We start from the raw sequence: 40,528 nt of genomic DNA on the forward strand, positions 1-40,528 counted from the left end.
ATGACTAAACAACGATTTACAAAACTATATAAATTCTTATTCGAAGATTCCACATTTAACAAACTATCAATAAAAGCTAAATTGCTTTATGCATTAATAACCGAACGTCAAAACTTATCTAAGTTAAGTGCCAAACAACATGGTATTCAATCACAATTTATTGATGCTAACGGACGTTTATTCTCAATTTATACTAATAAAGAACTTATGAATAAAATTAATATATCTGAACCTACTGTCATTAACCTAAAAAAGCAACTCATTGCATTTGGTTTATTAGAAGAAATACGTCTTGGAAAAAATAAACCGAATCGCTTATATCCTAAAAAACCTTATGATGAATATTTCTATGTTCATGATGTTGATGAATTTTATCGGTTACCACATTCATTATTTTCTAATCCTAAATATAAGAATCTTAAAGCTGAGACAATTGTCGCTTACGCTGTTTACCTAAGCCGTTATGAATATAGTGTATACAAAAATCATTTTTCGGATAAAAGTGGTGAAATATATTGCCATTTTTCTAATGAGAAAATGGCTGAATTCTTAGGTGTTAGCACACGAAAAGTAGAGCGTATTAAAAAAGAACTTGTAGTTTCTGGTTTGATGATTAACAAACGTGCAACATTTGGAAAAGCAAATAATTTATATATTAAACTCCCTAAACCTTTTCATATAAAGGAACTAAAAAATTGTCGGGTTCGGAACTTAAAAATTGTCGGTACTGGAACTAAAAAATTGTCGGATTCGGAACTTAAAAATTGTCGCACTAATAATACTGATATTAGTAATACTGATGTTAGTGACACTAATATTAGTGATACGAATGATTTGAATGATACATATGAAATAAATAAAAATACTAATTATCATTCGAATCATACAAATCATGAATACACTGAATTTAATAATGATGCTTTAAAATTTCAAGTACTTGAGGAACTACCACAACAAATTAAAGAATACTTAAATAAATTTGAAATTAGAGAAATTCGTATTATTAAAAGTGTCTTACTCAAAGGTAAAAAATCGTTTAATAGTAATCATGATACATTCTATCGTTTAGAAGATTTTGAGTTTGAAATTGTGAGCGTCTTAAAACGATTTAAAGCAATGTTAATACAAAAAAATGAAAGTGTAGATGCAATGCAAGGTTATCTTATGCAATCAATTAAAGCTGAATTAGAAGAAGCACATGCATTGAACATGCGTCGTCAAAATATAAAACAACATAATATTTTTAATCAATAATTGAATAATGTGACAATAATCAAGTCATGACTTATAGAATGATGGAGGTTTTAATATGTTAACACCATTCATTGCTGGGGCAGTTCCTATATTAGTCCTAATAGCTATCGCAAAAATAGGTCAGATTATAAAACAAAGTAAGAAACATTAGTAAAAGTTTAAATTTGGATTACGCTTTTTATCCAACCCGTGCCAAGTGCTTAAATTTTATGAATTGTTTTATAATGAAAAACTAAAGTGAAGGTTCTGTTGCAAAGTTAAAATTATATGCACATCTATACAAAACTATAAAAGCAAATATTGTTTTAACAGTAAAGAGTTTTGTTAGTATTAATTATTTTTCGTTTTTCAGTATAAATATTACATGTTTTTTAACTTTGCAACAGAACCATTAGTTTGGTATTCTTACTATAAAACAGGAAAAAATACCTCATTCCAGAACACGGTGTTTGGTTAGAACCTAGTATAGTCGCACCATATTCATACGTTAACAAAGACGATGTTAAACACAACGGATTTAAATTTGTAGATAATAAATGGTAATTGTTTAAAGACTAAATCTATTGAGGTTTAGTCTTTAAATCTTTAGAACAGCCATTTTTATTTTCTTCTTCTCCTTTTACTTTCTTTTCTTTATAGTCATAATAGTAATATTTAAAAGAACCATTTTCCTTATCTCTGTACTCTATTAAATAGTTTCTATCACCTGGCAAATTACCAAAACTTTTTTTAATTTAACTTCTTCTTTCGGTTTTTTTTCAACATTAACCAAATATGAATAAACTTTACTCTCTGTATATTCAAACTTTATAAAAAAACAATAAACCTAATATCAATGGAACTATTAAAATAAATATAATTATTAACTTTCTAATATTCATCTAATCCCTCCCAAATATACACATAATAAATATAGTTATAATCAATGTAGAGAATACATTTTTAAGATAATAAATCTCTGCTAAAAATATATAATCAGAAAATTTTAATACTAAAAAGACAATTATAAAAATTAAAACACTTAAAATTAATTCTTTTATCATAATTAAACCTCTTTTTTATTAATTAATCATATAACCAAACAACACGCCCAAAGCAACTATAATCATTATAAATTTTTATAACAAAAATCTTAAAACTTAATTGCATTATTCCAATTCCTCTATTTGTCGACAATGCTGCGCTCCTTAATAATCCTAAAGCTGTCCATCGGTCGATTTAATAGCTGACGCTATCCTCCCGCTGGCGCTTTTAGTCTAATTAAGGGCTCTCATCGACAAATAGATTTTCTCGGCATAAATGCGTATTCTACTTGATGAAAGTAATTTAAACTTATTATTTCACTTGAACTTTTTATTTCTTTTAGATTTTTTATAATATAATTTATTTAAAAACGTGCTATCTGCTGTATACGAAGCTGCATCTCCTCCGAAACAACTAATAATAAAGGAAATAATGGTAACTATAACTTTTCTTAAAATTTTCATTTTTAAACCCCTTTTATTTTAATTACTAAAAATCATTGTATTACTCTATTTCTTGTTTTTATTCTTCTTCAATACAAAAGTGAGTGGCGTCATAAATATTGAAAAAATCAATGCAGAAATTAAATTGGTATATAAATCAAGTTCAGTTGGAAACATTAATTGCATTACTAAATCAAATAATGATTTCAAAACAACAAACGAAATCAAATAATATAAGAAATATAAAACAACTTTCAAAATTAAGCCTCCTTTTCCAAAAAACTTTAGCACATTCCTTTTTAATCATGGAACCGTACTCTAATCCATTCATACACACCAATAAATAACCCTATAGCGAATACATAAGGTAAACCATATGCAATATACCAAACAAATGTCATAAAGCCCTCAGACGCTTTAATTTTGCTTGCTATGGCTTTTTGTAATATATCTACATGCAAGAAACTCATAAAATCACTGCCTATGGTCATAATTAAAGCAAACAGCATAAAGACTAATAGCATTGATCCAATCCCTGTAAATAATTGTTTTTGTCTCTTCTGATAATGCTCATGTGATGCTCTCACTTCACGTAACATTTCTTTGTTTTCATCTTGAACTTGACGAATCTCTTGTCGTAGTTCTGCTTGAATCTCTTCTGTATTGACTTTTTTTAAATTATCTTGAAGTAATCTTACGAAATCATTATGTGTTTTTATGCTATTATCTCGAAAGTCCTTCGTCGTCTCTTTCAATTTTAATGTTATGGCTTCTTGTTCTTTCTCTCTCGTTTTCTGACTCTCTTGTATCTCTTCCAAATAATTTACGATTAGCTTGTTTTGTCTTTTGAGCTCGTTCAATTCTTTGTTGTTTAAGTTGCTCTGTGTGTCGCTCAATGGCGTCCCAGTCGACCTTGATTCTGTCTGCATAGTCGGGTTCTCTTTGTTGTTCTTGATGTCTTTCATGCTCATCATCAACCGCCCCTTTTTCATAATCTGAACCTAGCGTTCGTCCACGCACCCATTTATTTGCATTTTCAGGCTTGTATGAGATTGTTTCGCCACGAAGCTTAACTTTTACTCCTTTTGCTTCTAAATGCTCTGAAAACGTCTCTAAATTGCTTGTATGTGTTTTGGCATTTTCAATCAATTCACGTAATTCATCTTTCCAAGAGTACTCTTCTCTATCAAAGACAATCCCTTTTTCTGCCTGAGTGTAGCGAATTTGTGCCTGCCTGTTTGGAATGGATAGATGATGAGAAACACATATATCATCATTTGTTTTTTTAACGAATTCACGTTGTCTTTTATTACTCTGATATTTCCGACCTGTTTCAAGGTCAATTGAATTAATGACAATATGATTGTGTACATGGTCTGTATCTGCATGTGTGTAAACGGCAACTTGATGATTCGGTGCTATCTTTTCTGCAAGTTCTAAGCCGAGTTGATTACATTGTTCTGGCGTGACTTCACCAGGTTTAAAAGACTGAATAATCGTATGCGCTTGAATCCCATTTTCTTTAACATACAAGGCTCTTGTTTGTTTAAAAGCCGATTTTGCATAATCTACATCACAATTCAATCCACTTTTTTCTACTGCTCGTTTCTCTGCGTAATTGATTGCTCGACTTGCCGATTTGGTATTACCTAATTTAGTTGTTGCCATCGGTATCACTTCGTTTTTCTTTTATCTCTTTAACTAGGTAACCAATATTAATAATTCCTATAATTAACATAACTACTGCAGTTTCATATGAACTGATATAAAAATTCCAAATTGAAAAGCCAAAAGAAAGTAACAGTACAATTAGACTTGCTGTTATTTCTAAATTTTTCTCCATATGTCATTCAACCTTTCTCTCACTGCATTTATATTATGTTCTAAACCTTCATAATTTGGTGCTTCATGTTGGTGTTGGTTGCAATATTTCGCAATCTGATTGGCATTTGCGCCCAACATACTCAAATCTTTCGCTACCGATTGTCGCGTTGATTGATCCAATTTGGGTGCGACCAATCGAGCGCCTTGTGCCTTTTTCTTAACGAAAGCAGGCACAGTCATATTCAAAGTTTCGGCAGATGACCTTAACTTTTCATATTCGGATTCGCTCACTCTGAAACTAATTTGTTTTGGCTCTTTGCGGTTGGGTTTTCGGCTTTCCCCAACATGCAAATCGTTAGCCAAATTATTATCATGCTCACTCATTCAATCCCACCACGTTTCTTCGAAATATATTACTTTCTATATTTGTAAATTATAGGATAATCAACAAAATTTAAAGTAATAATGTGGTTTGGCAATCGTTGTATATTCTAGCCACTTCGTTCTGAATATATCGGCTTGATGGGATTATACCCCATACCCTTTATGTTTTTGTTAACGCAAAAAATGAGTGGCAAAATACTAGCCACTCATAGTTCAAACCCCAATTCAAAATCAAAAGCCTAGCAACCAAAAATGTGGTTGCCGATATCTATAAATTTTAAAACTAAATTAAAAATAAAATAATAAATATCAAACCTAAAATTCCAAGTACCCAACCACTTACTTTCTTTTTCAAAATTCCCGGAATAGAAGATATTGTAAATGCTAAAAGTGCAAATAACGTAGGTAGATCACTATTATTTGGAATTATAATCATAAGTAAAATAGCAATAATCAATAAAATACCAACTAAAATATTAATTAAATTAGTTAAAAGACTATACTCTTCTTTTTTCAAAAAATCATCTCCATTTTCCAATTTAGTATTATTCATATTTATAAAATTTAATTCACTTCCAAAATCTAAATTCACGCTGCCAAAAGTTAATCTGTTTTTGCAATTGTTTTTCATTGGCTTTTAAAGTTGATTTCATCAAATACGTTAAATCAATCGGAGAAATTTCTTTTATCATATTTTTATATTTAACCTTTGTCGGTCTTGTTAATTGACCCCATTTACTTTCAGCATTAATCAATAAATATATCATAGCTTGTTCTTTAATATTTTCTAATGTAGACCAAGAAGGTTTTAAAATATGTAAATCATTAAAACAATCATTCCAGTAATCAACCATATCTCTTTTTAATTCAATTTCTACACGCCATAAATGTTCAAACATAACTTCAACATCGGCGTTATCTTTACGTTCTTGTTTTTTATTATAAATTCTAATAAATCTATCACTGTCACGAACACCAAAATATTTGGTTTCTGGTTTACCATTACGACCATAAAAAATAGTTTTCTTAACTGCTTTATCAGTCATTGTATAGTAATCACTCAAATCATCTTCAAAATCAAAAGCTAAATCTAATCTTGTAAAACCGTCATCTTCCATGTAGTCGATAATGTTTTGTTTTAACCAAAGCATTTCTTCATGTGTAAGTTTATTGGGATTAAATTCAACACGCATATTACGTCTATCCCAACTATCTGCTTTTACCTTGTCGTATTCGATATAAACTTTTTCTTGAAGTGCCTTAGCTTTAAATTTTGTTTAGAGTATATCTCAAAGTCGTATTTGTGGCTCAGTACTCATAAATTCTGATAATTCTTCTGCGTTGCTTGTATTAAAATTTTCAACAATCGTCATAGCGTCAAAAGTCAATTTAGGCTCAGCGATGTAAAATTCGTTTACGTCTAACCGGCTATTAGAGTAGATGGTTGGTGGGAAATATTCCCAAGCACTTTATGATTTTTTCTGACGAAAAAATAGTGGCTAATTATTAGCCACTATAAAAACATTATGTATACACATAAAATAATTCAAAAGATGTGACAATTCCAAGTTCAATTATAATTAATAATCTCTATTAATTTGCACCAGGAGCACAAGATATAAAGTAACCACCAGCAAAGACGAGTCTAGCCTGTTTAGCTTTCTTTCTCATATTTGCACTATATTTTTTATTTTTAATAATTTTATTAGTGGCTCTTATAAATGGAGCGTCACATGCACAAGCGCCCCAGCCATGTTTTGCATAGCAACTATCATGTTTTTTACAGGCACTATCTAAAGCATCGATAGGTTTACCACCGATATCTCCTTTACCACAATAATGACCGTACCACATTTTTTTCTTTTTCTTTTTATAAGTTGAGAATCCGTCAGGCTTTAATTCTGATTTGGCTTTACTATATTCAATTATATTATCTTGTTGATTTTTATTTAAATTATCGTCATTCATTTTATTTTTATCTGCGATAAAATTACCTTCACTATCTTGTTTTAAGTAAGAATCATTAAATTGAGCTTCTTTTTTATCTTTTGCAAGTTGTTGCTTTTCTTCTGGTGTGAATTCTTGATTTTCACTTCCATTTGAGTTTTCTTGAGCGTGAACAGGTATACTAAAAACAATGCCTAATAAAAAAACACTAATTAGTACAAATGAAAAACATTTCTTCATAAAAATCCTCCTTAAAATAATGATAATAATAATATAGGGAATATAATCGCTATATTTAAAAAGTTTATAAAAACACTCACTAAAAATATTTCTTTCTTTTTAAAAAAATATATAATGAGCGAGATTATCAATATACCAATACTAGATAAGAGAAAGTATTCACAAATATTTAACCCTATTTGTTGTAAATTATGTAAGTTTAAAAGGATTAGTAATAATAAAATGATATAGTTTAGTGTATTAAGTCCATATATTAGTATTTTCATTATTTCTCACCTATTTTTTTAACTCATTATTGAGTTTCTTAAATAAATCATTCTTATCTAAAGGATCTTCTACCATTTTGCCATTTATTGTTACTGTTGGAGCCATTTCAATTTTTTCTTTTTTTGCTATTTTTTTATCTTTAATTGCATCTTTATAAGCTTTGCTATTTTTTTGCTTATAATTTTCTTTGATTTTTTCTTTCTCTTTTTTCTTTATTGAAAGTTGGTCAATAATATTGTCGACTTTTTTATAAGTAATCCATTTTCTTTCATTGTTTGGTTGTTCTTTGTAAATTTTATGGTGAAATTCTAAGTAATGTTTAGGTGCAATATTTTTAACAGCATGACTAGCTCTAGATCCTATTATTGAGTCCTTACCTAAAAATGATAAATTAACAAAGGAATAACTAACTTTTCCTTTGTCTATGTATTCTTTTTCTAATTTAGGCATTAATTTAGTATCAAAATCCTTACAATAAGGACATTTATAATCTCCATACTCAACAACAGTTACTTTTTTATTATGATGATTATTGCTACACGAAATTAATAAAGGTAATAATAATATGATTAATAAATATTTTTTCATAAATTTCGAACCTTCTTTTATGTGAACTATATTTTTATTCTATTGTTTTTTTACAGAAATATCAATTTTATAAAATGATTTATTTATTAAAGTTATGCTGATTTTGTTTTTTGTATGTGTTAGTTTAAATCTTTAATTATATTATTCCTGATTAGAGCACACACAAAATATACAAAGTGAGCTACCCATAATAACGAATTATGTCAACTCAACACAAAGGGACAAACGCCGAAATGACGGCGTTTGTCCCGTTTATGTGAATTCATGGATTATTCATATTTTATACATGCCCTTAACTACGCGTTTTCATTAGCTTTCAAACGTTGTGGTTTTTTATATTTATGTAAGTTACACTTGTGTAACCTACACATAGCGTATACTTATTTAATAGTAAACAAGTAAACAAATATACAAGTAAACTATTAAACTTGTTTACTTGTGAGATGTATTTAGTTGTTGCATACATGATGCGCGCATATTGTATGCATGTATATTGTATGCCTGCATACAAGTTTCGAGACATTTTGTTATAATTGGGAAGCACTTCCGTGCACAAAGGAGGTGTTGTATATGCTAGTCGCGATTTCATTTGTTGCAAGTTTTATCGTATCAGTTATAGCTGGTATAGTTGCGAACTATATTTCAGATAAACTGAATAGATAAAATTAAAACCCCCACAAAGCTTTGGCAGGCTGTGGGGGTTTTTGTATATGCTAGTTCGCAATTCATTTGTTACTTTAAGTATATCTTTCATACTATCTTTTGTAAATGAATTTAAAAAGATTAAATATTGTGACCAATGACCGTTTAATGTACCAGAATAAGTGGCTACATATTTATTACCATTTTTTTAATAGACTTTCTTTTAAGAGTTCCACTATAAGTGATATGCATAGTTTTATTTTTTTAACTCTTTTAGAATAGTGAATAGATTTAGGTAAATTGGATTTCTTTTTAGCTGATCTATGAGTTGTAAAAGTTTTCTTGGGAAGAGTTTTAGCATCTACAGTATGATGACTCAAAGTATTATTACTTTGATGCTCTATGTTAGCATAAATTCCTCCCAAATCTAACAAAAGTGCAGATGCAACTGTAATCTTAGTTAAATTTTTGACAATATGCATAAAGGAGCTCTGTTCTTAAAATACTACGTTTTCATAATAGCATAAATTCTAAAAAATATTTAAAAAATTTTAAAATTATTGTGATTTTTATTTAAAAATATCAGGTCTGAAATTGTATTTCATATTATTAAAAGGCCAAAATCTTAAAATAACTTTACCTACTATTTGTTTTTCAGATACTAATCCTACCTCGGAACTTCGACTATCAATACTATTGGTTCTATTGTCACCAAGAACTAAGTATTTATCTTTGGGTATAGTCATTTTATGTTTAGATCCTTTAATATCAGACACATTAAAGTTTTCTGTTAAATTATCACCAGAATCATTCATTTTTTTATTATAAGTAAGATAAGGTTCTTTGATATAATGTTTATTTATATATAACTTATCATTTTTATATTCAATTTGATCTCCAGGTTTACCAACCAATCGTTTTATAAAATTATTTTTTTTATTTTTATGAAATACAATTACGTCTCCAGAATCTAAATGATTTAATGACTTTGATATTTTACTTACAATTACTTTATCTTTATTATTAAATGTTGGATACATTGATAATCCCGACACGGTATAACTTTTAATTAAAAATGTATTTACTAAAAATAATAATAATACAGCTATTATTATAGCTATTAGCCATTCTTTTAATTCTTTTTTCATTACAAAATCTCCTTTTTTATTCGCTATTACATTTTATCTCAAGTTGACGTCGAAGCTCTTTAAGATCTTTTTCTAATTGTGGATCTTTCTCTTGTGTTATGTAACTTTTATTTTGTAGCTTTGACTTTCATGTAACCAGTATGTTTATACTGCTTCAATATTCTAAACATATTTTTGGGATATGTCGATTTAAAATGTGTCATTTTTCCTAATTCCAATTTTGTAAAGTTTATTTATAAAAACTATAAATAAGCCGATTATAATAAAAATAATGTACAGTTTAAATCCAGTTCCATTAAACTTTTTTAAAGATGTGAATTGAAAGACAAAAAATACTATAAGAGCAAGTATTAAAGCATAAAGTATTGTAAAAAACCATTGAAATATTTCATTATACAAAATTCGGTTCTGTTGCAAAGTTGAATTTATAGTATAATTTTAATAAAAAGGAGTCTTTTGTAAGAACTATTTCAGATATAAACAATTTAACAAGGATGTTATCACTGTAGCCGTTGGCTACTATCTAAGATATGCATTGAGTTATCGTGATATATCTGAAATATTAAGGGAACGTGGTGTAAACGTTCATCATTCAACGGTCTACCGTTGGGTTCAAGAATATGCCCGATTTTATATCAAATTGGGAAGAAAAAGCATAAAAAATCTTATTACAAATGGCGTATTGATGAGACGTACATCAAAATAAAAGGAAAATGGAACTATTTATATCGTGCCATTGATGCAGAGGGACATACATTAGATATTTGGTTGCGTAAGCAACGATATAATCATTCAGCATATGTATTTATCAAATGTCTCATTAAACAATTTGGTAAACCTCAAAAGGTAATTACAGATCAGGCACCTTCAACGAAGGTCGCAATGGCTAAAGTCATTGAAGCTTTTAAACTTAAACCTGACGATCATTGTACATCGAAATATCTAAATAATCTCATTGAGCAAGATCACCGTCATATTAAAGTAAGAAAGACAAGATATCAAAGTATCAATACGGCAAAGAATACTTTAAAAGGTATTGAATGTATTTACGCTCTATATAAAAAGAACCGCAGGTCTCTTCAGATCTACGGATTTTCATCATGCCACGAAATTAGGCATATGTCAGCCAGTTAAGGGAACAACGACATGATAAAATGGTAATTAGCTATATTTTTCTAACTTTGCAACAAAACCAAAAATAAGGATTATTAAAAAAGTGGCTAATAATTAGCCACTTTTTTAATTTGAGCCCGGAGCTTTTGGATGTTTCGTTTCTGCTGGTGAAGTTTCACAAGAATATTTTGTATGATGTTTACAAGAAGCTGCAGTTACAATTTGAGCTGCAGTTGTCCAAGGATTTGGCAAGCCTGGCTTTACTTGTGGAGTTTTACCCATAACGAATACCTCCTTTATATATGTTTGATTAGAGAATAACATATTCAACAGTATATGTCATATAATTCTGAATATCTTACTTTAATTGTTGTAGCTCAATCATATTTTTATATTTTGAATGTCTAGCTAATAACTCTTCATGAGTACCCATTCCTGTAATTTCACCATTATCGATAAAAATTATTTTATCAGCTTTTAGTACAGTGGAAAGACGATGCGCTACTATTATTGTTGTTCTATCGTTGCTAACATTTTTTATAGATTCTTGTATTTTGTGTTCACTTTCGCTATCTAAATTTGAAGTAGCTTCATCTAACAACAAAATCCCAGGTGTTTTAATAAAGTTTCTAGCTATATCTAACCTTTGTTTTTCACCGCCAGATAAATTAATTCCTTTTTCTCCAATAAGCGTATTATAATCATTAGGTAATTTCATTATAAAATCATGCGTTGACGCTAGCTTAGAATAATAAATGATATCTTCTATACATGGTGTCTCTTGTAGCGAATAAGTAATATTGCTTTTCACTGTTCTATTCAATACACCAGAGTTTTGCATAACATATCCTAAATTTTTTCTCCAATTAACTAAAGAATAGTCATAAATAGAATTAGTTCCATACTTAATTGAACCACTTTGAATTTCATATAGTCTTGAAATCAAATTAAGAATAGTTGTTTTACCAGAACCGGAAGGACCTACTATAGCAGTTATTTTATTTTTAGGTATAGTAAAGGATAAATTAGTAAAAACATGATTGTTTTCATCATAACTGAAAGATACGTTATTAAATGATAAATCTACTGAATTTAAAATATTAAGATTATTATTTTGTAAATTTTCTTTTTCTTCACTTAATATTTCAGAAAGTCTTTGACTTGCACCTATAGTTTTTTTATATCCTGTAAAGAGACTAGATATTTTTTCAATAGGGTCAGTTAATTGAGTCATATAAAAAATAAGAGCAATAAGCGTGCCAGGAGATATGGCTCCAGATGCCACTCTATATCCTCCAAAACCTAATACACCCCCCATTGAAACAAGCATAATTAACGTAGAAAGAGGTACTACAATTGAATTGATAACACCTTCTTTCACCCCCAAATAATATATATTTCGTAAATATGAATTAGTTTGACGAAACTCTTTATTAATTGAATTTGAAAGTTTAACTAATTTGATTTTAGATAAAACATGAGCTATTACACCACTAACCTTAGCAGTTTCAAGTTGTGTTTTATAAGAAAGTTTTTGCATTACGTTGCTTATTGGTATTATTAAAATGACATACATAGGTATTGAAATAAGAGCAATTAAAGCTGTTTCCCAATCTAGCATAAATAAAAAAAAGATTGATCCAAATAGTACAATTATTGATGGAAAAAAAGATGGTATAATTTCTGTAATGAAACTGTTTATTGATTTAGTGTCATCTATAATTCTACTTAATAGTTCACCATTACTATTTTTATCAAAAAAAGACGTTTTTAATCTTAAAATATGATTCCAAACTTTGTTAGTTAGAGAATAAATTATATTTTCGCCTAATCTAGTTAATAGATATATACTTAATCCGTTCAAGATGGAACTTAACAAAAAAATGAAAACAAATACTATAATATAGTATTTGTTTTTTATGACTTCTGAAAAATTATCAACTATATTTTGAGTGAATAAAGGAACTATAAGTTGAAATATACTGCCTATTATTGATAATAAAACAGAGAAAAAGAGTAACCACTTAGGAATTTCAATCTCATTAACTAAATGTAAAACTGGGTTTTTTTGTTTCATAGTATCCTCCAAAATACTTTTAATAAATTTCTAAGTTCTTAGTGTTTTTTAATATACCTTTTTCAGTAATGATATTTTTCTCATTTACAACATACATAAATGGAGTTTGTGAAATGAATAATTCTTCCCAATTAATATCTTTTATAATTTTAAAATTGAATGGACCTTTCGTATTAAAGTAGTTATCTACAGCAACTTCATCGTCTATAAAAATTACATAGACATTATTTAAGTGATCATTTAAGCTCAGCAACTCATCTATAATTTTAGCACAGTGGGGGCACTGAGTACTTAAACAAAAAATGTAATTTTTACTTTCTGTTAAATTAAAATTTTTGTATGGGAAAGATAAGGATATAGGGATTCCTTGCAAATCCAATATTTTTCTATTTATATCATTATAGAAAAATATGATGCTTATAATTAAAACAAACAGTAACAAAGCTATTATGTATACCATGAATTTCATCGTCCCTTTCTATTGATTATTGTTTTTATATAGAAATAAAAACATAAAAAAACAGAGTTTATAATTATATAATATACATTTATGGTGATATCAAATTTAAAAGAGCAAGATATAATTAATACACTAAGCATATTCATTGACACTTTGGTCCAGTTTATATTACTTGTTAATCTTTTACCAAAACAATCACATTCTTGGCCCTTTTTTCCTATAAATATTAAAACCGTTACAAATAAACTAAAAAAAGTATACATTAATAAGAGTATTGTCATACTCCACATAGAAATTTTCAGTGAAAGAAATATAGTTAGTGGAACAAAAACTTCTATAAATATTAGTAAAAATGAACAAAATTTAATTAGTTTTAAATTCACCTTATGATTTAATAATTCATATGTGTTTAGAGAAAAATGTGAAAAAGAATAAATTTTTAAAATTCCTGATACCAATGTTTGAATCAAAATGTAAGTTATAGCAATACTAAATAGAATATCCATATATTCCACTCCTAAAAGTATATAATATAAAGGATAAAACATTTGGCATAATTTTTGAAGTTATAATAAGAAAAAGGTATTATAGTAAAATATGTTAAAATAAGGTATAACCATATTTAGGAGGTGCTTTAATGTTTGAAAAGATGTTTAAAATTAGTAGTCTGCTATTTTTAATAAACATGATTTTTGTAGCAATAAAAGATATAGTATTAGGTGGTGAAACTACAAGAGCCGGTAATAATTTATTAGTTATTATAACTATTATTTTCACTATTTCAATGCTTATAACGAGCTTTTATTATATTAAAAATAGAAAAAGTGATTCTTCAAAGAATTATAAAGGCTTATACTATACTGTTCTTATTTTTATGCCAATAGTATGGATATTAGTTGGTTATTACGTGTTTTCACCATTGCCAGAGTTGCTTTCTCACACAAACACGTAAAAGTATATGTTGAGTTAAATTGTTATAAAAGAAACTAATAGCTCTCAAAAAACTTCTTTTTGAACAAATTCCCCCCATCGCAATTGTTATTTGAATTTTAAATACATTTATTTAAAATGGTTCTATTGAAAAGTTAGAAAAATATAGCTAATTACCATTTTATCATGTCGTTGTTCCCTTAACTGGCTAACATATTCCTAATTTCGTGGCATGACGAAAATCCGTAGATCTGAAGAGACCTGCGGTTCTTTTTATATAGAGCGTAAATACATTCAATACCTTTTAAAGTATTCTTTGCCGTATTGATACTTTGATATCTTGTCTTTCTTACTTTAATATGACGGTGATCTTGCTCAATGAGATTATTTAGATATTTCGATGTACAATGACCGTCAGGTTTAAGTTTAAAAACTTTAATGACTTTAGCCATTGCGACCTTCGTTGAAGGTGCCTGATCTGTAATTACCTTTTGAGGTTTACCAAATTGTTTAATGAGACATTTGATAAATACATATGCTGAATGATTATATCGTTGCTTACGCAACCAAATATCTAATGTATGTCCCTCTGCATCAATGGCACGATATAAATAGTTCCATTTTCCTTTTATTTTGATGTACGTCTCATCAATACGCCATTTGTAATAAGATTTTTTATGCTTTTTCTTCCCAATTTGATATAAAATCGGGCATATTCTTGAACCCAACGTTAGACCGTTGAATGATGAACGTTTACACCACGTTCCCTTAATATTTCAGATATATCACGATAACTCAATGCATATCTTAGATAGTAGCCAACGGCTACAGTGATAACATTCTTGTTAAATTGTTTATATCTGAAATAGTTCATACAAAAGACTCCTTTTTATTAAACTTATACTATAAATTCAACTTTGCAACAGAACCGTATCAAGACAAGAAGAAACTCGTTTTCAACTCATTTCAAAAAAACAAAAAAGAAAGGTGTAAATATGAAAAAGTTAGAAGATAAATCACAGATTACACTAATAATACAGTCACTAATTACTATCATCTTATTTTTTATCTGTGAAATGCTATTTTTTACGTACCTAACTAAACCTATATTTTACATAATAAGCATAATTTGTTTGTTCCTAACTCTTGGATTATGTACTTTTTTTAAGTTTAATTTATTTTCTTTCAAAAGTTTAAAGAAAAAAGAATTAGCTATAATCATAATTAGTTTTCTAATTCTGGAAATATCAACATCTTTAATAACTAGCTTTGCTTCTATACCTGCTAACGAAGATGGATTAAACGAGGCAGTTAATCATTCAAAATTATTCATAACAATAATTACATTAGGAATTTTTATACCGATAATAGAAGAATGTATTTTCAGAGGAATTTTAATTAAAGTTATGTTTCAAAAAAAACAATGGTTAGGTGTAATAGTATCTATAATTTTATTTACGCTTTCTCATGGTCCAACAAATGCAACAGATTACATAATTTATGGTATCCCAGCAATCATTTATTCAATAAATTACTATAAAACTCAAAGACTAGAGATACCAATCATAATCCACATATTAAATAATTTATTAGCAACTTTATATTAATATCGCTTTATTCCAACCAAAAATTTTCTCGGCATAAATGTATGGTCTACTTTTTGTCTTTCGAAGGTTTCCAAAACAAAACCACAGCTATAAAAAATAAGAAGTAAATAATAAACCAAAAATCTAAATGACTTTGATTTATTTGTTGATGTATAAAAAAAAGCATCAAAATAGATAATAATAGTTGGACAACAATACGAGATGACATCTAAAAACACTCCTTTTTTTTAATGATTCTCTTCTTTATTTTTATCTTTTATTTTAGCAAATAAATTTGTTGTCTCTTCTTCAAAAACTGTTGCTAAAGAAACTAAGATATTTAACAAGCATACAAAAATTCCAAAAAATATAGAGTTCCTTTTCAACAAACTTTATCACAAGTCCTATTAAAATTTTAAATACCTTATTTGTTATTTAAAGATATTTTTAGAACATTTAGGCGTATTTTATGTATATTTAATTCAAAATCATTTAAAGGATCTGAGAACACAAATATGAGCTAAGTAAAAAAACAAGTCTAAACTTTTTTGATGAACCAGAGACAAATTTTTGAGACGCTTATCAGTTACATGTAAATTAAAATTTGGCATAAAATCATTTAAAAACCAACTTTGTTTTTTAGTTTTTTCGGAGACATTTTTCTTTTAAAACACCAAAATTTTGATTTGAACCCAAATCATGAGTTAAGAGCATAAGGGAAATTTGCCACCTTTTACAAAGGTAGGTCTGGCGAAGCCAGACATTTCAAAGGTTTCAGAGTTTTTCTTTTGGTGCCTAAATTTTGTGTTTGTACCCAAAAAGTACCCCTATAAATTGTGTTTGTACCCAAAATGTTCCCCTACATATTGTATCTGTACCCATTTTGTACCCATACTTTTTTTACGACTTTTCAATAACAAATGCTAGATTTTTTAGCTAAAGTTCCCTATTTTTTAAGAGATAATTTTGTTTTCGAAATGCCCAATTGCTGTAATTGAATGTGTTTTTTTATCATTTTTTGAATTAAATTACCATATTCAGTGTTATCTAAATTTAAAAGTTTATGTTTTTATTTAAGTAATTACACCGAAACTTAGTATACATTTTCGATATAAAATTCATTCTAAGTCATTAATAAGTTCTGCATTTTTTCAGGAGTTCTTGTTAAATAATCGAACGAAATAATGGAATATTTTGATTAATTCTTTCATAATTTCTTTTGTTGAAAATCCTGCTGCTTTCATTTCAACTGCTTTATACTTTGTTTCTACTGAATAAGAAACTCTTTTCATAGAAAAAACACCTCCGTATGATTCATTTTAATATGAATTCAACGAAAGTGTTTTTATATAATTCCCACTAATTGGGGTCAGTCTACTACATTGTATTCTGGACTTTTATATAGAAGCATGTCATACATAAACAAATTTGCTGTAAACATTTCGAATATTGAAGCTAAGATTCGAAAATGTATGTTCGTAAAACCAGTTTGAATTAAAAAATATGAGAATGAAATTATTAAAAATAATAAGATTTCATAAATTAAAAGAATCATGATTTTTCTGGTTCTGTTGCAAAGTTAGAAAAATATAGCTAATTACCATTTTATCATGTCGTTGTTCCCTTAACTGGCTAACATATGCCTAATTTCGTGGCATGGCGAAAATCCGTAGATCTGAAGAGACCTGCGGTTCTTTTTATATAGAGCGTAAATACATTCAATACCTTTTAAAGTATTCTTTGCCGTATTGATACTTTGATATCTTGTCTTTCTTACTTTAATATGACGGTGATCTTGCTCAATGAGATTATTCAGATATTTCGATGTACAATGACAGTCAGGTTTAAGTTTAAAAGCTTTAATGACTTTAGCCATTGCGACCTTCGTTGAAGGTGCCTGATCTGTAATTACCTTTTGAGGTTTACCAAATTGTTTAATGAGACGTTTGATAAATACATATGCTGAATGATTATCTCGTTGCTTACGCAACCAAATATCTAATGTATGTCCCTCTGCATCAATGGCACGATATAAATAGTTCCATTTTCCTTTTATTTTGATGTACGTCTCATCAATACGCCATTTGTAATAAGATTTTTTATGCTTTTTCTTCCCAATTTGATATAAAATCGGGCATATTCTTGAACCCAACGGTAGACCGTTGAATGATGAACGTTTACACCACGTTCCCTTAATATTTCAGATATATCACGATAACTCAATGCATATCTTAGATAGTAGCCAACGGCTACAGTGATAACATCCTTGTTAAATTGTTTATATCTGAAATAGTTCTTACAAAAGACTCCTTTTTGTTAAAATTATATTATAAATTCAACTTTGCAACAGAACCTCGGAGACAATTTAGAAGTCGATATACAGGATGGCGTTGTAACATTTACCAAAAAGGAAAAGTCTATAAAAGATGAGATTCAAGATTTTTATAGAAATGATGGTCGTTATGAAGAAGAAGAAATAGACTTTGGACAATCAAAAGGAAAAGAAATATAGTACAACAATTTGATATTGATACTACTAATTTAGATTATAACCGAAGGAAAGAAAAACAAAGAAGGATTTAAAATGAATGGGAAATAATTACGAATGTTGCTCATTTCTATTTCAATTTATGATAGTAGAACTGCTGCTAATAATTATTAAGGAGACTAAGTAATTTTAGTCTCCTTTTTTGATATATTAAAGTACAAAAAGTTGGATGTAAATTGCATTAAGTATCTCAATTTAGATGCTACTATATACATTAATTAATCATATGTGGTGTCATATTATTCTTATAAATTGTCGTTACACACATCAAATATATATCGAATAGTTACTTTTAATATTCCATTATTCGTATTTTATACTCTGAATTTAAATTACTAAAGATGAACATAAGGGAGGTGAATAATGATATCTTTTATGCTATCAATTGATATTTTTTAATACAAAAACGAAAGGAAGGAAATATGTTAAAAAATATAATTAGTGTAGTTGTAGCAATACCTACTTTGTTTTCGGTTTTTAAAGTCGTAAATGAATATTTTAAAAAAAATCCCAAAAGTAATATAAAACTCTATTTTAGAAGTTTAATTATTAGTTTATTATGTTCGTTATTCGTAATTGTTTTAATGATGTTTTTATATTCAAAGATATATTATGGTGATTATAAATCACAAGAATTTAAAGGAATTTATAGTTTAATAGAAGTAAGTGCACTTTTGATATTACTTTTTGTATTCAGTTTATTCTTTGTAAAAGATTATATGAAGACAAATTATAGTTTTCTTATGGCAGCAGACTTTAAAAAGAGTATTAAACAGAACAATATGTTTAGTAAATATTCAAATGATATATTAAAAGATATATCGAGCTGTATCGTAGATAATGATTTCAAAGTAAGTGGACGATTAGAAAAACTAAAGAAAAGTCAAAACAGTATTTATAAAAAAAGAAACGTAACTAAAGTTTATGAACTGATATCCTTTATTAGTTGGTTTGCTTTACCACTTTTAATGTCACAAGTGTATGTTGGAATATTCACGGCATATAAAGGCATTGAATTGTTTATAATGCTTTTAATTACATTAATCGCATTTGTATTAGCGAACTCTTTGGCAGTTTACTTTGATTTAAAATTACAAAGAGGTGATGTATCTGCAACAGATAAGATGATTAAAACGCATATTGAACAATATGAGAAATTACTTAATAAAGAAAAGAAAGAAGACGCTGAGAGAAAGAATTCTGAGCATTGAGAAACAATATTATAACTTAACTATAAATAAAGATACTCATAAGTTTTATGAGTACCTCTATTTTTGTCTATTATTAGTGGCTATTTATATAACCATTTAGTAGATAATAAAATATAAAAGAAATTTTTAAAATGAATGAAAAATGATTATGAATGTTGCTAACTATTATTTCAAAGACGTAGATGTTGTTGATGTTTTTGACAGTGAAGTTTTATCAGAATCAAATAAAACTGCATTAATTATTGAGCATAAAAATGTTGTTTATATTAATAAAGAAATAAAAGATGTTTCAATTTTCGATATTAGAAATGCTGCTAATAAATATAAGAAGGCTAATTAATTTAGCTTTCTTTTTTTTGAAATTAAGTAAAATAGCCTGATCTAACTTTATAAATAAATCTAGAACGTTTAATATTTTGAGTTCAATTAAAGTGAATTTATTTTAAAAAATAGCATATTCTCCTGATGTTCTTAACTGAGATTTGATATAAACCCAAAAATTCAAGCAATTTAAGAATTTAAAATTAAACATTGAGTAGTGTATATTTTTATATAACTAAGTAAAGTTTGTTCTAATTATCTTCTTGGAAATCAAAGTAAGGGAATTTAAACTTTTAATAAGTTTTGTATAAAGTATTTGCAAAACGATGTGAAATATATAAATTTAAGTGGTTATAAAAGCATTGAAAATGAGGGGGAATTATATGAAGTTAAATGTCCAAGATTTGTTGGTATTACATGAAAATGTGAACAGAAAAATAGGGAATGAAAGGTTTAATAACTTTTATTTATCTAAAAATAATGTAGATATTTTATCTTCATTGAACAAAATAATTGAAGAACAAATTTTAATAAAAAATAGTTCTCTTGAAGTAACATTACATAAACTAACTAAAAAAGATTTAAAAACAATTTTAAAAAATGGGGGGTTAACTGTAGGAGGAACCAAAAGGGATCTGATTGAACGCATCCTTAATAATATTGAACGAATTGATGATGAATATCTCGAAGTAACGCCAGTATATACTCCAACAGCTAAGGGTGAGAAATTACTAGAAGAAACTAAATATGTTGTTCATTTTGAATGGGGATATAATAATATTAGTCTTCCCCAAGCGCATGAAATAGCTACAAATCATATAGGTGATACTAATTTGGACAAAGTCGTAGAAATTTATAAATTTGAAATTAATCGAATCTATAAATCTACGCCAATAGATAATAAGCTGATAAATCTCTATAGAGATTTATCGGAATATTTCAAAAGATACAAGAATGATAATGATAGCGCAAGAATGTATTATAATTTAGCGTATTATCTTCAAATAAAAATTACTTTAGAGGATATGAGGAGGCCCGTGTCATCAGCTTATGATGCATACGGTAAATTTTCAGAAGAACATCTTAAGAGAAGTTTAGAACCTACTCATTTTAGAGAAACAGTATATGAACAACTAATATTCATTGAAAGGCTATCAAAAAAGAAGATATATGATTTATTCATTCAAGACGTAAGTAACTATTATGATTTAGATGAAGAAATATTTAAGTATGTCATAAATTATTTAATAGCTTATATAAAAAAAGAAGATGATCAAGAAGCTTTGTCAAAAGTTATTGATTTAATAAAATCAGAGAACCTTATTCCTAAAAAAGAAAGAGATACATTTAAATATGACTTTGATGAAGATTATTATATAGAAGAAAATGCTAATAGAAATAGACAAACTATAAAGACTAATATTAATAAACTAATTAAAGAAGATGTAAATATTGAAGTAGAAATAGATATAGATACAGGAGAAATTGTTTGGTATATAGAGGAAGACGAGCTTAAAAAACTATAAACAATGTATAATTTGAAATATAATTCAACTTTTCGGAAATCCATATGCTTGTACATTTACAGATGGTATAATAATGGAGTCGCCTATCTCTCAGGCGTCAATTTGACGTAGGGAGGAGGTGTTATTCATGTTGGAAATCTTTGTTCACATCACGACCACAGTCATCAGTGGTTGTATTATTGCGTTATTTACGCATTGGCTGCGTAATCGCAAGGAAAAATAGGCGACAATAGCCACACCTACAAAAATCCCCTCACTATTTGCGGTAGTGAGAGGATTGGTGTATCCATGTTGGATTCTTTGTTACGTGTATTATAACATCATAGTGTAGAGAAATGCAAAGAGCTACTATAGTCCATATTTATTTTTTCTCATCTTAAAAGCAACGTCTCCACCTTCTAAAATTTGAATGACAGAATTTCTTACTAAATTATTATCTATGGATCCTAAACTTTCATTATTTATAATTCCTTGTCCGTTTTCATTTTCCATTATCACTATTAATTCTGCGTCACCAAATACAGGTATATTAGCGTTGTGTGTAGCAAAGATAAATTGTCTATTAATTTTTAATTTTCGGGTATTTTCAACTAAATTGTTTGTTATAAAAGAATTATCTAAATTATCTTCTGGTTGATCCACTAAAAGAGGGTCATCATTACTTAAAGTTAACAGATTTAAAATAGCAGTACACTGTTGTCCTTTGGATAATTTATTCAGGGATCGAAATTTTATATTTTCATCACTTCCAACATTTAATTGTATATCTATAATATTTTCTAGCTCGATTGATTCCAAATGTAAAATTCTTTCATAGTCCATATTTGAAAGGATATCTGCTTTATTTTTTTTTAAGCCACTATCCTTATACTCATCGTATATAGCTTCGCTGTCTCTATCCTTAATTAAGTTAATAAATTTAGGCAAATTAAAACTTTGATGATTTTTTATCCATTCCAATGTTGAATATCCTAATCCGTTCTCCTCTTTGAGAAATTTTATTAAATTATTAACATTTGCATATGGTTGAATTTTGATGTTTACTTGTCCTTTTAAATAGTTATTATTTATTTTTTTGGCGCATTTGTTAAGATTTTTCAATTGTTCATCGAATATTTCTTTTAAATTTTCTTTAAGTTGCATTCTTTCTTTTTTCAGTTTTTCAATCTCTATGTTGACTTGAGAAAGTTGTGTTTCTAATGGTTCGATAGAAGTTATTTGTTTTTGAGTCTCAGTATATTCGTATGCTATGTCTTCTTTGGTTTTCCCTTCTATATCATCTAAGGATTTAATAGCTTCATTTATTTCCTTCTCAACATGCTTTTTCTTTTCATGCCAATCATTATAAACTTTGTCTATTTCGTTTTTGGTAGTATTTTTTAATTCAGTAAAAGTAGACTGTATTTCTTTTAGTTTTTCATTATGATTGTTTATAATACGTTGAATATTATCAAAGATATCAATATGTTTAATTTCTCGATTGTAATTTTCTTTAAAAGGTAGAATGACGTTTGTTATAGAAATATCATTATCTTCAATAATTTTTTTAGTGGTTTTTATGTATTGCTCTTCTTTAGATACTTTACCTTGTACCTCTAATTTCTTTCCAATGCCCAGTTCATTGAAATGTTTTAACTTTTCTTTTAATTTAGGCAATTCATTGATTTTCTCTTGTAATTTTTCAAGTTTCTCTTCAGTTTTAATTAAAGATTCTGTATTTGATTGTAAGTTACTTTTTATTTCTTCTTTTTTTTCGTCATTATTATCATTTTTGTTTAAAAAACGATTTAAAATTTTTAATTTTGCATTTTCATCTGTAGTTAAATCGATAATTTCATTTTGACTGTAAACCTCTATATTAGGAAGAATGTCTTTAACTGTATAATTAGACACATTATTGTTTATATCTTTAATTATAGGGTCTTCATTATATCTTTTTATTATCTTAAATTGTTTACCGTATTGTGCATGTGATGTTACAACTAATTCTACTTTTCCACCGATTCCTAAATTAGATTTACAGATGTTTTCAAAAGATGTGTTTGCATTTCGACTCATAGGATTTATGTCTAATGCATATCGAATTAATTCAATAAATGTTGATTTTCCAGCCCCTCTACCACCAATAATTGTATTAAGATTCGGTGATAAATCTAACGAGAGGTTATCTAAGTACCCCATAGAAATTTTTATTTCATTAATAGAAGAATGTGGGTATTTATTGTTAATGTCAAAATTTAATTTAACCCTAGCTTTAGGATCTCTAAAGGCTAATTTAAAACTTTCAAAGTTAAGTTTTGACATTTTAATTAAGCAACTTGCTGTATCTAAATCTAAATCTTCAGGTTTACTAACGTCTTTAGCATTAATAAGAGCAAAGGGAGTTTGCTTTTGATAATTAGGGTCTTTGTTTTTAAGTATATTAATATATTTAGGATCTACTTCATTTTTTTTGGAAGGTATTTGTGCTGCTACTAACTTATCCGATTTCCAGAGGTTATTATGTTTTCCTTTCAAGACGCCATTATCACTGGTAATATGTGCTGCATACCAAAATCCACCCCTATCTATTACTCTTTGTGTGATGTCATGAAAACTCATAGTACTGGGGGAATTGCCGTCTTCAGGGTTCGATAATCCTAGTTCTCCTAAGTATCTCTCTAGCTCTTGTTCTTCAGTATTCTCTGAAAATAGACAAACAATATGAATTTTTTCTGATGTGGAAATTTCGAACCCTGGAAATACAAGAATTCCTTTAGATGATAAATACTCTCTGAGTTTCTTTGATTTATCAACATTCCCATGATCTGCTAAGCCAATAATTGATATGTTGTTTTTTATACAATAGTTGTATATAGATTCATTATATTGTTCCTCTGTCATTTCATGTTCTAGTCCTCTATATTTAATATAGCTATATGGATTAACTTGCAAAGCACATTTATAAAATTCAGCGTAGTTTTTAGGCATACTATTATCTCCTTATTAATAAAAATATAGTGCTATATTAATTATATAATAAACCCTATTTATAGTGTGATTTTATTAAAAAAATATAATGTGATTCTCATTGTAAAAATAGCTGCTTTTGTTCAATTTAAGTACACCCTAATCATACAAATATAGTTGTTGAATTTATAGCAACTAAAACGTATGATTAGGGTGTATATTAATTGCGAGGTGGAAATAAATGATTGTTGGCTATGCGAGAGTATCATCAATCGATCAAAATTTAGAAAGACAACTCGAAAATTTAAAAACGTTTGGCGTAGAGAAAATTTTTACAGAAAAACAATCAGGAAAATCAGTTGAAAATAGACCAGTACTTCAAGAAGCACTTAACTTTGTGAGAATGGGTGATCGGTTTATAGTAGAATCCATTGATCGTTTAGGTCGTAATTACGATGAAGTAATTCATACCGTTAATTATTTAAAAGATAAAGAAGTACAATTAATGATTACTAGCTTACCTATGATGAATGAAGTCATTGGTAATCCATTATTAGATAAATTTATGAAAGACTTAATTATTCAAATATTAGCAATGGTTTCAGAACAAGAAAGAAATGAAAGTAAACGTAGACAAGCACAAGGGATTAAAGTGGCGAAAGAAAAAGGTGTATACAAAGGACGACCATTATTGTATTCTGCGAATGCAAAAGATCCACAGAAACGCATTATTTATCATCGAGTTTTAGAAATGTTAGAGGAAGGTAAGAGCATTAGTAATATTGCGAAAGAAGTGAATATTACAAGACAGACGGTTTATAGAATTAAACATGATAAGGAATTATAATTATATTGATAAATTGATTGTCAATGCAAATAAGAAGCTCTCACAGAGTCTAAAAACTCTAATAATTAGTATTATAATGTTCATAATTAAACTTACTTACTTATTAATCATTAGCACTATATTTAGATAGACACTTGAAATGATTATATTGTCCCTTTGTGTAACTTACACATGAGGAGTAATAAATTTATATTAGTATTTCCTCCTTTTTTGTTAGTTAATATAAGTGGTTTGGAATTTAAAAGGGGGAATGCACAGCTAATATTAAAAGCGAATTTATTTTTAAGGGTGATTCTATGTTGATAAAAAATAAAATTTATCTGAGTATTATTATTGGTATTTTTATCGCTTGTTTGATTATAGGGTTGAACGAGAATATTATTGTAAGTTCATTAGGAGAAAGAATCTTTTATATATTGTCATTTTTGTTTAATGTATTAATCCTAATTGGTGTAATTGGAGGTCGAGATACTCATACATAGTACCTTTAATCTTTTCCCTACCATAGTTATCACTACCTATAATTTGCCAGTAAAATATAAGGTTTTTGCTACGATATAGCAAGTAGTTTTTTGTTTTTACATTATATAATAAGAAAGAGGGTCTTTTAACCCCCATTGTCATCAAAGAAGGAAGTATTAACTCCTATAATGATTATAACAAATATGCAAGATGAGAAATACACAATTATGCCGATAAAATCTATTTGTTGGTGAGAGCATAGAATCGTCGACATAATACAATAAGAGTATTATATTAAAATAGGATTTAGATTTGTTGTTAAAGAGGGATAATGTGAGTGACTTACAAAGTTTTATAAAGATTGTTTGGTTTATCATATGTGGGATTTTGATAATAATACTAGGCAGTAATGATAAGCTTATAGGAGTTTTTTTAATAGTATTTTTAGGCATTATAGGATTTAGAATGATTGAATATTTTTGTAATAAAAAAGTTTAGTCTATAAGACTAAACTTTTCGACACTTCTATATTAATAGCAAAATAAAAAAGAAGTCGTCCACTCCCTGGCCAAAGTTTGTGTGCGACAACTATTCAAAAATTAAAACGTGAGCTGTTTTTAATCAATATGTATAACGTGATGTTAAACGATATTAAGTTATACATTAATATATATTTAGATGGGCCACTTTTTAAAACTAATTTAATGTATTTTATAATAAAAAAACGTTATCTAGCTTGGTGTACTAGATAACGTTAGAACTCAAGAGTTAGTAGATTGAGTTTTCAACATCAGCGTGTCGAAATAATTAAATATACAAAGAGATATTTATGATTCTATAATATTTGTTGTTTTTATGCAATGTTTTTCTTACTTTTTGAGACTCACCGTGTAATTTTTATAACAACTTATGTTTGCGTAATAATTCTTCAATGAAAGTGCCTTGTATTTTTTTCATCGCATTTTTCAAAACTGAACGTTTAATGAAGTTATTATTAACTAATTCAGGTAATGATTTACGATCATTTAATTGATAATAAGCATCCATAAGCACACGTGCATCAAATTCAGAAGCATACACTTCAGGTACACCTCTATCTACTTCTAATAATTGATATACAGCTTCCATAGCTGTACGTACAGAATATTCAGTTGTGAATACTGTATCACGTTCTGTTTCAGCAAAGTTACCTATAAAGGCTAAGTTTTTAGAACCATTAGGAACAACCAATGGACGATCTTTGTATGCTCTAGGCATGAAATATGCAGTTACATAAGGCATATAAACTGGGATTGTATTGCATTCTGTTTGTGCTAATTCAACTAACTCATCTTGTGGCACGCCCATATGATATAACCACTCTTGACAGATTTCACTACCTGTACACTCAGTGATTGGTTTTTTAATGAAATCTCCTTTAACATCAGAGTATAATGCATATATCCATACACTTACTTGATCTTTAGGTTGCTCTTTAAATTGTTGTTGACGATTGACTGTAAAACTAAGTTGCCAACTTGAATCTGCTACCGTTACAATACCCCCAGTAACGGTACGTCCAGATAACACATCACGTTTACTTAATTTTTCAATATAAGAAATTACTTTTTTATTATTAGTTGTTGTGGTTGCAGATACGAGCCAACTTTTATCTGGAATGTGATCACAGAATTTTTCAGGTCTTCCAAATTCCGGACTTTGATTAGCTAAATTTTTCCATAATGTCCAACTACCTCCCAATGCTTTCGTTGGTGGAGCAGGATGGTCATTATCCCCATAAGTTGAACTTTCTGTAATACTACCGTTCGTTACAAAAACAAGATCATCTAATGTTAAAGGTATAGATTCTGTTTTACCATTTTTGTTTACAAGAATCTCTCGTGCAATTTTCGTAGATGATGTTGAATCGACCAATATATTGTCAACTTGAACACCATATTCAAAATGCACGCCATGTGACTTAAGATATTCTACCATTGGCAATACTAAAGACTCATATTGGTTATATTTAGTGAATTTTAAAGCACTAAAATCTGCCAAACCACCAATATGGTGAACAAAACGCATAAGATATCGACGCATTTCCATTGCTGAATGCCAGGGTTCGAAAGCAAACATTGTTTTCCAATATAACCAAAAATTAGAATTTAAAAAATCTTCAGTGAAAACTTCGGAAATTTTAACATCTTCTAAATCTTCTTCTTTTTTCATACATAAACTTAAAATTTCTTTAATAGCTTTTTTAGATAATGTAAAATCGCCATCAGTATCAATGCGTTTACCACCACTATTAATGGCTCTGCATTTAGAATAGTTAGGATCTTCCTTATTCAACCAATAAAATTCGTCTAACACGGATGCATCAGGTTGTTCTAATGATGGAATACTTCTAAACAAATCCCATAAACATTCAAAATGATTTTCCATTTCTCTACCACCACGTACGACAAAGCCATGATGCTCCATATTAATACCGTCTAAACTTCCCCCTGAGATGTCTAATTCTTCTAAAATATGGATATTTTTACCTTTCATTTGACCGTCACGAATTAAAAAACATGCTGCTGCTAGCGAAGCTAAACCTGATCCAATTAAATATGCTGATTTTTTATCAACATTTTCAGGTTTTTTCGGACGTGCAAAAGCTTCATAATTACTATTAGTATAGTACATAAAAAACACCACCCTATTAATAAGTGAATTTTCTCAATATTCCAACTCCTTACACTTTTAGTATACGCTTATGGAAATTAAATTTCAAAAAATAATACATTTTACCTTTTTAATTCTATTTTGTAATTTTTGTTTTTTTAGGTTATATAGTTGTAATTTGTAAACAAAAGAGTATATTATTGCTTTATAGATTTAATTAAGGGGGAGTTAATGATGAGTTTCAAAAAAATCATGATTGTTGATGGGGGAACAAAAGGAAGTCAAATCTCTTTTCAAATTGCTTTCTCTGGTTTTGATGTAGCACTTTATGAAACGAATCCTAAAGATATTCAATCTATTAAAAGATATTTAAACATTTTAAAAAGTTATTATAAGGATGAATTAAAAGCAACTCAGTCACACATAGATGAAGCCTACAACATGATTACATTCGTACATTCTATTGATGAAGGAATCAAAGATGCTGATTTAGTAATTGAATCTATGTCAGAAAGCAAAGGTAGTCAAAATAATTTTTACCAAGAAATAGATAAAAAAGCTAATCATGAAACAATTTTTGCAACGACACATTCTAATTTATTATCAAGTGATGTCTTAAATACTATCAATCATAAAGATAAATGTATTGCAGTAAACTTTTTAAGTGAACCATGGTTACGTAATATCGTTGAAGTGATAGGAACACCAGGTACAGATTTATCTGCATATGATAGAGTCCTTCATTTTTTAGAATCTATAAAAATGATAACGATACCTGTTCGTCAAAATGAACCTTATTCAATATTAAATTCATTATTGGTACCATTTATCAGTGCAGCAAGCTATTTGATAGGAAATGATGTCGCAGATGTTATTACAATTGATAAAACTTGGATGAAAGCAACAGGCGATTTACAAGGGCCTTTCGGATTACAAGATATTATAGGTCTAGATACAACACTCGATATTTTAAAATTAAAAAATGAAACGAACAAAGATATGTGGAAGCAAAATTATATTGATATCGTAAATGCTATGATTAAAGATGGAAAACTAGGTAAGTTAAGTGGGCAAGGCTTTTATAAGTATCCTAATCCAATTTTCGAGAAAAACAATTTTTTTGATGCTCCAACATATATTCAAAATCTTACACATGGGTTTAAAAATATAACGATTGCTGGTGGTGGCGTGCTTGGTAGTCAAGTTGCTTTTCAAGTTGCTTCCGGGGGATTTGAAGTTAACTTATATGATATTAATGAAAATGCACTAAATAAAGCCAAAGAGCGTATAGATAATATAAAAGTTCAATATGAAAAAGATATGGGAGTGTCAAAAAATGAAGTCAATTCGATAGCACACAATATTAATTATTATTCAAACCTGTTTGAAGCTACTAACAATTCAGACTTAATTATAGAGGTGGTACCTGAAAATCATGAGGTGAAAGAAAAATTCTATAAACAATTAGCACAAGTGATGCCAGAAAAAACATATGTTGTAACTAATTCATCAACATTAAGACCTAGTGATTTTGAAGCATACACAGGACGTCCTAAAAAATTTGCTGCGTTACATTTCGCCAATCATGTGTGGATTAATAATACTGGTGAAGTAATGGTAGCTCATGAAACGTCAGAAGAAACTTTTAATAAGATATTGGCTTTTGCTCATGATATCAACCTTACTGTGTTACCAATAAAGAAAGAACAGCCAGGTTACATTCTCAATACGTTATTAGTTCCTTTATTAACAGCAGCACAACGTTTATTAGCACTGGGTATAACTGACTTTAAAATGATTGATAAGGCCTGGATGATTGCTACTCAATCTAAAAAGGGACCTTTTGCTATTCTTGATATAGTTGGTTTAAATACTGCTTATAATATTGCATTAGATTCATATAAACGAACTCAAAGCCCAATAGATAAAAGAATTTTAGACATTTTAAAAGAAAAAGTAAATAACAATGAATTAGGCATAGGTGTTGGCAAAGGGTTTTACGACTATACTAATGGTGTCCCCTATGAATCCAAATCTTTCCTAAAATAATTTTTAACATGCATAGATATTGATCAACAATAAATCATTTAAGAAGCTTAAATATATAATTGAAGATATTTACAGAGTATAGCCTATAATCTAAATAAAAAGAACGGATGCTAGTAAATGAGCGTTCGTTCTTTGTTTTTATCAGGTTAGCAACACTGACTTTATAAAGGTTTTCAATCAAAGTTAGGGTAGAGAATTAAATTAAAAAACGTTATCCAGATTAATTTACTAGATAACGTTAGAATACTGAGTTTAAGTTGTTACCATTGAAAAGTACCAACCAAGTATATAAAGATAAGAGACAGTATACAAGGCTTAATAAGCCTATTTACTTAATCCCCTTATTTTTAAAAAAACAAACATTTAATTTGTTGAAAATTAAATAAAAAGTGCTAGCTAGCATGTGATAATTAAAAGAACATATATTGAGTAAAATGCTAAAAAATAACATATTTAATAAGATACGAAAACCCATGAAGCAGAACAAATAGAGAACGTTTAGCATAAGCATACCCTAATATATTAATATTTTTCTATATCTTTATATTATATTGCTTATATGTAGGATTTTTTGTCTTATCTGTCAATAAATATAGAGAAAAGGTAGAATCAATGATTCTACCTTTGAACATTCAAGATTGTTGAGACTATCTTGAAAGGAGCTGTGATTGGTATTAAGTTCTGACTATAATAAATAAGGTTTATCTTTTCTATCTATTATTAATATAACATATATTGAAATTTTTGAACATATTGAAAACAGTGATTTAATGAGATACTTTAAAAGGTTCTGTTGCAAAGTTAAAAAACATGTAATATTTATACTGAAAAACGAAAAATAGTTAATACTAACAAAACTCTTTACTGTTAAAACAATATTTGCTTTTATAGTTTTGTATAGATGTGCATATAATTTTAACTTTGCAACAGAACCAATTTTATTGTGTTATTTAAGTAACTTATAAACCTTGTGAAAAATAGGGCGTATAGGTTTGATGAAATCTCCAACGTATTCTTCGACATGGGCGTTAAAACCTTTTTTAAATTGCTGCACACCATAATCTTCAGCATTTTCACTAAAATCTCCAGTAATCCCATAAAAATTATATCTCGGTATATTATTATTTAATGCAAACTTTATCATATCCCATTGTAATCGATATGCCCCCATAAATTGGTTATATTTAGGGTTAGATCCACTTGATAAATAATAAACCTCATCTTTATTCCAGATATAATATGCCGACGCTAAATGAAGTATGTCCCCGTCAATTTTGATTAAATTTTCAGTTTCTGTAATATGCTTTCGGTTACTTGTTAATTGTTTATTTAATTCTTGGTACTTATTTTTATTCTTTTTTGAATTCGGGTTATCTTTTAGCTTTGCTTTAATTTCCTCTATTTGTTCATTAAGCACTAACTCTTTGTTATTTAACTGGTTTAAGTATTTTTTTAAATCTATATACGCTAATTTCAAAGCAGAATTATTATTATAGATGTTTTGCATTTCTTCAAAATAATCTTTCTCTCTAAATTTAAAGCCATGCTTTTCTTCTGCCATTCGGAATAATTCAAAGAATTGGTCTGTCTGTGAAATGTCTAGTGTTTTAACCTCTACACCCATCTCGTATGTCTTTTTAATATTTCTTCTAGTTTGGTAATCCATTTCATTTAAAATGTCTTTTTCGTTTTTGCCTTCCAAGTCTAAAACAGATAACCAGCGTATTTGGCTTGTATCAGAATAGCCTATACTATGACCTTGATATTGATAGCCTAAATGGTTGAGTTGATTTATTAAATTGGAATTATCGTACGACTTCAATATACGTCCATCTGCATCTCTATTATTTTCTAATATATAAGGATCAACTAAAACAAATAATCCCTTATGTCGTTTTAAATATCGAGTTAACCCAGTAAAAAAACATTCAACTAATTTTTCATTGTTAAAATCTAATACTGGACCTCTGTGAGAATAAAAATATTTAAATATTTTTAAAACTTGTGCTTCAGATAGTAAACACGCAGCTATAACTTCTTCATTGTCTTTAACGCCTACCAAATGGACGTCTGTTTTATGTTTTTGTCTATAGTTATAATGTTCAATAGATTGCGTGTAATGTACAACATGTTTTTCTATAAACAATTGATATTCTTGTTCTGTTAATGTAACAAATTTCATTTTTCCACCTTTTTCATTAGTTCTAATTAATAAATATAATTGTATTGCACAGCTTGTTTCTTAGTTAAAGTACGAGTGCCATAACCACCACCGCCTTTAGAAGTTTGAAGAATAGAGCCAGCTATTGGTTTTTTACCTGTAGCAAATCCAGCTCTTTTGGCTTCATTAAGCCAACTTTTTGCATCTGTGAAACTAGATGGAAGATATCTTTTTGTTTGATTTCTTTTATTATGTACGTACCACGTACAATTATTTTTCGTATGATAGTTTGGCTGTTGTTTTTTTATCGGCCGTGGATATTTATCGATTTCTGCTACTTGAGCGATATGATTTTGATCAATCTTTGGACTATATTCCAACATATTAACGCCTGTTAGCGCTATCGAAGATAATAAAGTGTATGTAATTAATTTTTTTAACATCAAAGAATTTTCCTCCTTGACTTCAGACCCCGTTTATAATATTATATTAAAATTAAATAATATACAAATGTAATATTACTATGGAGGGGTACTCAAGTCTGGTTTAAGAGGCCAACACTTTGTGTTTGGCTATGTCGCCTATTTTTTACTGCGTTGTTCTAGCCAAAAACGAAACAACACACCACAGCAATCTATAAAAATAGATACTATGATATAAACAAATATTGCAGTCATGAGTACGCACCTTCTCTCTACGTCAAATTGACGTCTGAGAGATAGACGACTTCCCAATTATAACAAAATGTCTCTAAACTTGTATGCAAGCATACAATATACACGCATACAGTATGCAATACTTACGTATATAATATCATCAGTATCTAAAAAATAGACGGCATTGTATCGTCTATTTTTTAGACTATTTAAAGTTGAATAAAGATACAAAATTTCATTTAATGAGAATGCATGAAAGCGCGTGGTTAAGGGTATGTATAAAATATGAATAATCGATAATCCAAAAACGAAGGGGCAAACGCCGTCATTTCAGCGTTTGTCCCTTTGTGTTGAGTTGACATAATTAAGCATTATAGGTAGTGATTTTGTATAGAATATGTATACTTTGTAAAAATGAACAGAATATTAAAAATATATACCAAAACCAATTAATAAATTTATATTTTTATACACTTGATTTTTATTAAAATTGTGATATCTTTGTTTTAAATTAATATTTTGGAGGGGTAAAAATGAAGAAAATATCTAAACTTCTTATTGCATTTTCATTAGTAACAACACTATCGTATGCAAGTGCTTCAACTGGTTTTATGAATGATAACTCTCATGAAGCATTTGCTAAATCTAAAAAGAAAAAACATAAAGGAAATGGTAACAAACATAATTGCTTCCCAGTCGGAAACAGTGAATTTTGTACAACTCCATAATTAAAATACAAAAGGTAAAGCAATTGTTTATTGCTTTACCTTTTTTTTAGGTTTCATTTATAATATTAATAATCTTAGAAAGGTAACTTAATGTTATGAAATCATCTTTATTTATATTAAAAGAACATTTTAATAATTTATATTTAATGAAAAGATTAGCACAATTTGAAATGAAAATTTCTAACAAAAATAATTATTTGGGAACAGCATGGGAGTTAATTAATCCTTCAATACAAATTTTTATGTATTGGTTTATTTTTGGTTTAGGGTTCAGAAATAATAGAACTGTTGAGAATATACCTTTTATTTTTTGGTTAATTGTAGGAATAAGTATGTGGTTTTTTGTGAATCAAGGTATTTTAAATGGTACAAAAGCAGTTACTAGCAAATATAAGCAAGTAGCTAAAATGAATTTCCCATTATCTATATTATCTAGTTATATCGTCTTGAGTAAATTTTACACTCATATACTATTACTTATTTTAATTATGCTTATATGTGCTTTAAATGGATACTACCCTACTATATATACATTACAATTATTAATTTTTATCCCTTACACTTTGTTACTGACAATGACAATAACACTATTAACTTCAACATTAGCTGTAATTATTAGAGATGTCCAAATGCTTATGCAAGCTCTTATGAGAATAATATTTTTTATATCTTCAATCTTATATTTACCGACAAATACTTTAGTTTTAAAGGTTATACAATTTAATCCTATCTATTTTATAGCTGAAAGTTATAGAGCGGCAATTCTATATCAAAATTGGTTTTTTATAACACATTGGAAACTATCTTTATATAATCTTGCTTTCCTTTTAATTACTTTTGTGTTGGGCTCTCTTTTACATGTTAAATATCGCGAACAATTTGCAGATTTTTTATAAACAGGATAAAAAAGCACTCAAAGATAAGACTTTGGTATATACTTCAAACAAAATTTAAAGTTAAAACAAATTGGATTTCGGCTTAGGAGAGATTAAATGCTTTTAAGAGAAACTGAAGACTATGAAAAATATTATAAGATAGGCAATGTTGTTATGGGAACAGCATTTATTTGTATTGTTATTTTTTCGCTTATGAAAAGCACTCCTTTATCTGATCTTTCCTTTTTAAAGTACATACACTTTGCTAGTGAGTTTTTATTGATAGCAGGGTTAATTATTAATAGTGTCCCTGATTTTTTAACTTGGAATATAAAGAACATCATTTTTGACCTTATTATCATTTCCTTTTTAATTGTATTTTTCATTTGGGTTTGATAATTATAGTAACTATATTTTTGGCTCCTAATGCATTACCTAATATTTCATCAAAAGCATATAAACTAAGAAAAGTTAAAACGTATTAAAACTTTTTTAGTCTTTTAAGTCGCCTTCTTTATGTTTAAATATTTTTCTCTATACATGTTGAAATTCATAAATGATGTACTATCAAAGTGTTCTAGTAAACTATGAATTTAAAGAAAAGTGACATAATTAACAAAAAGGAGATTTATATGTTATTAAAAAATAAGATTTATTTAGCCATTATTATTGTTGTTTTTATAATTTGTTCAATTATAGGATTGAATAAAAATATTATTGAAAATCCTTTAGGAGAAAAATTTTTTATTCATTAGGTTTTCTATTTTTTGTATTATTAAGTATTGGTACAACAAAAAATAGAAAGCATTAATGTCTTCTTTTTGCCCCATTTCTTACGATAAACATTTTTTGAGTAGCCAAAGAATCATTATTATTTTATATGAGTGATATATTAAGTATATTACACGCATTTATACCGAGAAAACTTATTGTTTGGAATGGGCGATTTGTTAGCTAATTTGTTTAGCGTGTTAGTTCCAAACAATAAGGAAATTGGAATAATGCAATAGAGTAAATATAGAGAAAATTTGGTGATTATATTTGAACTTTAATTATTCTGAAATAAAACGTTGGGTTTATGGCATTGCATACTTTTGGGGAGCAATAGGTTTTGTATTGTTTTTGTTGGATTATGTTCATGTATGCTTATGTATGTATATATTCTTTTCTATAATTTTAGTTATATTTAATTTACTATTTAAAAAATATTTTCAGGTAATAGTAAGTTCCTTGATAGCGGGATCTTTATTATTTTATTTATTGGTTATATTATAATAGCTGTTAAACTGACATACTATGTACACCCCGAACCAAAATTAATGTTTGACGCTATGACTATTGTTGGAAATCTTAGTAAAAATAATGCTCAAAAACTATCTGAATTTATGAGTGTTAAGCCACAAATTAAACTTTTGGATATGTTACAACCAGATTGGAAAACTATCGAACGTACATCTGATAGTAGACTAACCCCAATTAGTGGGAATTATATAAAAACACTTTCGTTGAATTCATATTAAAATGAATCATACGGAGATGTTTTTTCTATGAAAAGAGTTTCTTATTCAGTAGAAACAAAGTATAAAGCAGTTGAAATGAAAGCAGCAGGATTTTCAACAAAAGAAATTATGAAAGAATTAAATATTAGAAATAGAACACAAGTGAAAACTTGGTGGCGATGGTATCGAAATGGGGAAAGTTATAGATTTTCACAACAAGTTGGTAAACAATATACCTACGGTAAAGGATTAGAAGAGCTGTCAGAAGTAGAACAATTAAAATTAGAAAATAAGAGAAAAGATATAGAATTGGATATTTTAAAAAAGTACAAGGCAGTCGATTGGTCGCACCCAATTATGAGCTATTGGAACGTAATATCAGTGAATTACGTGAATGGAAAGATGCTTTGAGAGACAAGATTGAAAATAAAAAGACACATACAAGCAATTTTGAGAGATTTTCAGAGCATTTAGCACAATCAGGTATAGAATTTTCGAGTAAGAGGCAAAACGTCTCATATAAGCCTGAAAACGTCAATAAATCGGTGCGTGGTAAAACACTTGGTCAAGAATATGACAAAAGGCGTTGGAAAATGACTTTAGAAGACAAAATGAAAAACAAGAACAATCAAGATATACAGAATATGCAGATGGAATAGAAGTCGATTGGGACGTAGTTAAACATAACACCGAGCAATTCATTAATCAAAGAACTAGAGAAACAAAACAAGCTATTACTAAGTTACATCGAGGAGATAAACAAGAATCAGAAATGCAGAACCTCAGCTCCAAATTGAAAGAGACGATGACGGTTATTCAATATAATAATATAAAAGTACACAACGATTTCGTTCATATACTTAGAGATACATTGAATGATGTGGAAACGAAAAAATTCAAGATGAAATGACAGCAGAAATAGATAAAATCAAAAACGAAAATGAAAAATTAGTTAAAGTGTTTAATCATAAGCTCTGAGGGCTTTTTGACGTTAGCTTGGTATATCGCCTATGGATTATTACCTTATATAATTACGATAGGCTTATTTATTGGCTTGTATGAATGGATTAGAGCAAAATTGCATGAGTAAAGAAAATAAATTGAGATAAAATTACTGAAAAGAGTGGTATTTTAAAACTGTTTATTACATTTATAATATTTTTCATAATCTTTGTATCTTTTGGTATTAAATGTTATAAAAAAGTTAGAATACACATTTATACTTAGGAGGAATGGAATGGTAAAAATAGTTCCTGAATATGAATTAGATTATTTTGATTGGTTAGTTAGACAAAGATTGATAAATTTTCCTGCAATGCCTGTAAAAGGAGAATGGAAACAAGAATCATATGGATACGATAATATTAGTTTTGATAATGAAAATGAATATCAAGAATTAGTAATTGATACTGAGAAGACTTATCCTGAATTTGATTTTTATGAAAAAGCTTTAGAAAGTATATCTCTTGTTAATTTGGATGACTTTCATAAAAAAACTAAAGACTGATCCAATTTGAATCAGTCTTTAGTTTAGCAAATTATCTTAACTAATAGATAATTTTATCTTCATGTTGAGTCAATGGTAACGGAATGAGTGTAGCGAATGAGTATACAGAATTGACCAACCGACTTACTCGCCGTTCGGGAAGTTTTTGATTAATCTTTCTTCAAAAAGGAAGCGAGGCATTTTGCTATGAACTTTTTAATATCTTTTTAGGTGTTGCTTGAACCTTAGAGCCTAAAGATTTATGAGATATTAAAGGCAACCGATTCTGTTGCACAGTCAGAAAAAATATAGCTAGTCACCATTTGATCACATCAGTGGTCGCTTAACTGGACAACATATGACTAATTTCGTGACATGGAGAAAATTCGTAGATTTGAAGAGACTTGCGGTTCTTTTTATATAATCCGTAAATATATTCAATTTCTTTGATTGTACTTTTGGTTAAGATAATACTATAAAATCAACTTTGCAACAGAACCATAATTAATATGTTTAATTAAAATAATTTTAATAGCAAAATACTATCAAAAATTTCCCCACATAAAAAGTCACGATAAATTTATCGTGACTTTTTAATTGCTATTCATTTTTACTGCTACTATGCCAGTTCAATAACCTTTTTTTTCTAAAAACTCATTTAAAACATTATCAACAATTGCTTTAATAGATGTATCTTGATCTAATGCCATTTGACTTAAACGTTTTTTTAAATTTGTATCCACACGCATCGTAGTACTTTTAGAAATAGGTTTATAATTTTCAGTATATTTAACTGACGAAGTATCTATATCATCTAAAAATCCTGCCATTATTTTCACTCACTTTCAATCACTTGTATTCTATCTACCAATTCTATATAAACTTTATTAAACATGTGTATTACTTTTTTATCATGCATATCTTTATTTCTTATACCCTCAGCACCAAATTTTTTAATTCTTTCTCTTTGATAAATTTGATTTTCAAATAGAGCTTGTGAAAATGCATTTTTAGACATATTTAATATTTTCTCATCCACTTTTCCACTTCGTTTAATCAAAACTGGGACAGCTCCAATCAATTCAAAAGGCAAATTCGATTCATTTTTTCTATCTCTTAAAAAGTTTACAAAAGACAAGCTACTTTCATAAGCTGATTGTTGTGTTTGAAATACCATAAGAATATAATCGCTTGCATATACAGCATTATTAGTAAAATCAGAGTTAATAGTCGGTGGTACATCAATAAAAATATGGTCAAAATCATACATTTCCCTAATCTTTTCTACTACATTTTTTAAAATATATCTTTTCTTCAAAATATCTGTTTTAGAAATTATATCAGACAAATTAGCTAATGAAGAGTCAGCTGGTAACAATGATAATTTAGACGATAACCGAATCATACTATTTTCTAAATTTCCGGTTCTAAGCATATCTATAAACGATTCATTTTCCTCTGGTGCTTCGACATATGTCCGTTTCATAATTTGCGTAGCGTTCCCCTGTGGATCAAAATCTATAAGTAATACTTTCTTACCATACTGCTCTGATGCTATATAAGAAAGTATTGTTGCTACCGTTGTTTTACCTACTCCGCCTTTAAAATTTCCAACTGTTATTACACTCAAATAAAAACCCCCTATGATGTTACATGTAACATGTTACTGATGTTTATTCTTTCTATCTAGTTTAGATCAAATTGCTATAACCTAAAAAAGAATCACTTATATATTTTATGTTACATGTAACATGTTACTGATGTTTATTCTTTCTGTCTAGTTTAGATCAAATTGCTATAACCTAAAAAAGAATCACTTATATATTTTATGTTACATGTAACATGTTACTGATGTTTATTCTTTCTGTCTAGTTTAGATCAAATTGCTATAACCTAAAAAAGAATCACTTATATATTTTATGTTACATGTAACATGTTACTGATGTTTATTCTTTCTGTCTAGTTTAGATCAAATTGCTATAACCTAAAAAAGAATCACTTATATATTTTATGTTACATGTAACATGTTACTGATGTTTATTCTTTCTGTCTAGTTTAGATCAAATTGCTATAACCTAAAAAAAGAATCACTTATATATTTTATGTTACATGTAACATGTTACTGATGTTTATTCTTTCTGTCTAGTTTAGATCAAATTGCTATAACCTAAAAAAAGAATCACTTATATATTTTATGTTACATGTAACATGTTACTGATGTTTATTCTTTCTGTCTAGTTTAGATCAAATTGCTATAACCTAAAAAAAGAATCACTTATATATTTTATGTTACATGTAACATGTTACTTAAAGGAATGTTACAATATTCTTTGTTAATTTTTCTTGAATTTGTTACTATGAACTTAACGTTCATTAATGTATTTAAAAAGCACTTAATCGTTGGGGCGATTAAGCGCTTTAGGTAATAGACACTATACTAACATTCACTACTAAACATTAAGAAAAGTGCTATCTATATATACATTTATTTATTCTGGATGCTCAAATTTCAATCCATTTTGTAGAATCAATTGTATAATATAAGTAATGTCAATTCAAGAAAGAGATCTTAATTTAATTAGTATTGTGATTTATTACCTCAACCCTAAATTTATGTGAAGAGGTATTTACT

40 protein-coding genes and 6 pseudogenes are annotated in these 40,528 nt (G+C 28.1%); 19 read left to right on the top strand and 27 right to left on the bottom strand.

Translation table 11 applies throughout. The features are described 5' to 3' along the window. The coding region (locus NST35_RS11910; protein WP_340747317.1) for a replication initiator protein A at positions 1-1,254 on the top strand (1,254 nt) is incomplete at its 5' end. Between the two features lie 560 nt (positions 1,255-1,814). Here NST35_RS11910 and NST35_RS11915 read toward each other — a convergent pair. The 13 genes and pseudogenes from NST35_RS11915 to NST35_RS11975 form a co-directional block, all read right to left on the bottom strand. Beyond that, positions 1,815-1,967 carry a hypothetical protein gene (locus tag NST35_RS11915; protein WP_002485176.1) on the bottom strand — a complete coding sequence of 51 codons (153 nt, stop codon included), beginning with the start codon at positions 1,965-1,967 and terminating at the stop codon, positions 1,815-1,817. A gap of 819 nt (positions 1,968-2,786) precedes the next feature. Further along, on the bottom strand, positions 2,787-2,978 hold the full coding sequence (locus tag NST35_RS11920; RefSeq protein WP_002485175.1) for a hypothetical protein: 192 nt from the start codon (positions 2,976-2,978) through the stop codon (positions 2,787-2,789). A 41-nt stretch (positions 2,979-3,019) separates the two neighbouring features. Further along, positions 3,020-3,475, bottom strand: a complete 456-nt coding sequence (locus NST35_RS11925; protein ID WP_002485179.1) for a DUF334 domain-containing protein — start codon at positions 3,473-3,475, stop codon at positions 3,020-3,022. Beyond that, the gene (locus NST35_RS11930; RefSeq protein WP_002447372.1) at positions 3,444-4,388 is read right to left on the bottom strand and encodes a relaxase/mobilization nuclease domain-containing protein; all 945 of its coding nucleotides are present in this window, start codon (positions 4,386-4,388) and stop codon (positions 3,444-3,446) included. Before NST35_RS11930 ends, NST35_RS11925 begins: the two co-directional genes overlap by 32 nt. Continuing rightward, complete coding sequence (locus NST35_RS11935) at positions 4,375-4,563, bottom strand: hypothetical protein (RefSeq protein WP_002447373.1); 189 nt, start codon at positions 4,561-4,563, stop codon at positions 4,375-4,377. The genes NST35_RS11930 and NST35_RS11935 overlap by 14 nt, the downstream gene beginning before the upstream one ends. After that, positions 4,548-4,928, bottom strand: coding sequence for a plasmid mobilization protein (locus NST35_RS11940; RefSeq protein ID WP_002447374.1), 381 nt, complete (start codon positions 4,926-4,928; stop codon positions 4,548-4,550). The genes NST35_RS11935 and NST35_RS11940 overlap by 16 nt, the downstream gene beginning before the upstream one ends. Positions 4,929-5,211: 283 nt before the next feature. Further along, a complete protein-coding gene (locus tag NST35_RS11945) occupies positions 5,212-5,466 on the bottom strand; it encodes a hypothetical protein (RefSeq protein WP_225983019.1) in 255 nt (84 codons plus the stop codon). 31 nt (positions 5,467-5,497) lie between these two features. Continuing rightward, positions 5,498-6,370, bottom strand: a pseudogene (locus NST35_RS11950) (replication initiation factor domain-containing protein). 151 nt (positions 6,371-6,521) lie between these two features. Continuing rightward, positions 6,522-7,115, bottom strand: coding sequence for a phospholipase A2 family protein (locus tag NST35_RS11955; RefSeq protein WP_002447377.1), 594 nt, complete (start codon positions 7,113-7,115; stop codon positions 6,522-6,524). 276 nt (positions 7,116-7,391) lie between these two features. After that, entirely contained in the window at positions 7,392-7,970 is a 579-nt protein-coding gene (locus NST35_RS11960) for a DsbA family protein (RefSeq protein WP_002485180.1), read from the bottom strand. 839 nt (positions 7,971-8,809) lie between these two features. Continuing rightward, positions 8,810-9,094, bottom strand: a complete 285-nt coding sequence (locus NST35_RS11965; protein ID WP_002447378.1) for a hypothetical protein — start codon at positions 9,092-9,094, stop codon at positions 8,810-8,812. An 87-nt stretch (positions 9,095-9,181) separates the two neighbouring features. After that, positions 9,182-9,760 carry a signal peptidase I gene (gene lepB / locus NST35_RS11970; RefSeq protein WP_002447379.1) on the bottom strand — a complete coding sequence of 193 codons (579 nt, stop codon included), beginning with the start codon at positions 9,758-9,760 and terminating at the stop codon, positions 9,182-9,184. A gap of 119 nt (positions 9,761-9,879) precedes the next feature. After that, positions 9,880-9,990 (bottom strand): annotated as a pseudogene (locus tag NST35_RS11975) (RepB family plasmid replication initiator protein); the annotation flags it as partial. A gap of 269 nt (positions 9,991-10,259) precedes the next feature. Here NST35_RS11975 and NST35_RS11980 point away from each other — a divergent pair. Further along, positions 10,260-10,894, top strand: a protein-coding gene (locus NST35_RS11980) for an IS6 family transposase (RefSeq protein WP_225973834.1) whose coding sequence is annotated in 2 segments (ribosomal slippage) — positions 10,260-10,386 and positions 10,386-10,894 — 636 coding nt in all. Because the reading frame shifts where the segments join, the coding sequence is not laid out codon by codon here. A gap of 105 nt (positions 10,895-10,999) precedes the next feature. Here the strand turns inward: NST35_RS11980 and NST35_RS11985 are convergent. From NST35_RS11985 to NST35_RS12000, 4 genes are all read right to left on the bottom strand, one after another. Then, positions 11,000-11,155 (bottom strand): hypothetical protein, encoded by a 156-nt coding sequence (locus tag NST35_RS11985; RefSeq protein ID WP_002485021.1) that lies wholly within the window; start codon positions 11,153-11,155, stop codon positions 11,000-11,002. Positions 11,156-11,231: 76 nt separating this feature from the next. Beyond that, the gene (locus NST35_RS11990; RefSeq protein WP_002447382.1) at positions 11,232-12,950 is read right to left on the bottom strand and encodes an ABC transporter ATP-binding protein; all 1,719 of its coding nucleotides are present in this window, start codon (positions 12,948-12,950) and stop codon (positions 11,232-11,234) included. 19 nt (positions 12,951-12,969) lie between these two features. After that, on the bottom strand, positions 12,970-13,410 hold the full coding sequence (locus NST35_RS11995) for a hypothetical protein (RefSeq protein ID WP_002485022.1): 441 nt from the start codon (positions 13,408-13,410) through the stop codon (positions 12,970-12,972). A gap of 5 nt (positions 13,411-13,415) precedes the next feature. After that, a complete protein-coding gene (locus NST35_RS12000) occupies positions 13,416-13,958 on the bottom strand; it encodes a MauE/DoxX family redox-associated membrane protein (protein WP_324186101.1) in 543 nt (180 codons plus the stop codon). An 89-nt stretch (positions 13,959-14,047) separates the two neighbouring features. Between NST35_RS12000 and NST35_RS12005 the strand changes: the two genes are divergently transcribed. Continuing rightward, positions 14,048-14,362: a hypothetical protein gene (locus tag NST35_RS12005; RefSeq protein ID WP_002447385.1), complete on the top strand. Its 315-nt coding sequence runs from the start codon at positions 14,048-14,050 to the stop codon at positions 14,360-14,362. Between the two features lie 178 nt (positions 14,363-14,540). Here NST35_RS12005 and NST35_RS12010 read toward each other — a convergent pair. Then, positions 14,541-15,214, bottom strand: a pseudogene (locus NST35_RS12010) (IS6 family transposase). Positions 15,215-15,335: 121 nt separating this feature from the next. Between NST35_RS12010 and NST35_RS12015 the strand changes: the two are divergent. Continuing rightward, the gene (locus tag NST35_RS12015; RefSeq protein WP_002485439.1) at positions 15,336-15,947 is read left to right on the top strand and encodes a CPBP family intramembrane glutamic endopeptidase; all 612 of its coding nucleotides are present in this window, start codon (positions 15,336-15,338) and stop codon (positions 15,945-15,947) included. A 1,130-nt stretch (positions 15,948-17,077) separates the two neighbouring features. On the opposite strand, the gene NST35_RS12020 is transcribed toward NST35_RS12015, so the two are convergent. Together NST35_RS12020 and NST35_RS12025 are read right to left on the bottom strand one after the other, a co-directional pair. Beyond that, a complete protein-coding gene (locus NST35_RS12020) occupies positions 17,078-17,218 on the bottom strand; it encodes a hypothetical protein (RefSeq protein ID WP_002447906.1) in 141 nt (46 codons plus the stop codon). A 332-nt stretch (positions 17,219-17,550) separates the two neighbouring features. Beyond that, a protein-coding gene (locus NST35_RS12025) for an IS6 family transposase (RefSeq protein WP_325959088.1) occupies positions 17,551-18,185 on the bottom strand; the annotation gives its coding sequence in 2 pieces (ribosomal slippage) (positions 17,551-18,059 and positions 18,059-18,185; 636 coding nt in all). A gap of 82 nt (positions 18,186-18,267) precedes the next feature. Here NST35_RS12025 and NST35_RS12030 point away from each other — a divergent pair. The 5 genes from NST35_RS12030 to NST35_RS12050 all read left to right on the top strand — a co-directional run bounded on the left by NST35_RS12030 (position 18,268) and on the right by NST35_RS12050 (position 21,755). Continuing rightward, the gene (locus NST35_RS12030) at positions 18,268-18,438 is read left to right on the top strand and encodes a hypothetical protein (RefSeq protein ID WP_002485421.1); all 171 of its coding nucleotides are present in this window, start codon (positions 18,268-18,270) and stop codon (positions 18,436-18,438) included. 458 nt (positions 18,439-18,896) lie between these two features. Beyond that, entirely contained in the window at positions 18,897-19,685 is a 789-nt protein-coding gene (locus NST35_RS12035) for a hypothetical protein (RefSeq protein ID WP_002485423.1), read from the top strand. 142 nt (positions 19,686-19,827) lie between these two features. Further along, positions 19,828-20,025, top strand: a complete 198-nt coding sequence (locus tag NST35_RS12040) for a hypothetical protein (protein WP_002447389.1) — start codon at positions 19,828-19,830, stop codon at positions 20,023-20,025. Between the two features lie 364 nt (positions 20,026-20,389). Next, positions 20,390-21,532, top strand: a complete 1,143-nt coding sequence (locus tag NST35_RS12045; RefSeq protein ID WP_002485419.1) for an SAP domain-containing protein — start codon at positions 20,390-20,392, stop codon at positions 21,530-21,532. A 127-nt stretch (positions 21,533-21,659) separates the two neighbouring features. Next, positions 21,660-21,755, top strand: coding sequence for a type I toxin-antitoxin system Fst family toxin (locus NST35_RS12050; protein WP_103421963.1), 96 nt, complete (start codon positions 21,660-21,662; stop codon positions 21,753-21,755). A 125-nt stretch (positions 21,756-21,880) separates the two neighbouring features. Here NST35_RS12050 and NST35_RS12055 read toward each other — a convergent pair whose 3' ends face one another. Further along, positions 21,881-24,502, bottom strand: coding sequence for a TrlF family AAA-like ATPase (locus tag NST35_RS12055; protein ID WP_002485422.1), 2,622 nt, complete (start codon positions 24,500-24,502; stop codon positions 21,881-21,883). Between the two features lie 220 nt (positions 24,503-24,722). On the opposite strand from NST35_RS12055, the gene NST35_RS12060 reads away from it, so the two are divergent. After that, positions 24,723-25,328, top strand: coding sequence for a recombinase family protein (locus NST35_RS12060; protein ID WP_002447393.1), 606 nt, complete (start codon positions 24,723-24,725; stop codon positions 25,326-25,328). A gap of 1,359 nt (positions 25,329-26,687) precedes the next feature. Here the strand turns inward: NST35_RS12060 and NST35_RS12065 are convergent. Further along, the gene (locus NST35_RS12065) at positions 26,688-28,463 is read right to left on the bottom strand and encodes an oleate hydratase (RefSeq protein WP_002504232.1); all 1,776 of its coding nucleotides are present in this window, start codon (positions 28,461-28,463) and stop codon (positions 26,688-26,690) included. Positions 28,464-28,676: 213 nt separating this feature from the next. Here NST35_RS12065 and NST35_RS12070 point away from each other — a divergent pair, with 213 nt between their 5' ends. Continuing rightward, complete coding sequence (locus NST35_RS12070) at positions 28,677-30,491, top strand: 3-hydroxyacyl-CoA dehydrogenase (protein ID WP_002504231.1); 1,815 nt, start codon at positions 28,677-28,679, stop codon at positions 30,489-30,491. 946 nt (positions 30,492-31,437) lie between these two features. Here the strand turns inward: NST35_RS12070 and NST35_RS12075 are convergent. Further along, positions 31,438-32,673, bottom strand: a complete 1,236-nt coding sequence (locus NST35_RS12075) for an aminoacyltransferase (protein ID WP_340747318.1) — start codon at positions 32,671-32,673, stop codon at positions 31,438-31,440. A 26-nt stretch (positions 32,674-32,699) separates the two neighbouring features. After that, positions 32,700-33,095: a CHAP domain-containing protein gene (locus NST35_RS12080; protein WP_002447412.1), complete on the bottom strand. Its 396-nt coding sequence runs from the start codon at positions 33,093-33,095 to the stop codon at positions 32,700-32,702. 746 nt (positions 33,096-33,841) lie between these two features. Between NST35_RS12080 and NST35_RS12085 the strand changes: the two genes are divergently transcribed. The 8 genes and pseudogenes from NST35_RS12085 (at position 33,842) to NST35_RS12120 (ending at position 37,917) form a co-directional block, all read left to right on the top strand. Continuing rightward, entirely contained in the window at positions 33,842-34,036 is a 195-nt protein-coding gene (locus NST35_RS12085; protein ID WP_002447414.1) for a hypothetical protein, read from the top strand. A gap of 95 nt (positions 34,037-34,131) precedes the next feature. Next, positions 34,132-34,932: an ABC transporter permease gene (locus NST35_RS12090; RefSeq protein ID WP_002447415.1), complete on the top strand. Its 801-nt coding sequence runs from the start codon at positions 34,132-34,134 to the stop codon at positions 34,930-34,932. A 96-nt stretch (positions 34,933-35,028) separates the two neighbouring features. After that, complete coding sequence (locus NST35_RS12095; RefSeq protein WP_002447416.1) at positions 35,029-35,307, top strand: hypothetical protein; 279 nt, start codon at positions 35,029-35,031, stop codon at positions 35,305-35,307. A gap of 911 nt (positions 35,308-36,218) precedes the next feature. Continuing rightward, positions 36,219-36,350: pseudogene (locus NST35_RS12100) on the top strand (replication initiation factor domain-containing protein); the annotation flags it as partial. A 108-nt stretch (positions 36,351-36,458) separates the two neighbouring features. Continuing rightward, a pseudogene (locus NST35_RS12105) lies at positions 36,459-36,749 on the top strand (helix-turn-helix domain-containing protein); the annotation flags it as partial. Between the two features lie 247 nt (positions 36,750-36,996). After that, positions 36,997-37,320 carry a DUF334 domain-containing protein gene (locus tag NST35_RS12110; RefSeq protein ID WP_002447833.1) on the top strand — a complete coding sequence of 108 codons (324 nt, stop codon included), beginning with the start codon at positions 36,997-36,999 and terminating at the stop codon, positions 37,318-37,320. A 57-nt stretch (positions 37,321-37,377) separates the two neighbouring features. Next, entirely contained in the window at positions 37,378-37,500 is a 123-nt protein-coding gene (locus NST35_RS12115; RefSeq protein ID WP_225973808.1) for a DUF334 domain-containing protein, read from the top strand. A gap of 147 nt (positions 37,501-37,647) precedes the next feature. Beyond that, positions 37,648-37,917, top strand: a complete 270-nt coding sequence (locus NST35_RS12120) for a hypothetical protein (protein WP_002447832.1) — start codon at positions 37,648-37,650, stop codon at positions 37,915-37,917. Between the two features lie 322 nt (positions 37,918-38,239). Here NST35_RS12120 and NST35_RS12125 read toward each other — a convergent pair. From NST35_RS12125 to NST35_RS12135, 3 genes and pseudogenes are all read right to left on the bottom strand, one after another. Continuing rightward, positions 38,240-38,356: pseudogene (locus NST35_RS12125) on the bottom strand (IS6 family transposase); the annotation flags it as partial. Between the two features lie 169 nt (positions 38,357-38,525). After that, positions 38,526-38,726 (bottom strand): hypothetical protein, encoded by a 201-nt coding sequence (locus tag NST35_RS12130; protein WP_002485209.1) that lies wholly within the window; start codon positions 38,724-38,726, stop codon positions 38,526-38,528. A gap of 5 nt (positions 38,727-38,731) precedes the next feature. Then, a complete protein-coding gene (locus tag NST35_RS12135) occupies positions 38,732-39,526 on the bottom strand; it encodes a ParA family protein (RefSeq protein WP_002485211.1) in 795 nt (264 codons plus the stop codon). Positions 39,527-40,528: the final 1,002 nt, after the last annotated feature.

This window comes from Staphylococcus sp. FSL W8-0304, from assembly GCF_038006565.1.
Taxonomy (GTDB): Bacteria; Bacillota; Bacilli; order Staphylococcales; family Staphylococcaceae; genus Staphylococcus; species Staphylococcus epidermidis.

Excerpts from the sequence above, each read along its gene's own strand:
- NST35_RS11985 (WP_002485021.1), bottom strand. The coding sequence starts at position 11,155 with ATGGGTAAAACTCCACAAGTAAAGCCAGGCTTGCCAAATCCTTGGACA.
- NST35_RS12095 (WP_002447416.1), top strand. The coding sequence starts at position 35,029 with ATGCTTTTAAGAGAAACTGAAGACTATGAAAAATATTATAAGATAGGC.
- NST35_RS11930 (WP_002447372.1), bottom strand. The coding sequence starts at position 4,388 with ATGGCAACAACTAAATTAGGTAATACCAAATCGGCAAGTCGAGCAATC.
- NST35_RS11995 (WP_002485022.1), bottom strand. The coding sequence starts at position 13,410 with ATGGTATACATAATAGCTTTGTTACTGTTTGTTTTAATTATAAGCATC.
- NST35_RS12090 (WP_002447415.1), top strand. The coding sequence starts at position 34,132 with ATGAAATCATCTTTATTTATATTAAAAGAACATTTTAATAATTTATAT.
- NST35_RS11960 (WP_002485180.1), bottom strand. The coding sequence starts at position 7,970 with ATGAAAAAATATTTATTAATCATATTATTATTACCTTTATTAATTTCG.
- NST35_RS12020 (WP_002447906.1), bottom strand. The coding sequence starts at position 17,218 with ATGAAAAGAGTTTCTTATTCAGTAGAAACAAAGTATAAAGCAGTTGAA.
- NST35_RS12070 (WP_002504231.1), top strand. The coding sequence starts at position 28,677 with ATGAGTTTCAAAAAAATCATGATTGTTGATGGGGGAACAAAAGGAAGT.
- NST35_RS12015 (WP_002485439.1), top strand. The coding sequence starts at position 15,336 with ATGAAAAAGTTAGAAGATAAATCACAGATTACACTAATAATACAGTCA.
- NST35_RS12045 (WP_002485419.1), top strand. The coding sequence starts at position 20,390 with ATGAAGTTAAATGTCCAAGATTTGTTGGTATTACATGAAAATGTGAAC.
- NST35_RS12040 (WP_002447389.1), top strand. The coding sequence starts at position 19,828 with ATGATTATGAATGTTGCTAACTATTATTTCAAAGACGTAGATGTTGTT.
- NST35_RS11935 (WP_002447373.1), bottom strand. The coding sequence starts at position 4,563 with ATGGAGAAAAATTTAGAAATAACAGCAAGTCTAATTGTACTGTTACTT.
- NST35_RS12055 (WP_002485422.1), bottom strand. The coding sequence starts at position 24,502 with ATGCCTAAAAACTACGCTGAATTTTATAAATGTGCTTTGCAAGTTAAT.
- NST35_RS11965 (WP_002447378.1), bottom strand. The coding sequence starts at position 9,094 with ATGCATATTGTCAAAAATTTAACTAAGATTACAGTTGCATCTGCACTT.
- lepB (WP_002447379.1), bottom strand. The coding sequence starts at position 9,760 with ATGAAAAAAGAATTAAAAGAATGGCTAATAGCTATAATAATAGCTGTA.
- NST35_RS11990 (WP_002447382.1), bottom strand. The coding sequence starts at position 12,950 with ATGAAACAAAAAAACCCAGTTTTACATTTAGTTAATGAGATTGAAATT.
- NST35_RS12060 (WP_002447393.1), top strand. The coding sequence starts at position 24,723 with ATGATTGTTGGCTATGCGAGAGTATCATCAATCGATCAAAATTTAGAA.
- NST35_RS12005 (WP_002447385.1), top strand. The coding sequence starts at position 14,048 with ATGTTTGAAAAGATGTTTAAAATTAGTAGTCTGCTATTTTTAATAAAC.
- NST35_RS12120 (WP_002447832.1), top strand. The coding sequence starts at position 37,648 with ATGGTAAAAATAGTTCCTGAATATGAATTAGATTATTTTGATTGGTTA.
- NST35_RS11955 (WP_002447377.1), bottom strand. The coding sequence starts at position 7,115 with ATGAAGAAATGTTTTTCATTTGTACTAATTAGTGTTTTTTTATTAGGC.
- NST35_RS12080 (WP_002447412.1), bottom strand. The coding sequence starts at position 33,095 with ATGTTAAAAAAATTAATTACATACACTTTATTATCTTCGATAGCGCTA.
- NST35_RS12050 (WP_103421963.1), top strand. The coding sequence starts at position 21,660 with ATGTTGGAAATCTTTGTTCACATCACGACCACAGTCATCAGTGGTTGT.
- NST35_RS12075 (WP_340747318.1), bottom strand. The coding sequence starts at position 32,673 with ATGAAATTTGTTACATTAACAGAACAAGAATATCAATTGTTTATAGAA.
- NST35_RS11940 (WP_002447374.1), bottom strand. The coding sequence starts at position 4,928 with ATGAGTGAGCATGATAATAATTTGGCTAACGATTTGCATGTTGGGGAA.
- NST35_RS12065 (WP_002504232.1), bottom strand. The coding sequence starts at position 28,463 with ATGTACTATACTAATAGTAATTATGAAGCTTTTGCACGTCCGAAAAAA.
- NST35_RS12085 (WP_002447414.1), top strand. The coding sequence starts at position 33,842 with ATGAAGAAAATATCTAAACTTCTTATTGCATTTTCATTAGTAACAACA.
- NST35_RS12130 (WP_002485209.1), bottom strand. The coding sequence starts at position 38,726 with ATGGCAGGATTTTTAGATGATATAGATACTTCGTCAGTTAAATATACT.
- NST35_RS12035 (WP_002485423.1), top strand. The coding sequence starts at position 18,897 with ATGTTAAAAAATATAATTAGTGTAGTTGTAGCAATACCTACTTTGTTT.
- NST35_RS12000 (WP_324186101.1), bottom strand. The coding sequence starts at position 13,958 with ATGTTTTATCCTTTATATTATATACTTTTAGGAGTGGAATATATGGAT.